54 protein-coding genes and 1 pseudogene (2 of these 55 cut by a window edge) are annotated in these 55322 nt (G+C 68.9%); 25 read left to right on the forward strand and 30 right to left on the reverse strand.

All coding sequences use genetic code 11. The features are described 5' to 3' along the window. From L2C96_RS17755 to L2C96_RS17800, 10 genes are all read right to left on the reverse strand, one after another. Positions 1–204, reverse strand: partial view of a sulfatase family protein gene (locus tag L2C96_RS17755; protein WP_237337011.1) — the 5' portion only. Its footprint begins 1122 nt before the window's first position; the window shows 204 of its 1326 coding nt (coding positions 1–204); the start codon lies at positions 202–204; the stop codon falls past the left edge of the window. Next, on the reverse strand, positions 204–2576 hold the full coding sequence (locus tag L2C96_RS17760; protein ID WP_237337012.1) for a beta-glucosidase: 2373 nt from the start codon (positions 2574–2576) through the stop codon (positions 204–206). Before L2C96_RS17760 ends, L2C96_RS17755 begins: the two co-directional genes overlap by 1 nt. Before the next feature lie 14 nt (positions 2577–2590). Next, the gene (locus tag L2C96_RS17765; RefSeq protein ID WP_020418669.1) at positions 2591–4153 is read right to left on the reverse strand and encodes a sulfatase family protein; all 1563 of its coding nucleotides are present in this window, start codon (positions 4151–4153) and stop codon (positions 2591–2593) included. A gap of 23 nt (positions 4154–4176) precedes the next feature. Beyond that, positions 4177–5103, reverse strand: coding sequence for a formylglycine-generating enzyme family protein (locus L2C96_RS17770; RefSeq protein WP_020418668.1), 927 nt, complete (start codon positions 5101–5103; stop codon positions 4177–4179). After that, positions 5100–7142 carry an ABC transporter ATP-binding protein gene (locus L2C96_RS17775; RefSeq protein WP_237337013.1) on the reverse strand — a complete coding sequence of 681 codons (2043 nt, stop codon included), beginning with the start codon at positions 7140–7142 and terminating at the stop codon, positions 5100–5102. The genes L2C96_RS17770 and L2C96_RS17775 overlap by 4 nt, the downstream gene beginning before the upstream one ends. Next, the gene (locus tag L2C96_RS17780) at positions 7139–8044 is read right to left on the reverse strand and encodes an ABC transporter permease (RefSeq protein ID WP_237337014.1); all 906 of its coding nucleotides are present in this window, start codon (positions 8042–8044) and stop codon (positions 7139–7141) included. The genes L2C96_RS17775 and L2C96_RS17780 overlap by 4 nt, the downstream gene beginning before the upstream one ends. Positions 8045–8046: 2 nt before the next feature. After that, positions 8047–8994 carry an ABC transporter permease gene (locus L2C96_RS17785; RefSeq protein WP_020418665.1) on the reverse strand — a complete coding sequence of 316 codons (948 nt, stop codon included), beginning with the start codon at positions 8992–8994 and terminating at the stop codon, positions 8047–8049. Beyond that, positions 8991–10544: an ABC transporter substrate-binding protein gene (locus L2C96_RS17790; protein ID WP_237337015.1), complete on the reverse strand. Its 1554-nt coding sequence runs from the start codon at positions 10542–10544 to the stop codon at positions 8991–8993. The genes L2C96_RS17785 and L2C96_RS17790 overlap by 4 nt, the downstream gene beginning before the upstream one ends. 130 nt (positions 10545–10674) lie before the next feature. Then, positions 10675–11271 carry a TetR/AcrR family transcriptional regulator gene (locus L2C96_RS17795; RefSeq protein ID WP_237337016.1) on the reverse strand — a complete coding sequence of 199 codons (597 nt, stop codon included), beginning with the start codon at positions 11269–11271 and terminating at the stop codon, positions 10675–10677. 46 nt (positions 11272–11317) lie between these two features. Further along, on the reverse strand, positions 11318–13114 hold the full coding sequence (locus tag L2C96_RS17800) for a sulfatase (protein ID WP_237337017.1): 1797 nt from the start codon (positions 13112–13114) through the stop codon (positions 11318–11320). Positions 13115–13202: 88 nt separating this feature from the next. On the opposite strand from L2C96_RS17800, the gene L2C96_RS17805 reads away from it, so the two are divergent. Then, positions 13203–14654, forward strand: a complete 1452-nt coding sequence (locus L2C96_RS17805) for a sulfatase family protein (RefSeq protein WP_237337018.1) — start codon at positions 13203–13205, stop codon at positions 14652–14654. Here the strand turns inward: L2C96_RS17805 and L2C96_RS17810 are convergent. The 7 genes and pseudogenes from L2C96_RS17810 to L2C96_RS17840 all read right to left on the reverse strand — a co-directional run bounded on the left by L2C96_RS17810 (position 14651) and on the right by L2C96_RS17840 (position 21706). Further along, entirely contained in the window at positions 14651–16012 is a 1362-nt protein-coding gene (locus tag L2C96_RS17810; RefSeq protein ID WP_237337019.1) for a sulfatase family protein, read from the reverse strand. The two genes, L2C96_RS17805 and L2C96_RS17810, sit on opposite strands and share 4 nt — an antisense overlap. A 96-nt stretch (positions 16013–16108) precedes the next feature. Then, a pseudogene (locus L2C96_RS17815) lies at positions 16109–16555 on the reverse strand (formylglycine-generating enzyme family protein); the annotation flags it as partial. Between the two features lie 535 nt (positions 16556–17090). After that, positions 17091–18074: an acrylyl-CoA reductase (NADPH) gene (gene acuI, locus L2C96_RS17820; RefSeq protein ID WP_237337020.1), complete on the reverse strand. Its 984-nt coding sequence runs from the start codon at positions 18072–18074 to the stop codon at positions 17091–17093. Between the two features lie 34 nt (positions 18075–18108). Then, positions 18109–18942 carry a mycofactocin-coupled SDR family oxidoreductase gene (locus L2C96_RS17825; RefSeq protein ID WP_237337021.1) on the reverse strand — a complete coding sequence of 278 codons (834 nt, stop codon included), beginning with the start codon at positions 18940–18942 and terminating at the stop codon, positions 18109–18111. 57 nt (positions 18943–18999) lie between these two features. Beyond that, a complete protein-coding gene (locus L2C96_RS17830; protein ID WP_237337022.1) occupies positions 19000–19527 on the reverse strand; it encodes a flavin reductase family protein in 528 nt (175 codons plus the stop codon). After that, the gene (locus L2C96_RS17835) at positions 19524–20432 is read right to left on the reverse strand and encodes an alpha/beta hydrolase (protein WP_237337023.1); all 909 of its coding nucleotides are present in this window, start codon (positions 20430–20432) and stop codon (positions 19524–19526) included. The genes L2C96_RS17830 and L2C96_RS17835 overlap by 4 nt, the downstream gene beginning before the upstream one ends. Positions 20433–20563: 131 nt before the next feature. Further along, positions 20564–21706, reverse strand: a complete 1143-nt coding sequence (locus tag L2C96_RS17840; protein WP_237337024.1) for an LLM class flavin-dependent oxidoreductase — start codon at positions 21704–21706, stop codon at positions 20564–20566. A gap of 334 nt (positions 21707–22040) precedes the next feature. Between L2C96_RS17840 and L2C96_RS17845 the strand changes: the two genes are divergently transcribed. From L2C96_RS17845 to ribB, 3 genes are all read left to right on the forward strand, one after another. Beyond that, complete coding sequence (locus L2C96_RS17845) at positions 22041–23825, forward strand: sigma-54-dependent Fis family transcriptional regulator (RefSeq protein WP_237337025.1); 1785 nt, start codon at positions 22041–22043, stop codon at positions 23823–23825. 539 nt (positions 23826–24364) lie between these two features. Further along, entirely contained in the window at positions 24365–25252 is an 888-nt protein-coding gene (locus tag L2C96_RS17850) for an SMP-30/gluconolactonase/LRE family protein (RefSeq protein ID WP_237337026.1), read from the forward strand. Between the two features lie 36 nt (positions 25253–25288). Further along, complete coding sequence (gene ribB, locus L2C96_RS17855) at positions 25289–26335, forward strand: 3,4-dihydroxy-2-butanone-4-phosphate synthase (RefSeq protein ID WP_237337027.1); 1047 nt, start codon at positions 25289–25291, stop codon at positions 26333–26335. Positions 26336–26384: 49 nt separating this feature from the next. On the opposite strand, the gene L2C96_RS17860 is transcribed toward ribB, so the two are convergent. Beyond that, positions 26385–27614 (reverse strand): cytochrome P450, encoded by a 1230-nt coding sequence (locus tag L2C96_RS17860; protein ID WP_237337028.1) that lies wholly within the window; start codon positions 27612–27614, stop codon positions 26385–26387. A gap of 198 nt (positions 27615–27812) precedes the next feature. Between L2C96_RS17860 and L2C96_RS17865 the strand changes: the two genes are divergently transcribed. Both L2C96_RS17865 and L2C96_RS17870 read left to right on the forward strand, forming a co-directional pair. Further along, complete coding sequence (locus tag L2C96_RS17865; RefSeq protein WP_237337029.1) at positions 27813–28733, forward strand: PDR/VanB family oxidoreductase; 921 nt, start codon at positions 27813–27815, stop codon at positions 28731–28733. Between the two features lie 27 nt (positions 28734–28760). Beyond that, positions 28761–29993: a cytochrome P450 gene (locus L2C96_RS17870; protein ID WP_237337030.1), complete on the forward strand. Its 1233-nt coding sequence runs from the start codon at positions 28761–28763 to the stop codon at positions 29991–29993. A 3-nt stretch (positions 29994–29996) separates the two neighbouring features. Here the strand turns inward: L2C96_RS17870 and L2C96_RS17875 are convergent, their stop codons facing one another. The 6 genes from L2C96_RS17875 to L2C96_RS17900 form a co-directional block, all read right to left on the reverse strand. Continuing rightward, positions 29997–30770, reverse strand: a complete 774-nt coding sequence (locus tag L2C96_RS17875) for an IclR family transcriptional regulator (RefSeq protein WP_237337031.1) — start codon at positions 30768–30770, stop codon at positions 29997–29999. A 104-nt stretch (positions 30771–30874) separates the two neighbouring features. Further along, the gene (locus tag L2C96_RS17880) at positions 30875–31852 is read right to left on the reverse strand and encodes an AraC family transcriptional regulator (protein ID WP_237337032.1); all 978 of its coding nucleotides are present in this window, start codon (positions 31850–31852) and stop codon (positions 30875–30877) included. Between the two features lie 161 nt (positions 31853–32013). Then, complete coding sequence (locus tag L2C96_RS17885; protein ID WP_237337033.1) at positions 32014–32943, reverse strand: DODA-type extradiol aromatic ring-opening family dioxygenase; 930 nt, start codon at positions 32941–32943, stop codon at positions 32014–32016. Beyond that, the gene (locus L2C96_RS17890; RefSeq protein ID WP_237337034.1) at positions 32943–33833 is read right to left on the reverse strand and encodes an alpha/beta fold hydrolase; all 891 of its coding nucleotides are present in this window, start codon (positions 33831–33833) and stop codon (positions 32943–32945) included. Before L2C96_RS17890 ends, L2C96_RS17885 begins: the two co-directional genes overlap by 1 nt. Further along, on the reverse strand, positions 33830–34345 hold the full coding sequence (locus tag L2C96_RS17895) for a cupin domain-containing protein (RefSeq protein WP_237337035.1): 516 nt from the start codon (positions 34343–34345) through the stop codon (positions 33830–33832). Before L2C96_RS17895 ends, L2C96_RS17890 begins: the two co-directional genes overlap by 4 nt. Before the next feature lie 19 nt (positions 34346–34364). Continuing rightward, entirely contained in the window at positions 34365–35240 is an 876-nt protein-coding gene (locus tag L2C96_RS17900) for an SDR family oxidoreductase (RefSeq protein WP_237337036.1), read from the reverse strand. Positions 35241–35286: 46 nt separating this feature from the next. On the opposite strand from L2C96_RS17900, the gene L2C96_RS17905 reads away from it, so the two are divergent. From L2C96_RS17905 to L2C96_RS17945, 9 genes are all read left to right on the forward strand, one after another. Beyond that, positions 35287–35730: an FAD-dependent oxidoreductase gene (locus L2C96_RS17905; protein ID WP_237337037.1), complete on the forward strand. Its 444-nt coding sequence runs from the start codon at positions 35287–35289 to the stop codon at positions 35728–35730. Between the two features lie 24 nt (positions 35731–35754). Further along, on the forward strand, positions 35755–36819 hold the full coding sequence (locus tag L2C96_RS17910; protein ID WP_237337038.1) for an NAD(P)/FAD-dependent oxidoreductase: 1065 nt from the start codon (positions 35755–35757) through the stop codon (positions 36817–36819). A 25-nt stretch (positions 36820–36844) separates the two neighbouring features. Then, positions 36845–37297: a cupin domain-containing protein gene (locus tag L2C96_RS17915; protein WP_051362681.1), complete on the forward strand. Its 453-nt coding sequence runs from the start codon at positions 36845–36847 to the stop codon at positions 37295–37297. Continuing rightward, entirely contained in the window at positions 37294–37677 is a 384-nt protein-coding gene (locus L2C96_RS17920) for a nuclear transport factor 2 family protein (protein ID WP_237337039.1), read from the forward strand. The genes L2C96_RS17915 and L2C96_RS17920 overlap by 4 nt, the downstream gene beginning before the upstream one ends. Before the next feature lie 429 nt (positions 37678–38106). Continuing rightward, positions 38107–38850 carry an SDR family NAD(P)-dependent oxidoreductase gene (locus L2C96_RS17925; protein WP_237337040.1) on the forward strand — a complete coding sequence of 248 codons (744 nt, stop codon included), beginning with the start codon at positions 38107–38109 and terminating at the stop codon, positions 38848–38850. Between the two features lie 31 nt (positions 38851–38881). Next, positions 38882–40087, forward strand: coding sequence for a cytochrome P450 (locus L2C96_RS17930; protein WP_237337041.1), 1206 nt, complete (start codon positions 38882–38884; stop codon positions 40085–40087). A gap of 21 nt (positions 40088–40108) precedes the next feature. Next, positions 40109–40432: a 2Fe-2S iron-sulfur cluster-binding protein gene (locus L2C96_RS17935; protein WP_237337042.1), complete on the forward strand. Its 324-nt coding sequence runs from the start codon at positions 40109–40111 to the stop codon at positions 40430–40432. Further along, positions 40432–41625, forward strand: coding sequence for an NAD(P)/FAD-dependent oxidoreductase (locus L2C96_RS17940; protein WP_237337043.1), 1194 nt, complete (start codon positions 40432–40434; stop codon positions 41623–41625). Before L2C96_RS17935 ends, L2C96_RS17940 begins: the two co-directional genes overlap by 1 nt. 3 nt (positions 41626–41628) lie before the next feature. Beyond that, entirely contained in the window at positions 41629–42678 is a 1050-nt protein-coding gene (locus L2C96_RS17945; protein ID WP_272882796.1) for an LLM class flavin-dependent oxidoreductase, read from the forward strand. Here L2C96_RS17945 and L2C96_RS17950 read toward each other — a convergent pair. The 4 genes from L2C96_RS17950 to L2C96_RS17965 all read right to left on the reverse strand — a co-directional run bounded on the left by L2C96_RS17950 (position 42627) and on the right by L2C96_RS17965 (position 46118). Further along, positions 42627–42920 carry a helix-turn-helix transcriptional regulator gene (locus L2C96_RS17950; protein ID WP_308191163.1) on the reverse strand — a complete coding sequence of 98 codons (294 nt, stop codon included), beginning with the start codon at positions 42918–42920 and terminating at the stop codon, positions 42627–42629. The two genes, L2C96_RS17945 and L2C96_RS17950, sit on opposite strands and share 52 nt — an antisense overlap. Positions 42921–43548: 628 nt before the next feature. Continuing rightward, the gene (locus tag L2C96_RS17955) at positions 43549–44292 is read right to left on the reverse strand and encodes an SDR family oxidoreductase (RefSeq protein ID WP_237337045.1); all 744 of its coding nucleotides are present in this window, start codon (positions 44290–44292) and stop codon (positions 43549–43551) included. Between the two features lie 8 nt (positions 44293–44300). Then, on the reverse strand, positions 44301–45182 hold the full coding sequence (locus tag L2C96_RS17960; protein ID WP_237337046.1) for an SDR family oxidoreductase: 882 nt from the start codon (positions 45180–45182) through the stop codon (positions 44301–44303). 24 nt (positions 45183–45206) lie between these two features. Further along, a complete protein-coding gene (locus tag L2C96_RS17965) occupies positions 45207–46118 on the reverse strand; it encodes an SDR family oxidoreductase (RefSeq protein WP_237337047.1) in 912 nt (303 codons plus the stop codon). Positions 46119–46224: 106 nt separating this feature from the next. Between L2C96_RS17965 and L2C96_RS17970 the strand changes: the two genes are divergently transcribed. The 4 genes from L2C96_RS17970 to L2C96_RS17985 all read left to right on the forward strand — a co-directional run bounded on the left by L2C96_RS17970 (position 46225) and on the right by L2C96_RS17985 (position 50008). Continuing rightward, positions 46225–46803: a TetR/AcrR family transcriptional regulator gene (locus L2C96_RS17970; protein WP_237337048.1), complete on the forward strand. Its 579-nt coding sequence runs from the start codon at positions 46225–46227 to the stop codon at positions 46801–46803. A 129-nt stretch (positions 46804–46932) separates the two neighbouring features. Then, entirely contained in the window at positions 46933–47151 is a 219-nt protein-coding gene (locus tag L2C96_RS17975) for a hypothetical protein (RefSeq protein ID WP_237337049.1), read from the forward strand. Positions 47152–48365: 1214 nt separating this feature from the next. Further along, on the forward strand, positions 48366–48785 hold the full coding sequence (locus L2C96_RS17980; RefSeq protein ID WP_237337050.1) for a MarR family winged helix-turn-helix transcriptional regulator: 420 nt from the start codon (positions 48366–48368) through the stop codon (positions 48783–48785). An 89-nt stretch (positions 48786–48874) separates the two neighbouring features. Further along, complete coding sequence (locus L2C96_RS17985) at positions 48875–50008, forward strand: SDR family NAD(P)-dependent oxidoreductase (RefSeq protein ID WP_237337051.1); 1134 nt, start codon at positions 48875–48877, stop codon at positions 50006–50008. Positions 50009–50174: 166 nt separating this feature from the next. On the opposite strand, the gene L2C96_RS17990 is transcribed toward L2C96_RS17985, so the two are convergent. Continuing rightward, the gene (locus tag L2C96_RS17990; protein ID WP_237337052.1) at positions 50175–50966 is read right to left on the reverse strand and encodes an IclR family transcriptional regulator; all 792 of its coding nucleotides are present in this window, start codon (positions 50964–50966) and stop codon (positions 50175–50177) included. 112 nt (positions 50967–51078) lie between these two features. On the opposite strand from L2C96_RS17990, the gene L2C96_RS17995 reads away from it, so the two are divergent. Genes L2C96_RS17995 through L2C96_RS18015 form a run of 5 tightly spaced genes read left to right on the forward strand, consistent with a single transcriptional unit; the run spans position 51079 to position 54828 of the window. Further along, complete coding sequence (locus tag L2C96_RS17995; RefSeq protein ID WP_237337097.1) at positions 51079–51828, forward strand: 2-keto-4-pentenoate hydratase; 750 nt, start codon at positions 51079–51081, stop codon at positions 51826–51828. Beyond that, positions 51828–52733 carry an acetaldehyde dehydrogenase (acetylating) gene (locus tag L2C96_RS18000; RefSeq protein WP_237337053.1) on the forward strand — a complete coding sequence of 302 codons (906 nt, stop codon included), beginning with the start codon at positions 51828–51830 and terminating at the stop codon, positions 52731–52733. Before L2C96_RS17995 ends, L2C96_RS18000 begins: the two co-directional genes overlap by 1 nt. Then, positions 52730–53746 carry a 4-hydroxy-2-oxovalerate aldolase gene (gene dmpG / locus L2C96_RS18005; protein WP_237337054.1) on the forward strand — a complete coding sequence of 339 codons (1017 nt, stop codon included), beginning with the start codon at positions 52730–52732 and terminating at the stop codon, positions 53744–53746. The genes L2C96_RS18000 and dmpG overlap by 4 nt, the downstream gene beginning before the upstream one ends. Further along, positions 53743–54525: a 2-keto-4-pentenoate hydratase gene (locus tag L2C96_RS18010; protein ID WP_237337055.1), complete on the forward strand. Its 783-nt coding sequence runs from the start codon at positions 53743–53745 to the stop codon at positions 54523–54525. The genes dmpG and L2C96_RS18010 overlap by 4 nt, the downstream gene beginning before the upstream one ends. A 60-nt stretch (positions 54526–54585) precedes the next feature. Next, a complete protein-coding gene (locus L2C96_RS18015) occupies positions 54586–54828 on the forward strand; it encodes a hypothetical protein (protein WP_237337056.1) in 243 nt (80 codons plus the stop codon). Positions 54829–54837: 9 nt separating this feature from the next. Here L2C96_RS18015 and L2C96_RS18020 read toward each other — a convergent pair whose 3' ends face one another. Next, complete coding sequence (locus L2C96_RS18020) at positions 54838–55044, reverse strand: hypothetical protein (protein ID WP_237337057.1); 207 nt, start codon at positions 55042–55044, stop codon at positions 54838–54840. Between the two features lie 23 nt (positions 55045–55067). On the opposite strand from L2C96_RS18020, the gene L2C96_RS45335 reads away from it, so the two are divergent. After that, positions 55068–55322, forward strand: the 5' portion of a protein-coding gene (locus L2C96_RS45335) for a TetR family transcriptional regulator C-terminal domain-containing protein (RefSeq protein WP_372491233.1). It continues 93 nt past the right edge of the window; the window shows 255 of its 348 coding nt (coding positions 1–255); it begins with the start codon at positions 55068–55070; its stop codon lies beyond the right edge, outside the window.

Consider the following 55322-nt stretch of genomic DNA (forward strand, 5'->3'; position numbering starts at 1 on the left):
GCCGTTGCGGTGCGGCCAGCGGCCGGTCATGATCGCCGACCGGCTGGGCTGGCACACCGCGACAGCGACGTGCGCCCGCCCGAACGTCATGCCTTCGGAGGCGAGCCGATCGAGGGTGGGGGTGACGCCCGCCGGGCCGCCGAAACAGCCCGGCGTGTCGCCGCCCATGTCGTCGGCGGTGATCAGCAGGATGTTCGGCGGCATCACGCACTCCCGATCCGCAGGGTGGCGCGGACGTCCCCGAGGCCGCGGGCGAGCAGCAGCTCCCCGTCCGGTGGCAGCTCCACCCAGTTCCCGCTCTCCCAGCGGCGCCGCAGCCGCGGATCCCCGGTCACTTCGACCCGCGCGCTCTGCCCGGGTTCGAGGGTCGCGGCGCCCCACCCGACGAGCCGCACGGGTTGCCGTTCGTCCGCCGGGCGGAAGTACACCTGGACGACCTCGCGGCTGGTGCGGCCGCCCGTGTTGGTGACGGTGACCGCGACCTGGTGGCCGTTGTCGTCCAGCACGGCGGCGTCCGAGTAGTCCCAGGTCGAGTAGCCGAGGCCGTGGCCGAACCAGAACGCCGGCGCAGGCGCTCGGCCTGCCTCGTGGCCGCGGTAGCCGATGAACGGGCCTTCGGCGTACTCGAGCCGGCCGTCCACCGGCGTCACCGACCACGCGGGAGACGCGCCGTCCGCCGCGGGGAAGGTCGTCACCAGGCGCCCGGCGGGTTCGAGGTCGCCGAGCAACGCGGCCGCGACGGCGTGGCCACCCTCCTGTCCCGGCAGACCGGCCCAGAGCACGGCGTCCACCTGCTCCAGCCACGGCATCAGCACCGGGGTGCCGGCGTTCACGACGACCACGGTCCGGCGGGCGGCGGCCGCGACCGCACGCACGAGGTCGTCCTGCGCGCCGGGCAGCCGCAACGTCGTCTTGTCCACCGCCTCGGTTTCCTGCTCCTCGGTCAGCCCGACGACGACCACGGCCACGTCGGCGGCGCGCGCGGCGGCCACCGCCCGGCCGACCGCCTCGGTCACGTCCTCCGGGGCCGGGCGCGCGACCAGCCCGTACCGGCCCCGGCCGCCGGGCTCGAGGGTGACCTCGGCTTCGAGCAGCGCGCCCGGCTCGACATCGACGAGCAGGGTGTCACCCGGTGGCCGCAAGACCGCTTCGCCGACGTCGCCACTGGTGAGCCCCAGCTCGAACCGGCCGGTCCGGCCGCCGGCGCGCACTTCCCACCTACCGACGCCGATACCGCCGACCAGCATTCGCCCGCCTCGCGGCAGTCGCGCGGACAACCGGACGGCTCGCGGCGCCTCGGGCAGGTCGTCGTCGATCCCGATCATCGTGCTCGTCGCCGCGAGATCGCGTTCGCCGAGCAGCGAGCCGTCGGCCGCGTGCAGCGTCACGCGCATGCCGGGCTCGCCGGTCGACGGGTGGACGGCGAACTCCGGCCCGGCCGGGACCGGACGCTCCCGGACCTCCACGCCGTCGACGACGGTGACCGCGTCGCCGAGCAGCTCGGTCAGCCCCTCGGCGACGCTCACCTGGTACGGCGGGTTCACCTGCGCCGAGCCGCCGCCCATGTCGACGGTGTCGACGGCGTGCCGGCCGACCAGCGCGACCGTCGTTTCGCGTCGCAGCGGCAGGACGCCGTCGTTCGTCAGCACCGTCATGCCTTCGGCCGCCAGCCGGGTCAGCTGCGCCCGCCGGGCCGGGCTGTCCGGCGCGGGAACTTCGCGGGCAGGCCGCGGGGTGCTGACGCGTTCGGCGAGCAGCAGCAGGCGGCCGAGGTGGTCGTCGATCACGGCCTCGTCGACTTCACCGGCCTTCACGGCGTCGACGAGCCGGTCTCCCCACGGCCCGACCGGACCGGGCATCACCAGGTCCAGTCCGGCGTTGGCCGACGGGGCCGTGCTCGTGGTGGCCCACCAGTCGGACACGACCAGCCCGCGGTAGCCCCACTCCCCCTTCACGATCTCGGTGAGCACGTGCCGCTGCTCCGTGGCGGGGGTGCCGTTGACCCGGTTGTAGGCCGCCATGATCGACCACGCGTCCGCGTCGGCGACCGCGATCTCGAACGGCAGCAGGTACACCTCGCGCAAGGTCGCTTCGTCGACGACGCTGTCGACGGTGTGCCGCTCGGTCTCGGACTCGTTGGCCACCAGGTGCTTCAGGCACGCACCGACCCCGTGGTCCTGCAGGCCCCGGACGTACGCGGCGGCGAGCGCCCCGGACAGCAGCGGGTCCTCGGAGTACGCCTCGAACAGGCGGCCGCCGAGCGGGCTGCGGTGCAGGTTGATCGTCGGCCCGAGCACGACGTGGATGCCCTGCGCCGAGGCCTCTTCGGCCAGCATACGCCCGACTTCGTAAGCAGTGCCGGTGTTCCACGCCGACGCCAGGAGCGTCGCGTTGGGGAACAACGTGACCGCCGGGCCGCCGGAGAACGTCAGGCCGCGGACCCCGGTGGGCCCGTCCGACAGGCGCAGCTCGGGCAGCCCGATCGCGGGCTCCGGGCGCAGGGTGAACATGCTCGCGCCGGTCAGGAGCGCGACCTTGGCCGGCAGGTCCAGCGCACTGTCCACAGTGGAAGTCATCGGAAACCTCTCGGTCAGGCGGGGTCGGCGGCCGCGATCATCTTGTCCCAGGCCGCGTGCCGCTCGGGCGTCCACGCGACGTCCGAAGCGTGCCAGGACACCGGAGTCGCTCCGGTCGCGGTCGAGAGCCGTTCGGCGAGGTCGTCGGCAAGGTGGCCACGCCCGGTTGCGCGCAGATGTTCCTGGTACCGCACAGGGTCGTTGTAGTAGACCGGCCCGACCTGCAGCGTCGTCTGCATCGGATCGGGCAGCGCGCCTGGACGCCCCGCGTAGGTGTGCAGCCACTCCGCCAGGTACGTCCGCATCCGCGCGGCCAGCTCCGGCTCCTTGTCGAGCAGGTCGGTGGTGAGGTGCGGATCGGCGGTGACGTCGAACAGCTGCTCCCACTCCGCGCGGAACGCCCCGGGGTGGTAGGTGCGGATGTAGAGGTGGTCGCGGGTGCGGACCGACCGCTGGTAGGTGTGGGCGCCGTGGCCCAGCACGAGATACGGCCGCGACGGGATCTCGGCGCCGCGGACGGCGTCGGCGAACGAGGTTCCCTGCCAGCCACGGGGAATCGGAACGCCGAGCAGGTCACAGATCGTGGGTGCGAAGTCGATGTTGTAGAGCAACGCGTCGCAGTGGCGCGCGTCGTCGGGCAGCTGATCGGTGACGCCGGGCCAGTAGACGACCAGGGGCAACCGGTGGACCGGCTCGTTGGCCAGCCCGTGCTCGGCGTAGGAACCGTTCTCACCGAAGGATTCGCCGTGGTCGGCGCTGACGATGATCGCCGTCTCCCCGGCGATGCCGAGTTCGTCCAAGGTGGCCAGAAGCTCGCCGAAGAGGCTGTCCCAGTACATGATCGTGCCGTCGAATCCGTTGATCAGGTGCTCGAAGTCGGCGCGGGTGCGGATCGCCTCGGGCATGGTGTCCGGGTACGGCGACTTGCGCGGGCCCACCGAATAGTGCAGGTCCAGCGCGCTGCGGGGCCCATAGACCTCGGCGTGCCCGTCGATCGCCTCCTGATCCGGCCAGGCCGGCGCCGGACCGGACGCGGCGGCCCGCTCGGTCCACTCCTTTCCGGTGAGGTACGGGGTGTGCGGCTCCCAGTAGGTCAGGTGCAGGTACCAGTCGTCCTCGTGCGCGTGCCGGCGGATCCAGTCCAGCCCCACGCGGTTGATCTCCCGGCCGTCCTCGTCGTTGATCTCGTCGGTGGCCCGGATCGACTCGCGGAAGTTGCCCAGGAAGTGGTAGGCGCGGTGCCGTTCGGCGAACATCGAGACGGCGGCGGTGTAGTGGCCGTGCTGCCCGAGGCGCTGGCCGAGCAGCGGCCGGTCCGGGTGCGGGGCGTGGCCGGAGTCGAGCCGGAACCGGGCGGCTTCGCCGAAGTGGCCGATGACGCCGTTCGTGATGCCGAACTGCCCGCTGGTCATGGCGGTGCGGGAGGGCAGGCATGGCGAGTCGGAGCAGTAGTAGCGGTCGAACACCACTCCCTTGTCGGCCAGTGCCTGCAGGTTCGGCGTGGTGGGCCGGTGGTAGCCGTACGGCTGCGTGTGGTCGGCGCGGAGCGTGTCGACGTCGACGTAGATGACGCGCATGGGAACCCTTCTCGTGGCGGCGGTCAGCCGGGATCGCGGGCGCAGCGGAACCCGGTGTTGCCACCGGAGCTGTCGGGGGTGTTGTGCGAGCGGGCGGCGACGCGGTAGCGGTTGCAGTAGGAGACGTGGCAGAGGTAGGAACCACCGCGCGTCACGCGGTCGGTCCCCGTCGACGGCCCGATCGGGTCTCGCGCCCGGGGCGGGTGGTCGGTGCCCCAGCGGTCGGCGCACCACTCCCAGACGTTGCCGGCCATGTTGTGCAGGCCGAAGTCGTTGGGCGGGAACGCGTCCACCGGCGCGGTGCCGGCGTAGCCGTCTTCGGCCGTGTCGGTGATCGGGAAGCGGCCCTGCCAGATGTTGGCCAGGTGGCGGCCGCCCGGGTTCAGTTCGTCGCCCCAGGGGTAGCGGCGCTGGTCGTGCCCGCCGCGGGCGGCGTACTCCCACTCCGCCTCGGTCGGCAGCCGCTTGCCGGCCCACGCGGCGTACGCGCCGGCGTCGTGCCACGACACGTGGACCACCGGGTGGTCGCCGCGACCGCTCAGGTCGCTGCCGGGGCCTTCGGGCCGCCGCCAGTCGGCGCCGGTCACCGCGGCCCACCACGGCGTGACATCCGGGCGGGGTGAGATCCGGCGCAGCTCCCGGTCCAGGAACCGGACGAACACGTAGGACCAGCCGATGCGCTCGGCCTCCGTGACGTATCCCGTGTCCGCGACGAAGGCGGCGAAGTCGTCGTTCGACACCGCGTACCGGTCGATCAGGAACGGGGACAGCTCGACGGTCCGGACCGGGCCCTCGCCGTCGGCTGGGAAGCCTTCGGCGTCGTCGGTGCCCATGCGGAACTCCCCGCCCGGCAAGGCCACCATCCCGTCGGTGGACCCCGGCCGAGTCGGCAGCGGCGCCACCGGGGTCTCGTGCGAGCCGGGCGACCGGCCCGGGGTGCAGCAGCTCATGCGACCGCTCCGGTGCGGGCGAGTTCCCCGGCGAAGTGGCAGGCGGCCAGCTGCCCGCCTTCGGTCGGGGTGAGTTCGGGGTCCTTCTCGGCGCAGACCGTCCGGTCCGGACGGTGCAGCGGGCCGATCGGGCAGCGGGTGCGGAACCGGCACCCGCTCGGCGGGTCCTTGGGGCTGGGCAGGTCACCGCCGAGGACGATCCGCTCGCGGGTCCGCCCGCCCGTGTCCGGCACGGGCGATGACGCCAGCAATGCGGCGGTGTACGGGTGCTGCGGCGACGAGTAGACGGCTTCGGCGTCTCCGATTTCGACGAACCGGCCGAGGTACATGACCGCGACCCGGTCCGACAGGTGCCGCACCACCGACAGGTCGTGGGCGATGAACAGGTAGCCGAGGTCGAACTCGTCGCGCAGCGATTCCAGCAGGTTGATGATCTGGGCCTGGATCGAGACGTCCAACGCGGACACCGGTTCGTCGAGGACCAGCAGCTTCGGCCGGGCCGCCAGGGCCCGGGCGATCCCGACGCGCTGGCGCTGCCCGCCGGAGAACGCGTGCGGGTACCGGTCGAGGTGCCGTTCGTCGAGCCCGACCCGCTCGACCAGCCGCACCACTTCCGCCGCCCGCTCCGCCGCCGGCATGCCGCGGACGGCGAGGGCCTCGTCGAGCGACTGGCGGATCGTGCGACGGGGGTTCAGCGACGCGTAGGGGTCCTGGAACACGTACTGGACGGTGTCGCGCAGGTGCGGCGAACCCGCGGGTTCCTTGGGGCCGAGGGTGTGTTCTCCGACCCGGATGGTGCCGGCCGCGGCGGTGTTGATGCCGACGATCGTCCGCGCCAGCGTCGACTTCCCGCACCCGGACTCGCCGACCAGTCCGACCGTCTCGCCGCTGGACACGGTCAGCCCGACACCGTCGACCGCGTACACCGGGCGGTGCCGGCGGAACAGGCCGGTGCGCTCGGCGTTGACGTCCACCTTCAGGTCGGTGATGTCCAGCAGTGGCACCGGAATCCGCTCGCGGCGGACGGCGGCCGCGGCGGGCGGGCGCATCGGCGGGATCGCCGAACCTGCCTGCGTGACGTGGCAGGCGGCCAGGTGCCCGTCGCCCCGCGACACGAGCGCGGGCACCTCGCGGGTGCAGACGTCTTCCTTCAGGCGGCAGCGCGGGTGGAAGGCGCAGCCGCTCGGCAGGCGCGCGGGGTCGGGCGGGGCGCCCGGGATCGACGGCAGCCGGCGGCCGGTGGACACCTCGTCGACCCGGGGCATCGCCGCGAGCAGGTCCGCGGTGTAGGGCAGTTCGGGCCGCTCGAAGATCGCCGCGACCGGGCCGCGTTCCATCACCCGGCCGCCGTACATGACGACGACCTCGTCACACATCTCGGCGACCACACCCATGTCGTGGGTGATCATCAGGACGGCGATGCCCAGTTCGTCGCGCAGCTTGCCCAGCAGCCGCAGGATCTGCGCCTGGACGGTGACGTCGAGCGCCGTGGTCGGCTCGTCCGCGATCAGCAGCGACGGCGAGCTCGCCAGTGCCACCGCGATCACGACGCGCTGGCGCATGCCGCCGGAGAACTGGTGCGGGTAGTCGTCGATCCGCCGGTCGGAGTCCGGGATGCCGACCTGGTGCAGCAGCTCGCGGGCACGTTCCCGCGCGGGCCGCTTGGCGGTGCCGTGCACGATCAGCGCTTCGGCGATCTGGTCGCCGACGGTCATCGCCGGGTTCAGCGCCGACTGCGGGTCCTGGAACACCATCGCGATCTCGCGGCCGCGCAGCTCGCGCATCCGCTTCTCCGGCAGGGCGAGCAGATCCGCGCCCCGGTACCGGACTTCGCCGCCGGCGATCCGCCCGGGCGGGCGGACCATCCGCAGGATCGAGCGAGCCGTGACGGACTTGCCGGACCCGGATTCGCCGACGATGCCGACGACCTGGCCGGGCCGGACCGAGAACGTCACGTCGTTGACGGCGTGCACGACCCCGGCCGGGGTGTCGAAGTGGGTGCGCAGGCCGCGCACGTCCAGCAGGGTCTCAGTGGTCATCGCCGGGTCGCCGCCTCGTTGAGCGCGTCGGACAGGAGGGTGAAGGCGAGCGCGAGCAGCAGGAGCACGAGCCCCGGCCCGAGCACGTAGGTCGGCAGCGTGCTGACGTACCGCGCGCCGACGTTGAGCATCGCGCCGAGCGACGGGTTCGGCGGGTTGATCCCGAGCCCGACGATGCTCAGCCCGGCCTCGATGAAGATGGCCACCACCATGAACACCGTGGCCTGCACGAGGATCGGGTCGGTCACGTTCGGCAGGATGTGGCGCACCAGCACCTTCGGCCGGGACACGCCGAGCACCCGGGCCGCGAGCACGTATTCCCGCTGCTGCTGGGCGAGCAGGCCCGCCCGGGCGAGCCTGCCGAAGCCGGGCAGCCCGGCGATCACGATGGCGACGAACAGCGACGTCCAGCCTGCCCCGATCATCAGCACGATCATGATGCCGAGGATCAGACCGGGGAAACCGAGGATGATGTCGAGCAGCCGCTGTGTCGCCGAGCCGAGCAGTTTCGACAGGTAGCCGGAGAGGCCGAGCAGCGTGCCGAGCACCATGCTCACCGGCACCGCGGTGAGGATCAGGCTCAGGTCCGTGCGCAGCCCGTAGATCGTCCGGACCAGGATGTCCCGGCCGAACTCGTCGGTGCCCAGCAGGTGGGCCGCGGACGGGCCGGTGAGGGCGTCGCGGGCCTGCTGGTCGTAGCCGCCGGGCGCGAGGACCGGGGCGAGCACGGCGACGGCGACGAGCAGCGCGAGCAGCACCGCGGCCGCGATCCCCTTCGGAGTGCGGAACGCCTTCGCGTACCGGACGAACGTACCGCCCCGCTCGGGTTTGCGCGCGGTCTTCGGCGCGGCGACGGCGGCCGCCGCGACGGGCCCGGTGAGTGTCCTTTTCGGAATGTCCATGGTCACTGCCCCAATCGGATGCGGGGGTCGAGCGCCGCGAGGGCGATTTCGGTGAGCAGCTGGGCCAGGACCGCGATGAACACCGTGCCGACGATGAGCACCTGGACGACCGCGTAGTCGGCGTTCTGCGCGCCGGACACGGCCAGCTGGCCCAGCCCGTTGCGGGCGAAGATCGCCTCGATGACGACGGCGCCGGCGAGCAGGTCGCCGAACCGGATGCCGATCGCCACCACGGCCGGGCCGAGGCTGTTGCGCAGGACGTGCCGGACGCTGATCCGCCGCGACGGCACGCCCTTCGCGACCGCCAGGTCGACGAAGTCCTCCTGGCGCACGCCGACCATCGACGTCTGGACCAGCCGCGCCACGCCGGCCGACATGGGCAGCGCGAGCGCCAGCGCGGGCAGCAGCAGGTACTGCAACCCGATGGAGGGATTGTCCAGCACCGGCGTCTCGCCGCTGATCGGCAGCAGCCGCACGGCCACCCCGAAGACGAGGATCAGCAGCAGGCCGACCAGGAACGGCGGGGCGGCCAGCAGACCGGTGTTCGCGCCGCCGATGAGGGTGCGCGCCCAGCGGCTGCGGGCCGAACCGGCGAGGACGCCGAGGCCGATGCCGAACACGACGAGGAACACCCCGGCCAGCACGGCCAGCTCGACCGTGCTTTCGAGCCGGTCGCCGATCAGCTCGGCGACCGGCCTGCCGTACTGGAAGGACTGCCCGAGGTCGCCGGTGAACAGGCCGCCGAGCCAGTGCAGGTACTGCGTCACCCACGGCTGGTCGAGGCCGAGCTGGGCGCGGATCGCGGCGATCGTCTGCGCGGACGCGTCCGGGCCTGCGATCACCGCGGCGGGGTCGCCCGGTGCCAGGCGCGGCAGCAGGAAGGCGATCACGCTCGTGGCCAGCAGCACCAGCACGATCGACGGGAGGCGGCGGAGGAGGAACCGGCTCATCGGACCAGGCACGTTTCCCGGGACAGCAGCCCGCCGGAGGTGAAGGTGGTACCGCCGACCGCCGTGGAGCGGACCATGATGCCCGGCGTCGTGACGACCACGTGCTGGACGGCCTGGTCGAGCATGTAGGCGGTCAGGTCGTGCACGGCCTTGGCCGCGTCCGGGCCGCTTCCGGCCTCGACGAGACCCTGCACCAGTGCGGTGTACTCGGGGCTGCCGAACTGCCGGTGGGCGCCCTGCAGCCGCACGTCCGGGTTGGTCTGCGCGATCAGCGACGGGGTGTCGGCGACGCCGCGGAAGGACAGGTAGTTCCCGCCCTTCTGCGCCGCCAGCCGCGCCTGGTAGTCCGGCGCCGCCAGCGCGACGAGGTTCGGTTTGAGGCCGACATCGGTCAGGTTGTTCGCGATGATCTGGTATTCGGCCTGCAGCTGCGGGTTGTTGATGATGGTGATCGGCACCGCGGCGCCGGTCGCCCCGGCCTGCTGGATCAGCTGACGGGCCTTGGCCGGGTCGTACCGGTAGGTGTTCTCGAGGTCCTTCGGGTAGGTGTCGCCCGGCGGCCAGATGAGGCCCGCGGTGGTGCCCAGCCCGCCGAAGACCTGCTGCTTGATCCGGTCCCGGTCGATCGCGTAGCCCACGGCCTGCCGGACGGTCTTGTCCGCGAAGACGCCGCTGGTCGTGTCGAGGACGAGCGAGTACGCCGCCTGCAGGGTGTTCTGAAGCTGGAACTGGTCGCCTTGGCGGGTCACGGTCTGCGCGTCCTGCGTGGTGAGGCCCCCGGCGAGCTGGGCCCGCGAGGAGCGCAGTGCGGCCAGCTGCGCGGTCGAGTCCGGGATGACGACGTTCTCGATCCGGTCCAGGTGCGGCAGGCCCTGCTGCCAGTACTTGTCGTTGCGCACCAGCACGATCTGGGAGCCCGGCTGGTACTCCTCGACCTTGAACGGGCCGGTCCCGATGATCTTGCTGCCGTCGGCGAGGCCCGCGTAGGTCTCCGAATCGACGATCGGGGTGTCATCGAGGACGCTCGCGAGCACCGGCGACAAGGCCGTCTTCGAGCGGATCGTCACCTCGTGGTCACCGGTAGCCTCGATCTGCCAGCCACCGATGATCTGCTTGTCGATCGAGGGGCTGGCCGGGGTGAGGGCCTGCTCGAACGTGTACAGCACGTCCGCCGCGGTGAAGGGACGTCCACTGTGGAAGGTGACGCCCTGGCGCAGCGTCAGCACGGCGCTGCGGTCGTCGGCTCCCAGCTTCCACGCGGAGGCCAGCAGTGGTTCCGGGTTCTTGACGTCGCCGTTCTTCACCGCGAGCAGCGTTTCGAAGACACCACGGACCCAGAACAGGTTCGCCGCGCCCTGGGCGAGGATGCGGCCGGGGATCGGGGGTTGGGCGTTCGCCACGACGAGGGTGCCGCCGGGGCGGCAGGCGGCCGTCGACGAACCGGACGCCGCCTGCTGCTGCAGGTCCACAGCGGACTGGCAGCCGGCCACCAGGACGGCCGACAAGGTCAGCAGGAGGGCACCGCGGATTCTGGATACGCCTGAGCGCATGGAAGGACTCCTCGTTGAGTCAGGATTCGCCGGCGCGTTTCGCACACGCGGCGACCGGACCGTCAGCGGCCGGTGCGGGGTCGGGAAAGCCGGGCTGCCGCCGGGGCGGCAGCGCTTCGCGAGAGCGTGGTCAGCGCTTTTCGAGGCGGCGCATGCTCGTCTCGAAGATGCCACACATGTCGACCGACGGGTCGCGAAGCCATTGCAACTGCAGGCCGTTCATCAGCGAGACCAGTTCGGCGGCGGTGTCCGCCGGGTCGAGCGAGGCGGGCAGCCTGCCCGTCTCCTGGTCGCGTTCGATCAGCCGGACGATGTGGCCGCGGACGCGGCGGTTGCGTTCGCGGAAGAACTCGTGGGCCGGGTGTGCAGGGTCGAGGCTTTCGGCCGATTGAACGGTGAACAGCCGCACGAGACCGGGTTGCGTCTCGTTGCGGCGGCAGTGCGCCACCAGCCACTCGCGCGTGGAGGCGTCGACACCGGCGAACTCGGCCGCCAGGGCCTGCTCGTCCTGGAGGTCACGCTGCTGCAGCAAGGCGAGGATGAGCGCGTCCTTGCTCGGGAAGTGGTGCAGCAGCCCGGGTTGCGAAACCCCGACCTTCGCCGCCACCTCGGCGATGCTGGTGCCGTGGAAGCCGGCGACGGCGAACGCGTCCGCGGCGACGGCGAGGATCTGCTCCCGCCGCTCGGCGGCCGGGAAGCGGACCCGGCCGGACTCTGCTCGTGTCATGCGGCTCCTTCCATCGATACGGCTAACTTACCGAGTACTCGGTAAGTTAGGAAGATGTACTGCCGAGTAACTTCTGGTCGTCGCTGATCAGGGCGTCGCTGATGGCCTGGAGCTTCGCCCGGGGCAGCAGACCGACGGCCATCGCGGCGATTTCGACCAGGCTCAATCCCCCGGCCACGGCGGCGAGTGGACCGGTGAGCAGTCCCGGCACCCGCTCCTGGAGCACCGCACGGGCGCCGGGATCGGCGAGCAGCTCGCGCAGCGGGGTGTGCGCGCTCAGCGGACCCCGCGGGTAGTCCTCGCGGCGGATCGGTTCCCGGGCCGCTTCGACCTGAGCCCAGTGGCGCCGCACCTGCAGGTGCTCGCGGCCGGGATCGCCGTGCTCCGGCAGGCCGAGCCGCGCGTACTGTTCGGGTGGCGCGTCGGTGTCGCGCATGAGCCGGGTCAGCAGCCCGATCATCCGCAGCTCCAGCTCGTCGTCGACCAGCGGCCGTTCCTGGCCCGGATCCTCGTGGAGGTCGTACAGGAGCGTGCCGAACGCGTACGGGTTGGACATCGCCTGGCCCCGCGTCCGCAGGACCGGGACGCCCTTGGTGAACGCGAACGGGGGCACGAGTTCGGCGTCGCGCAGCTCCTCGGGCGCGAAGCGGGCCATCATGTGCGTCGGCATGAGCGTGTACTCCGCCAGTGGCGCGTTCGCTTCGGTCGCGGGGGCTCGCATGTAGACGTACCGGCCGTCGGTCACGCTGACGTGCCCGCCGAACCCGCCGAACAACGCCGCTTCCCGGACCGGTTCGTCGGCGGCGACGACGTCCCGCAGCGGCCGCCCCTGCATGTCCGGCGGCCGGGGCACGCCGAACCACTCGAGCAGTGTCGGCCCGAAGTCGATTGTCTGCACCAGAGCCGATCTCCGCTCGCCGGCGGCGCCCGCCCGAGGGTCCCAGACGAACAGGGGCGTGTGGATCGTTTCGTCGTACCACGGCGGCACGTTCTTGCCCCACCAGCCGTGCTCCCCCAGCAGGTACCCGTGGTCGGTCACGACCATCAGCAGAGTGTCCCGCCAGAGGTCGAACTCGTCCATGCGGTCGAGCACCCGGCCCAGCGAGTGGTCGCACATCGACAGCAGCGCGGCGTACCGGTTGCGTACGTGGGCGACCTGCTCCGGGGTTTCGAGCACCTGGGCGTAGTCGGGCCAGTCGAGTTCCGGGCCGTCGTAGTCCTCGGGGTAGAGGTCGTGGTAGCGCGGGTAGCTGAAGAACGGCTCGTGCGGGTCGAACGTCTCGATCTGCAGGAACCAGCCGTCCTCGGCGTGGTTGACGTCCAGGAAGCGCAAGCCCGCGTCGAAGGTCCGCGTCTGCGGGTGGTCGGCCTCGTCGGCGAGGTGCTGCCGGTTCACCCGGTCCTGGCGGTAGGCGGGGCGCCGGAGCCGTTTGAGGTCCGGGGCCGGCTCTGGATCGGCGACCTGCCCGTGCCAGAAGTCGCCTTCCTGGCCGCGGAAGAACTCGTAGGTGCGGAACCGGTTGTGGTAGGTGGCGCCGCCGTCTTCCCAGTAGTGCGCGTGGTCGGTGGCCAGATGGGTGTGCACGCCGGCGTCGGTGAGCAGTTGCGGGGCCGAGTCGTCGAACGGCTCCAGTGGACCCCAGCCGCGGTGGAGGAAGTTGTAGCGGCCGGTGTGCATCTCCCGGCGGGCCGGCATGCACGGCATGCTGCCCGCGTAGCAGTTGTCGAACACGGTGGTCCGCCTGGCGAGCCGCGCGAAGTTGGGCGCGTGCACGTCCTGGCCGCCGTAGGCGGGCAGGTGGCGGCGGTTGAGGCTGTCGAACATCACGACGATCGCCTTCACGGGACCTCCTTTACTTACCGAGTACTCGGTAGGTAGCGTGACCACATCCAACCCCGGACCCCGGCACCCAGGCAACCCCGGAGGCATCGTGGCCCCACCCGACTTCGTCGTGATCGTCGCCGACCAGCTGCGCGCCGACGCGCTCGGCGCATTCGGCGCCGAGCACGCCCGCACCCCGAACCTGGACGCGCTCGCCGCCGCGGGGATGACGTTTACCAATGCCTTCGTTCAGCACCCGGTGTGTTCGCCGAGCCGGGCGTCGTTCCTCACCGGCTGGTACCCGCACACCGCGGGGCACCGCACCCTGGACGGACTGCTGCGGCCGGACGAGCCGAACTTCTTGCGGACCTTCCGCGACCACGGCTACCACGTCGTGTGGGCGGGCGACCGCGGCGACACGTTCGCCCCCGGAGCGACCGAGCTCAGCGTGCACGAGCACGGATTCACCGAGGTCCCGGCCGGGGCGCGCTGGGGCGGTGCGCCCGCCGAGCGGCGGCGCCGCCGTCCCGCTCTTTCCGGCATTGAAGACTCCTTGTGGGACCGGCTTTTCTACGGCGGCGAAGTCTTGGACGACGCCCTCGACTTCGACGAGGCCGCGGTCCGCACCGCTGAATCGTGGCTCGCCGATCCGCCGGACCGGCCTTGGGTGCTCTTCGTGCCCTTGATCGCACCGCACTGCCCGTTCGAGGCCGCCGAGCCGTGGTTTTCCCTGCACGACCGCAACGCCCAGCCCGCGCCCGTTCCCCCGGGGACCGGTCCCGCCTACCTCGCCGCCATCCGCGAGAAGTATGGCCTCGACCGCGCGACACTGCCGGTGTGGCAAGAAGTCGCCGCCGTCTACCACGGCATGGTGTCCCGGTTGGACGCCCACGTCGGCCGGATCGTCGCCGCGCTCGGCCCGGACACCGTCGTCGCCTTCTTCGCCGACCATGGCGAATACCTCGGCGACTTCGGCGTTATCGAGAAGTGGCCGTCGGCGATGCACGCGTGCGTCACCCGCGACCCGCTCATCCTCAGCGGCGGCCCGGTGCCGGCCGGGACGACCGACGCGCTCGTCGAACTCGTCGACGTCTTCCCCACGTTGCTCGACCTCGCGGGCATCGAGTCCGGCCACGTCCACTATGGACGAAGTCTGCGGCACCTGTTCGACGACCCGGACGGCGAGCACCGGACGTACGCGTTCAGCGAGGGCGGCTTCCTGGCCGAAGAGGAGCCCCGGCTCGAGCGCGGCGCGTTCCCCTACGACCTCAAGGGCGAACTCCAGCACGAAGACCCCCGGCTCGTCGGCAAGGCGTTCGCGGCCCGCGATCGCGACTGGACCTACGTCTGGCGGCTCTACGAACCACCCGAGCTGTACGACCGCCGGACCGACCCGGCCGAGACGCGCAACCTCGCCGGACGAGCGGAATTCGCGGCCGTCGAGGAGCGGATGCGCCAGGCCGTCCTCACGTGGCTGGCCACCACGGCCGACGTCCTCCCCGCCGGCCGCGACCCCCGGCGACCCGCGGTCGACCTGCCCGCACCGAGGTGCACTCCCTAGGTGCGGGCGCGCAGTTCGCGCAGCAGGGCGTCCCGGATTTCCTCGTGCGCCGCGCTTTCCGCGAGGTTCCGGAGCTCGCGGGGATCGGCGAGCGAGTCCGCCAGGAACACGTCTTCCTCGCCGGTTGCGGCGGGGCGTCCGTCGATGCGGACGGTGGCGTCCAGCCGGTGGCGCCGGGTCCGGATGCAGCTGCGCCGCGGCCAGCCCCTCCCGTCGTCCCAGGTGCCCTCGTCGCGGTTGGGGAACGCGCGGCTCGCCGGGTCACCGTAGCCGATGGTCGCCAGGACGTGGTCCGGCTCCGGCTCGCCGAACAGATCACGCCCCGCCATCGGCGCGGCAGCCGGGATGCCCGCCGCCCCGAGGAGCGTCCGGGCGAGGTCGAGCGACTGGACCAGATCGTCGCGGCGCTCCCCACCTGACCGGCCCGGCCGCCGGACGATCAGCGGAACCCGGTGACTCTGCGGGGCGAAGGTGTGCTTGCCGAAGGCGCCCCCTTCGCCGAGGTGCACGCCGTGGTCGGAGGTGAGCACGACGATCGTGTTCCCAGCCAGGCCGAGGTTCTCCAGTTCCCGGAGGATGAGCCCGATCTGCTCGTCCACCCAGGCGACCAGCGCCAGGTAGTCGGCCTGGGCTTGCCGCAGCTCGGCTTCGGGCATCTCGCGCCCGCCGTTGAGCTCGGCGAAGCGGCGGTCGAAGCGGCTGCCGTCCGGATCGCCGTCGAGGGCGTGTCCGGGCTGGGCGTCCGGCGGGAACAGCCGGGCCCAGCGTTCGGGCGCCACGACCGGCGTGTGCGGCTGCAGGAACGACGCGCGCAGCAGGAACGGGCCGTCCACCGCGCGCAGCCAGGCGATCGCCCGCCGCGCCACCTCCTCGGGGACGAACTCCTCCCCGGAATGCCGTCCGCCGACGACGAACCGCATGCCCGGCGTCCGCACCAGTGAGCCTTCGTCGGCCCCGGAGAGCGGATCGCGCATCCCGGCCCCGGTGTGGTCGTCCACCTGCCACGGCTTGAGTTCGGGCGGGAGGTGCTCCTTGCCGAAGCTGGCGGTCGCGTACCCGGCGCCGGCGAACAACTCGGGGAAGGTCACCAGCCCGGCGGGCAGCGGCCAGCCACCGGCGGCGGCCTCGTTGTGGAAGACACCGGTCCGCTCCGGCGGCAGCCCGGTCAGCGTCGAGGTGCGGCTCGGCACGCACACCGGTGAGTTGGTGTAGCAGCGGTCGAACACCACGGCGTCCGCGGCCAGCGCGTCGATGTGGGGGGTGCGTGGCGCGAGTCCCCCGGCTTCGGCGTAGCAGCCGAGCGCGTCCGCACGCAGCTCGTCGCAGTACAGCCACAGGATGTTGGGACGATCGTGCACGCGGACACCTCCGGACTCTTACCTACCGAGTACTCGGTAGGTAACGTGGCACACGGTAACCCTGGCGGACCCGCGAAGGCAACCACGGCCGGGTGCTCAGATGTCGGCGACGGTCCGGAAGCCCAGGTTCCCGCTCGAGCTGTCCGGCATGTTCGCGGTGCGGGCGGCGACGCGGTAGCGGTTGCAGTAGGAGTCGTGGCACAGGTACGACCCGCCGCGCATCGCCCGGTTCGCGTGGGCGTCGTCGAACCAGTCGGCGCACCACTCCCACACGTTGCCCGACACGTTGTACAGCCCGAAACCGTTGGGCGGGAACGCGTCCACCGGCGCTGTTCCGACCTGACCGTCCTCTTCGGTGTTGTGCACCGGGAAGCGGCCCTGTCAGATGTTGCAGCGGTGTTCCCCACCCGGCGTCAGCTCGTCACCCCACGGGTAGCGGGCCTGGTCGAGACCGCGCCGCGCCGCGTACTCCCATTCCGCTTCGGCCGGCAGGCGCCGGCCCTCCCAGTCGCAGTAGGCCACCGCGTCGTGCCAGGACACGTGCCCCCCAGTGCGGCGGACACAAGACACTGACCTGCGGAAACCGAGAATCACCTGGCCAGGATCGGGAAGTTGGAGCGCGTTGAGGGCCGTTCAAGGCAACAGTGGAATGCACCCCGCTCCAGATTCGCTCCTGCTTCGCCTGTACCTCCGCTTGCCCTCGAGCGGGGCCGCGACCACGACAGTCCGGTTCTCCGCGGCGACGTCCCCCAACTCGAGACGCTGCTGTTCGAAATGAACGTCGGTCAGGTCGGGATGACTCTTCCGGCCTCGCCGCGTGCCATCCATCGGTGGAACGTTCGTCGCGCTGCCGGTGGCCACGTGGTGTGCGAGGTCCGCCCGCACTGAACGGAGTGCTTCGGACAGCCGGACCCGTTCCTCGCGGGGTGCGTGGACGCGGCGGCGCCGGATGGACGTACGGGAATTCCTGCGTTCAGCGAGCTTTGACGGCAGGTCTCCAAGTGTGCCAGTGCACGACCATCCTGGCGCGTACCGCCTGCGCAATCTCCAGAGAACAGGCGCCCTCCCAAACCCCTGCTCAGCTGTTCACGTCGACGACGATCCGGCCTCTGATCCGGCCGTCGAGCAGTTTCGATGCTGTCGGGATCGCCTCGCTCAACCCGATCTCCTGGCTGATGTCCTCCAAGTGCGCCAGGTGAAGCTCGCGGCTCAGCCGCTCCCACGCGGTCTTGCGGCGGGTGTAGGGCTGAGTGACGCTGTTGACGCCCAGCAGGCGCACTCCCCGCAGGATGAAGGGCGCGACCGACGCGGGGAAATCCAAACCCTGCGCCATTCCGCAAGCCGCAACGAGGCCCTCCGAGCGGGTCGCGGCACAGACGTTGGCGAGGGTGTGGCTGCCTACCGAATCGATCGCCGCGGCCCATCGCTCCTTGGCGAGCGGGCGTCCGGGCTCGGACAGCTCGGCCCGGTCGATGATCGTGCCGGCTCCCAACCGCTGCAGGTAACCCGCCTCGGATGGCCGTCCGGTCGCGGCGACCACCGAATAGCCGCGTCGAGCCAGCAATGAGACCGCGAAGCTACCGACTCCACCGCTGGCGCCGGTGACGAGAACCTCCCCATCTTCCGGCGTCAGGCCATTGCTCTCCAGCACCATGAGGCACAGCATCGCCGTGTATCCCGCGGTCCCGACGGCCATGGCTTGCCGTTCGTCGAGTCCAGCAGGCAGCGGGATAAGCCACTCTCCTCGCACCCGGGCGCGCTGAGCGAGCCCACCCCAGTGGGTCTCTCCGATGCCCCAGCCGTTGAGCAGGACGTGGTCGCCTGGCGCATAGGCCGGGTCGCCGCTGGACTCGACGACGCCGGCCAGATCGATGCCAGGCACCATCGGAAAGCTGCGAACGACGGGCCCCTTACCGGTGATGGCGAGTGCGTCCTTGTAGTTGAGGCTGCTGTGGACGATCCGCACGGTCACATCGCCGTCGGGCAACTCCTCTTCCTCGAGGTTCCGCACCTCGGCCTGGTAGTCGGTGTTGCTTCGGTCGATGAGGATCGCTTTGAACATGATTCTCCTCCGGTGACGATCGCTTCCAGATCGATCAGAGCAGGCTGCTCCCCGCGTCGATGGCGAGCGCCGCACCAGTGATGTACCGGGCCTCGTCACTTGCCAGGAAGAGAAGTGCGTTGGAAATGTCGACCGGCTCCACCCACGGGACAGGCAACATCTGCAGCCGGCTCGACGCCGCCGCGAACTCCTCCTTCGTGGCGCCCTGCTTACCCGCGAACAGGTCGTAGATGGGCTGGTTGTGGATCATGTCGGTGTTGACTTGCGTGGGATGCAGGCTGTTGACCCGGATACTGTCGGGTGCCAATTCCATCGCGAGTGTGCGGGTCAATCCGACAACCCCGTGTTTGGCCGACACGTAGTGCGCCATGTTGGCGTATCCACGGAGACCTGCGACCGAACTGGTAAGGATGATCGAGCCCCCACGACCGGCGTTCTTGAGGCTGGGGATCGCTGCCTTGACGGTGTGCCACACGCCGGTCAGGTTGATGTCGATCATCGTGCGCCACTCGTCTTCGGGGAGCGACTCCGTGGTGGTCGGGGTGCCGACGACCCCAGCGTTCGCGCTGACGATGTCCAACCGCCCGAGGATACTGACGCCTTCCTCCACCGCGGCCTTCACGGCGTCGAAGTCCCGCACATCCGCCTGCTTCGCGACGATGCGCCGGCCCAGACCTTTCACCTGCCGCTCCGTCTCGGCAAGGTCCTCTTCGGTCGCCGCGGCGCTCACCTCGTACGGCACTTGCCGGCAGACGTCGATCGCAATGATGTCGGCGCCCTCCTGCGCCAATCGCAGTGCGTGTGACCGGCCCTGTCCGCGCGCGGCGCCGGTGATGAAGGCGACTTTGCCTTCAACCCTTCCAGCCATGATGTCCTCCTACAGTTACTTCGCTATTGGTGAACTCGACTTCGATTGCGGCAGCAGTCACCCTCTGCCGGAGCCGGCCAGCGGGTCCAGCCGGTGGAAGGAAGAGGCGTGGAACACCAGGGGGTCAGCGTCGCTCGGAATCGCCATCCGCTGTACACGGAGCAGCACGACATCGTGGTCTCCGCCCCGCAGCTCGGCCTCCACGGTGCAGTCGATCCAGGCGGCCGCGTCCGGCAGGAACAGTGCTCCGTCCTCGCTGCTCGCGACCTCCAGATCCGCGAAGCGGTCTCCATTCCGCGACGAGAGCCTGCGCGCCGTCTCCGCCTGCGAAACCCCGAGCACGCTCACCCCGAGCCGGGGAGCTCTGCGCAGCGATGGCCACGTGCGAGAGCTGTGGGCAGGGCAGATCGAAACCAGCGGCGGGTCGAGGGAGACCGAGGTGAAGGAGCTGAACGCCATCCCGACGGCGTTCCCGTCCACCAGCGCGCACACCGAGACGACGCCACTGGGAAAGGCTCCGAAGACACGCCGGAGGTCGTCTGTGTCGGCGGGCGGGGTCAGCTTCGTCTGCACTGGAGTGCTCACTGCTTCCCCCACCTGGTGGCAAGCCAAGCGGCGGCATTCGCGACCGTGGCGTCCGCCTCAGGCGCACGTCCGGCCATGAGTACGTACACGTGCTGCATGCCGGGCGAGAGCTCGGCCGTGACGTCGACGCCGGCTGCCCGGGCGCGTTCTATGAATCGCTCGCTGTCGCTCTGCAACGTTTCCTGGTCGGCGTAGGCCACGTAGATCGGCGGCAGTCCCCGGAGGTCGGCATGAAGCGGGCTCGCCAAGGGGTCCGTCGGTGAGGTCCCGTTCAGGTACATGGCGGCCATGTTCTCCGCGACCGGCCGCTGCACGAACGCGTCGCTCGCCGCATTGGTCTCGAAGGTCGGGCCCGTGCACGTGAGGTCGAGCCACGGTGAGAAGGCCACGATGGCGGCCGGAAGCGGCAGGCCCTGGTCACGCAGCCGGACCGCGAGGGCTGTGACCAGGTTGCCGCCTGCCGAGTCGCCGGCGAACGCGATGTCCTCCGGAGCGAATCCCTGGCCGAGGAGCCACTCCACGGCAGCGGCCGCGTCGTCGAGCGCCGCCGGGAAGGGAGCCTCGGGCGCCAGCCGGTAGTCAAGGACAACAACCGGCGCACCGAGGAGACGGGCCAGGTGTCCGCCCAGCTTCCGGTGCGTGTGCATCGAGCTGCCGACGAACCCACCACCATGCAGGTAGAGCACGGCACCCCTGGCCGTGTGTTTCGTGGGTGTGCACACGATGCCGGCACACTTGCCGACGTTCACCTCCGCGTAGGTGACATCCGTCGGCTCGGCGCTGCGGGCGTGCAGTTCCTCGAGCATTGCCCGGATGGTCGCGAGATCCGCGTCAGGGTTGGCGGCGAGACGCTCGGTGAAGGAATTGAAGTGGACGCGCAACGCGTCGGACTCGACACTGGGCATGATTGTCCTCAAGAGTTGATCGGTGGTCGCTGCGGCCTCGCCGGCGTTGTGGGTGGCAGCGGCTTCGCCCGGCGCTGGGGCCGGTCGTCGAGGACTGAGTCCGCGCGACCGGCCACGAGCCGCAGAACTGGTCAGAGATCCTTCAACACCGGGATGACCTTCTCGGCGAACAACCGCATGCTCGCCTCGGCCTTGTCGTGCGGCAGACCGGCGTAGGTGAACGCGCAGTTCAGGTGGTAGTCGCCGATCACGGCACGTCGCGCCCTCACCTTCTCGATGATCTGCTCGGGCGTACCCCACGTCTGCGCGTCGACATAGGCGGCGGCGGAGGCTTCCTGGCCGGCCTCGCGGATCACCTCGGCCACCGCGTTGTAGGACTCGTAGCCCGACGTGCCGGCGAAGTGCGTCCCGCCGAACTCGTAGTGGCGCATGACCTGGATGAAGTAGCGCGAGATGTACTCCGTCGCGGTCTGCTTGGCCTCCTCGGGGTCCTCCGCGCAGTAGACGAACTCGGTCAGCGTCGGAGCAGGCGCCTCGCGGCCCTGCTTCTTACGGAAGGATTCCCGGTAGGACTCGATCAGAGGGGCGTGCTTCTCGATCGGGAACTGGACGAAGGTCGCCATGGCGGCACCGAGATTCGCCGCGACATCCAAGGAGTCGGGCGACATGGCGATGCACACGGTCCGGTCGCGGAACCCCCGCGGCGGGGCGGGCGCGATCGGGGCTGACGGCTGTGGGAACAGCGGCCCGTCGCCCGAGATCACACCTGTCTCGAGGGCGCGGAGGACCATCTCGGCGGACTCGTCGAACCGCTCGCGCGCCTCGTTCATGTCCATGCCGAGCGACGCGTACTCCATCCGCGAGAGGCCCCGACCGAGACCGAGTCGCACGCGTCCCTCGGCGAGGATGTCAAGCATCGCGATCTTCTCCGCGACCCGGAGGGGCTGGGTCCACCATGGCAGGATCACCGCGGCCGGGACGAGCTCGATCGAGTTCGTCTTCGCAGCCAAATAGGACAGCAGCTGCATGTTGTCGGGACACATCGAGTACTGCGCATCGAAGTGGTGCTCGACGCACCAGATGGCTGAGAAGCCGAGCGGCTCAGCCAGCTCAGCCAGGTAGAGGTCTTTGCGGTAGAGCTCCGCATCGGACTGGTTCGGGTCCGAATTCTGGAAAAGAAGCTGGAAACTGGGGATCATAATTCGGCGTCCTCCTGGTGCGACGGGGAAATTTCCTTCCACGTTCTTGCCGCTGAGATGGATCGACGTGTCCATCGGGTGTCGCGCTACTTTCGACGCCGTTAACTCTGTCACCGAAGGCGCGGTTCGATGTGTCGCATTCTGCGACGATGTGACGTCCGGACCGCACCTGTGTCGAATTGCGACAACCAGGAGGCCGCCTCTGACTGTCTCGTTATGGGACACTGCGCGAGGCGTGACTGAGGTAACATCGACGACAAGGTGGGCGCCGGGCCGCAGCGTGACGGCCCCAAGCTCCTCGCAGCGCACGGGAGGAGGCCAGACGAGATGACAGCCTCGGATGGCCCTCGGCGGCCGGATGCGCTGGTAGCACCACCGGGCAACGATGCTCGAGTCAAGGAACCAAGAGATGAACGACTGGCTTCGAACAGCCGCCAAGGCACGGGACGACATCTTTTCGAGCTCGCTTGACGTATCGACCCATTCATCCTCGGTCGTTCGTCCCACCGTCTACGAGTCGTGGCGACGCTCCCGCTTGCAAGGCCTGGCCCCCGAGGCCGTCTCGCCCGTGGAGTTTGCCGAGATCGAGCTCGACAACTACCTGTCCCGGACGGTGACCTCAATTGTCGAGAAGCGAGCGGCAGCACTCGACCAGAGCGCGTGCGCACTGGTACTGACTGACCGTGACGGGAACCTGCTGCGCCGATGGGTGCGCGACCACGAAATGGCCGCGGACCTTGACGCCAAGGGCGTCGCCGCCGGTTTCACGATGGATGAGTCAACGGTCGGCACGACAGGGCTCGTCACGTTGCTGACCGGAAGGCCCGAGCTGATCCGTGGTCCCGAGCACTTCTCCGAGGAGTTCAAGCAGTACAGCTGCGCGAGCGCGCCGGTCGTCCACCCGGTCAGGCGAACGCTGCTCGGAAGCGTCTCGTTGATCTGCCGGGTGGCGGACACGACTCCATTGATGCTGTCCTGGGTGACCGACCTGATCACGGCGGTCGAGGAGGCGCTGCGCGCCCGCGCCTGCCAGCGCGAACAACGCCTGTTCGAGGCCTACACGACCTACAATCGGGACGTACGTCACCCCATCGTGGCGCTCGACATGACGACCGTCATCACCAACGCGGCCGCTGCTCGCCTGCTGGGCGGCGTGGATCAAACGCTGCTGTGGGAACACGCGCGGCGCAGCCTCCGTGAGCGCAGGAGCGGGCCGACCAGCCTGACACTGCCGAACGGCGAGGTGCTCAGCGTCGACTGCTGTCCCCTGTCCGGGCAGGACACGGACGCCGGCGCGATCCTGTTCCTTCGAAAAGCATCCGCCACTCGGCGCAAGACCGAAGCCCGCGCCCTTCCCCAGCCTTCGGTGTTGCTGCCTGGCCTCGTCGGCAGATCCGAGAAGTGGCGCGCACTGTGCCGCCAGGCGCACCGCCTACGGAACGGAACCAGCCCGGTGCTGGTCGTGGGCGAGCCAGGCTCGGGCCGGCTCGCGGTGGCGGAGGCGCTGCAGGACGCACAGACTGTCCGTGTCGTGGATGCGGTCGACGCGGCGGCACTGGGGGACGGCCGCTGGGTCCAGCACCTCCACGTGCAACTCGAGGACCCCACTGGTGTCCTGGTCATACGGCACGTTGACTCGTTGGAGCCGTCAACCGCTGTCGCCACACTGGCCGCGCTGCGCCGCACGCCGCCCGGACGGCTACTGGCCACCGCACAGCGCAGGTCCGGCGAGCCCGCCGTGCACAACGCCCTGCTCGACCACTTCGAGTCCGTCCTCGAGGTTCCCCCGCTGCGCGAGCGCCTCGACGACTTCCCCGGCCTGCTCGCGCGGTTCTCCGAACAGGTGGCGGGAGCGAAGAACTCAGTCGAGTGGACCCCGGAGGTCGTCCAGGCCCTGACTCGACTCGAGTGGCCGGGCAACCTCAACTCGCTCAAGACCTTGGTGCGCCGCACCGTCACTGGCAGCGGCGCTACGAAGATAGGTACCGACGACCTTCCGCCTGAGTACGTAGCCCGCGCCGCGCGACGCCAGCTCGCCACCTTGGAGCAGATCGAAGCGCAGACGATTCTCCAGGCCTTGCGCGAGGCAGGAGGCAACAAGCACCAAGCAGCGCTTGCCCTGGGCATCGCGCGATCGACCCTGTATCGGAAAATCAGAGCACTCGGCCTCGATCTCTCCGCCAGCATTTACTGACCGGAAGGAGGCCGGGCGCCGCAACGCCCGCACTCTCCGGCCACCACTTGGTCAACTTGCCATCAAGAAGACTTTTCTGGCATTACGGATGATGCGGCGAGGAAGAACCCGGGGTTGAGCTTGCGGTTGCCGGTCCGGGCTGGATGCTCGCTTTCGATGCTGGTGCCGGAGGTGCGGGTCACGGGGCGATGCCGGCGTCGGCGAGCAGGTGGGTCGCCGAGCAGGTCGAGGAGATACTCGACGCGCACCCTCTTCCCCCGGGCCTGACCTCGATGCCGAAATCGGCACCAGGAGCGCAGCCCGCATCTGCGTGCATTTGAGCAGACGCCAACCGGCCGCAGTGTGCGCGGCAGCGAGCGGGCGGCGTCGGCGATGATCGAACTGTCGCAAGTTGCGACAACTCACTTCAGCCCAATCCTGCGACAATCGGCCTGGGTCCGGCATCACCGTGCACCGTCGGTGGCCCCAGACGCAGCCGGTCCACAATCGCACCGGCTCACACAGCCGGACAATTCAGCGCAATGAGAGGCACGTAAACGATGAGCACGCTGACCAACATTTTATCTGGAATGTCGTTTCTGGAATGCCCTCGCTGGCACGAAGGTCGCATTTGGGTCTCCGACTTCTACACCAATCGCGTTTTTTCCGCGGCTGCGGACGGTACCGGCCTCCGGACCGAACTCGAGGTCCCGAACCAACCAGGTGGCCTCGGCTGGCTTCCCGACGGCCGGTTGCTCGTGGTCTCCGCACGGGACTTCACGTTGCTGCGTCGAGAGCATGATGGCCGGGTCGTCGTCCACGCGGACCTGAGCGGCCATGTCAGCGGAAATCTCAACGACATGGTCGTCGATCGCCTCGGACGCGCCTATGTGGGGAACTTCGGCTTCGACATCGGCGCTGGAGCTGATCCCGTCCCGACGAACTTGGTCAGGGTGGACCCCGACGGAACTGTCGCCGAAGCCGCGGCTGGCCTCCATTTTCCGAACGGGAGCGTCATCACCGACGACAACGTGCTGGTGGTCGGTGAGACCTTCGCGAACCGGATCACCGCATTCGACATCGAAGACAGCGGACAGCTCACGAATCAGCGGATCTGGGCGAAGTTCGGGGAGGTGCCGACCGGGGATTTCGCCACGGTCCTGAGTCAGGTGAAGGTCGCACCCGACGGTTGCTGCCTCGACGCCGAGGGGGCGGTGTGGGTAGCGGACGCCTTGAACGGCAGGGTGATCCGCGTGCAGGAGGGCGGGGACATCGTCGAGGAAATACAGGTCGGCAGCGGTGTCTACGCATGCATGCTGGGCGGGGACGACGGTCGGACGCTGTTCCTGTGCACAGCTCCGGACTTCGACCCAGCTGCGCGGGCCAGTGCACGTGAGTCCCATCTGCTGACCGTCCGGGTTTCCGTACCGCATGGCGGACACCCGTAGCCCGGCATTCGTGATCGTCGCGAGGAGACACAGCAGATGTCCAGAAGTTCACAGAACGCGATCGACAAGCGCGTTCGCTCCGCCCTGAGCGCGATTGCCGCCGGGCGACCGGTGGTGGTCGTCGACGATCAGAACCGTGAGAATGAGGGAGATCTCATCTTCGCGGCAGAACTCGCGACCCCGAAACTGGTCGCCTTCACCGTCAGGCACACTTCCGGTTTCCTCTGTGTCGCCCTTGCCGGCGAGGCGTGCGACCGGCTCAACCTGGCCCCCATGACCCACGCCAACCAAGATCGATACCAAACCGCCTACCAGGTGACCGTCGACTTGGTCGGCACCGGTACGGGAATCTCCGCGAAGTCCCGTGCGGCCACGATCGCCGCCTTGGGATCCGACGACGCGAACCCGGAAGATTTTTCACGTCCGGGCCACGTCGTACCGTTGCGTGCACGCGCGGGCGGAGTTCTCGAACGGCCCGGTCACACCGAAGCGGCAGTCGATCTGGCCCGGCTTGCGGGCCGCACGCCCGCCGGAGCGCTCTGCGAGATCGTGTCCGTGGACCGGCCCACCGAAATGGCCAAAGGTGAAGAACTGGCGCGTTTCGCTCTCCAGCACGGACTCGTGCACTTGTCTGTCGCTGACATCATCGATTACAGGCTCCGCCACGAAACCCGGTTCACGCGCGTCACCGAGGCGACGCTGCCCACGTCGTTCGGACGGTTCCGCGCTCTGGGCTACAGCGAGTACCTGTCCGGCAACGAGTACCTGGCCTTGGTCGCGGGAACGGGCGATGGCCGTGTTCCTGTCTACGTTCACACCGAATGTCTTTGCGGCGACGTCTTCGGTGCCGTTTCGTGCACGTGCCGAGGAAATCTTGATCGCGCACTCACGGAGTTCGGCAGAACAGGTCGCGGGGTGGTGATCTACCTACGTCCGGACGGCAGAGCGAGCGCCTGCGGACTGCTGCAGGCGGACACGCCTCCTCAACCTGGCCCAGAGATCGTCGTACCCAACATTCTCGCCGATCTCGGTCTCGACGCCGTGTACGAGTTCGAGCAGCAACCCAGACCCGCGGCGGGGTGACTACGGCCACACAGCCCTGGGCGCGAACCGAGCCTGAGCTGTGTCACCGTCACCAGGTGACCTCGAGCCGTTCCAGGCCGCGGAAGAAGAAGCTCGCGACGTAGGACGGCTCGTAACCGGGTGCCAGGCGAAGGTCCGGTAGCCGGTCGAGCAGGGTTTCGATGGCCGTGCGCACTTCGGTGCGCGCCAGCTGCGCACCCGGGCACTGGTGAATGCCACTGCCGAACGCCAGGTGCTCGTGGATGTTCGCCCGCGAGAGCCGGACTTCGTCCGGCGCGGCGAAACGGCTCTCGTCCCGGTTCGCCGAACCGAAGAGCAGCAGCAGCGACGTCCCCGCCGGCAGCGGCGTCCCACCGATCTCCACGTCCCGGGTGGTCACGCGCATGAGCCCGCGGTGCGGCGCGTCCCGCCGTAGCGTCTCCTCGATGACCTGCTGCAACACCGGGCGGTCGGCGCGGACCATCTCCCACAACCGGCGGTCGTTGTCGAGCAGCAGCAGGAGCGTGCTGGTCATGAGATCGCGTGTGGTGTCGTGCCCGGCGAAGCGCAGGCCGCGGAACATGTAGTGCAGGTCGTCCCTGCTCACCGCGGGAACCATGTCGGTGCCGTGCACGAGGTCGGTCATGAAGTCGTCTCGCGGCGAGGTCCGGCGCTGCTCCGCCAGCGCGTCGATGTAACGCTCGTAATCGTGCATCCGCCGTGCCGCGGCGACCTTTTCCTCGACGCCGACCATCGGGTTCAGCAGAGTGACGTAGTCGTTCGTCCAGCCCTGCACCCGGTCGTTGTCCTCGGCGGGGATTCCGAAGACGTCGCTGACGATCGACTGCACGTAGGGGTCGGCATAGGCGCTGACGAGGTCCGCCCGGTGTGCCCCCGCGAACTGGTCGACGAGTTCGGCCGAACGTGTCCTCATGAGCGGAAGCCGCTGCCGGATGCGGCGGCCGGAGAACGCGTGATCGAGCACCTTGCGCAAGGGTGCGTGCTGCGGTTCGTCGGTGTTCACGACGGTGGCCGCCTCCGGGATGATCCCGTGGAGTGCTTCGACGACGGGTTCCGGATTCTGCCACAGGACCGGAATGGCGTTGCTGGACGAATAGGTGTCCGGGTCGTCGACGATCGACTTGATGTCGTCGTAGCGCGTCACGACGTACGCGTTGAGCGTCGGCGAAAAGCAAATCGGCTGTTCCGTGCGCGACCACTTGTAGAACAGGTGCGGATTCTCCCGATGCGGCGATTCCATCGGGTTGAAGTCCGTGAACGCGGCCTGCTGCGTCATCATTGACCTCCAGTCACCGTTGGCGCGATGAGGCGATTTTGTGCGGTTGGCCAATCGGCCGACAACCGCGAGTCCCACCGGTCGGGATCGGCCTTTCCCGCGCAGTGGGACTCCTGATGGCGGCTCTTCCGGCGTCGCCCGAGGCTCTTGCACGGGTTCGCAGTCGTGCATCACCCAGCACCGGAGCCGGGAGGAGGCGTCATGACACGTGAGCTGGTCGTGACCTCGAAAGAAGAGGCCGCCGAGGACGTGATGGTCATTCACCTGACCGACCCCGGCGGGGACCCGCTGCCGGAATGGACACCGGGGGCGCACGTGGGAGTCGACGTCGACGGCGACGTCCGTCAGTATTCGCTCTGCGGGCCGATGTCCGAGCGGTTCACGTGGCGGATCGGGGTCCGGCGGGAATGGAACGGAGTCGTCTCGAACAAGCTGCACGATTCCGTTTCCGTCGGCCGGCGGCTGCGCGTTTCGGATCCCGAGAATCTGTTCCCGCTGGTTCCCGCGGAACGGTATGTCTTCATCGCGGGCGGTATCGGCATCACGCCTTTGCTTCCAATGCTGGAAGAGGTCAAGCGCGCGGGCCGGGAATGGAGCCTCTACTACGGCGGCCGGTCACGCCGCCACATGGCGTTCTGCTCTGAAGTGGACGGTCCGGGCGTGACGCTGTGGCCGGAGGACGAGCACGGGTTGCTTCCGGTGGATTCGCTCCTCGGCGAGCCGCGGCCAGGCACAGCCGTGTACTGCTGCGGTCCGGCCCCGCTGATAGACGCCGTCACGGAGGCCTGCGCGGCCTGGCCGGCGGGCACGCTGCATGTCGAACGGTTCACCCCCGTCCGGCCGGGCGACTCCGCCCGCCCGTTCGTCGCCGAACTGCGGCGGTCCAAACGCACGATCGAGGTGCCCGCCGACAAAAGCCTGCTCGAAGCCATCGAGGCCGCCGGCATCTCGGTGCTCTCGTCGTGCCGGACCGGGACGTGCGGCACGTGCGAGGCGACCGTGCTCGACGGCGAGCCGGAGCACCACGACGAAGTACTGACCGACGAGGAACGGCAGGACGGAAAGCTGATCATGCTGTGTGTGTCGCGCTCCCGGTCCGCGGTCCTCGGACTCGATCTTTGACACCCGGAACACAACGAAGGAGACGCCATGACGACGAACCACACAACGGCCGGTGACACCCAGGAATGGCTGGCAACCGTCACGGTCGAGCAGTTGGAGAACGACCCGTACCCGATCTTCGAGAGGCTTCGCCGCGAGGCGCCGGTGGCGTGGATTCCGGCCGCGCACGCCTGGGTCGCCTCGACCTGGGAAGCGTGCCGCACGATCGCCGACGACGCGACGAACTTTCGTGGCGGCACCAGCCCGATGCACGAGCGAGTCCTCGGCGCCGACCACATCCTCGGCGCCGAAGGCGAGACCCACCAGGACCTGCGGGCGGCCGTCGACCCGCCGCTCAAACCGCGAGCGTTCCGCCCCCTGCTCGAAGACCAGGTTCGGCCGACCGTGCGCCGGTACCTCGAAGCGATCCGCGGCCAAGGCAAGGCCGAGTTGATGGCCGACTACTTCGAGCCGATCAGCGTCCGGTGCGTCGGCGACGTCATCGGGCTGACCGATGTCGACTCCGACACGCTTCGCCGCTGGTTCCACGCGCTCGCGCGGGGAATCGCGAACACGGCGATGGACGCCGAAGGCCGCTTCACCAACCCCGGAGGTTTCGCCCCGGCGGACGAGGCCGGTGCGGAGATCCGCGAGGTGCTCGAGCCGCTCGTGGCGAAGCTGTCGGCCGAACCCGACGGCTCGGCGCTGTCGCACTACCTGCATCACGGCCGTCCGCACGGCGACCCGCGGACGCTGGAGCAACTGCTCCCCTCGCTCAAGGTGATCATCCTGGGCGGCTTGCAGGAGCCCGGGCACCAGTGCGCGGCGACGTTCCTCGGCCTCACCACCAGGCCCGAGCAGTTGAAGCGGGTAACCGAGGACACCACTCTGCTCCCGCGCGCGCTGACCGAGGGACTCCGGTGGATGTCCCCGGTCTTCAGCGCCTCCAGCAGGCTGCCGCTGCGCGAGATCACGATGGGCGAGGCGACGATGCGGCCGGGACAGACGGTGTGGCTTTCCTACGGCTCGGCGAACCGCGACGAGACCGTGTTCGATCGTCCCGACGTCTTCGATCTCGACCGCGCGACGCACCCGCACCTGGCGTTCGGAACGGGGCGCCACATCTGTTCGGGCAGCGCCTACGCGCCTCAGGTCGCTCGGATCGCGCTCGAGGAACTGTTCGCCGCCTTCCCTTCCATCCGCCTCGACCCCGCCCACGAAGTCCCGGTGTGGGGATGGCTGTTCCGCGGGCCGCAGCGGCTCGACGTGCTCTGGGACTGATCGTCACCCGGCACGCTGCGGTAACCGGGCGAGCTTGCGGGACGCGGCGGCCGCGGTGGCCCGCACGACCGGTCCGAACCGGTCCGTGCGCACCACCGCGGCCGGCCCCGTGACCGACAGCGCGCCGACGACGTGCCCGAGCGGGGTGCGTAGCGCGGCGCCGACACAGCTGACGCCCACGTTGCCTTCCTCGTCGTCGACGCTCCACCCCCGCCGGGCCGACACCTCGAGTTCGTGCCGGAGCGCGGACGGCACGGTGATCGTGCGCTTTGTACGCTGTTCGAGGCCATGACTGATGACCTGGTCGACGACGGCGCGCGGGCCGGCCGCGAGTATCGCCCGGCCGAGGCTGGAACAGTGCGCGGGGATCGAACCACCGGCTTTCGACAGCATCGGCAGCTCCAGGTGCCCGGTCACCGTGTCGACCACCAGCACGTTCGGCAGGTCGAGCACGCCAAGCTGCACGGTCAGGTGGCTGCTCTCGTAGAGATCCTGCATGAACGGCTGGACGGTCTCGCGCAGTTCCCGCCTGAGCTGGGTCAGGCCGGACAGCCGCACGAAGTCGTTGCCCAGGTGGTACCGGCCGTCGTCCCGGCTGAGCCAGCCCAGCGCCACCATGCGTCCCGCCACCCGGTGTGTCGTAGAGCGGGGTAGCCCGCTGCGGCTCGCCAGGGACATCAACGTCAACCGCCGGTGCTCGTCGTCGAATGCCTGGAGAATCGCGGCAGCCCGCTCGAGAATCCCGTCGGAGCCGTCGCCGACGATCTGGCTTGTCATTGTGTGCCGCTCCGTATCTGTTCGCGCCATTGCGACGTGGGCACGATAAGCCAGCCGGAGGAACCGGGCGATCCATCTCGCGCAGCCGATCCGATCCGCGAAGCTCAACGCCTCCGCAGCGTCTGCGACGGCAACTCACCGAACCTGTCCCGGTACAGCGCGGCGAACCGGGGCACGTGCGTGAACCCCCAGCGAAGCGCGACGTCGGTGACGGTGGTCGGCGCGTCGCCGGCACGCTGCAGATCGGCCCTGGCCCGGTCGAGCCGGACGAACCGGAGGTACTGGCTCGGGCTCGTCCCGAGGTGACGCCGGAAGCCCGCCTGCAGGGACCGGACGCTGACCCCGGCCACCGCCGCCAGCTGCGACAGCGTCAACGGCTGCCCGGGATCGGCGTGCACGAGATCGACGACGCGGGCGATGCGCGCCGGGAGCTTGCGATCGGTTCGCTCCTCGCCCTCGGCCTTGACCCGCTGCGCGTCGAGCAAGCCCAGGATGACGAGATCCTCGACGTGGGCCGCGGCGAGCCGGTTGTCCAGCAGTCCCCCGCTCTCGGCGGACCGCACGGTCCAGCTGACGAGATCCACCCAGCTCTGCGTCTTCGGTGAGCGCAGATCCAGCGGCATCGCCAGGCAGACGCCGTCGTCCAGGGTGCCGGCGGCCTCGCGGCGGGATTCCAGCGCTTGCCTGCTCACGAGCACGGACAGATGCGCGCACCCGTCGTCGACGAACATCTCGGTGGGTGACCCCGGGTTGAGCACCGCGCCGACACACCGCCCGCCTGTGCTGACGGCGCCGGCCGCCTGGCGGTACTCGCCGTACCCGGCGAGCACGATGTTCGCGGCGTAGTAACCCAGCGGGTCCGGCCGGATCGTCGTCGCCGTCCCCAGTGACATGTAGACGAGGCGGATGCCGCCGAGCGAGACCGAGTTGGCGGTAGCGCAGAACCTGCGCGGGGCTCGGTCGGGCCGCAGTGTGTGCGGGCTGAACAGGCGAGCCAGACGCGACTCCGCCTCGAGCACGTCGCGGGTGCGCACGGAGCGGTACGGCGCGAGGCGTTCGCGGGGCGCGCGCGCTGCATCCACCAATGCGGTCTCCGATCATCCGTACGGAGGGCGTCGACCGGGACGGCGCAGGGTCGGAGGTGGTCGTCGGGAGCCTCCCGGCCGGTGCGCGTGACCGTAGTCACGCGCACCAGACACAGGTTAACCGCGCGGATGGTCCGGGGCCACCGGCCGGTCCCGGCCTAATCCACTGCGAAGGTGGTCCCGATGCCCATGCCCGTGATCCACTCGGGAACCGGCTCGTAGCTGGTCCACTGCAGCGGCAGGCCGGCCGCGGCGTGGCCGATCAGCCAGCACCGCACCTCATGCCCGCCCGTCCCGGCGTTCTCTTCGAGGCCCCGGTGACCCAGCGTCGCCACGGCAGCCGGGTCGTCCGCGACGAGCCGGTCGAGGAACCACTGGTCCCATTCCTGGTTCACCCGCGCGTCCGGGTCACCGCCCATCGCCCGCACCCTTGGCTCCCGGGCCGCGGCGAAGGCCGCCACATCGGCCCGGCCGTGGATGAGGGCCTCCCGGCGCTCGCCCGCCACCGACGGATCCCGCGGATCGTTGGACGGCAGCCAATGCGACAACCCGCCGCTCGCCACCAGCAGGACCCGGGCGGGCTCGGCGGACGAGCGAACGGCCGCGCCGAGCGCGCGGCCCAGCGCCAGGCACCGGTCGAGCGACGGCAACGGCGGCGCCGCGGTGTTCACGACCAGCGGGACGAGCGGGCAGCGGGCGGTCACCATGTCGTAGGTCTGCACCAGACCGTGGTCGACCGTCAGCGAGTACGACAGCGAGAGATCGAAACCCGCTTCCGCCAGGCTGTCGCGCACCGACCACGCCAGCGCGCCCGCGACCGGGAGCGGGCCGGACCGGCTGTCGAAGTCGCCGAACGCCTCGACGTCTTCGACGCCGAGCACGAACGGGGGCATGACGTCGTAGAAGTTGCCGTGGAAGTGGTCCGGGCCGATGACGACGACCGCGTCCGGCGCCAGCCGGTCCACCGCGCGCCTGACCCGGTCCGCGTCCGCGAGGAAGCGCCCCCCGGGTTCGCCGGTGCTCTTCGGCGGCAACATCGTGGCGAACGGGCTGTGCGACATGCCGACGAACCCGATGATCTCGGCCATCAGGACGGTTCCTTCCCGTTCAGCAACCACGAGCGATGGGTGTCGAGGTACTCGTCGACCTTCTCCCACTGCGGCCAGTGGCCAGCGTCGGCGATGACGTGCAACCGCGCGTCCGGCAACCACCCGAGCAGCAGATCGGCCTCGTCCAGCCCGCCCGTGGGATCGTGTTCCGTCCACAGCAGCAGGGTCGGCGCCACGACCTTGCCGACCCACTCGGGCGACCACGCGAAGTCCTTGCGGATCTCGGGGTCCTGCAACACGAGCGTGTTGGAGATGGCTCGCACGAACCCGGGCCTGGAGTAGACCCGCCGCCGAAGGTTGACCAGCTCGTCGGTGACGAGTTCCTTGTGGTGGAAGAGGAACTCGACCCGGCGCCGGACGGTTTCGTCGCTCGGGTCGAGCACCGCGGCCATGGTGCTGTCCCGCATCCGGACCATCACCTCGGGCTTGTTCGCGATGTTCCCCGGCGTGTTGAGCACCAGCCGGTCGACCCGCCCCGGATGGTGCGCCGCGGTCCAGGCCACGACCCAGCCGCCGAGTGACTCACCGGACAGGTGCGCGGTCTCGATGCCGAGCACGTCCAGCAGCCCGATCAGGTGGTCGGACAGGACGTCGATGGTGTACGGCCGGTCGGGCAGATCCGACCAGCCGTGCCCGACCATGTCGTACGCCGTGACATGGAAGTCCCGCGCCAGCCCGGCGATGTCGCGCGCATAAGCTTCGAGGTGCCCGCCGGTGCCGTGAAGCAGCACCAGTTCCGGTCCGGAACCCGCCTGGAGCACGCGGGTGCGGACGGTCTCGTCGCCCAGCGGCACGTCCAGGTGCAGGAGGCGATGGTCCACGTCGCCCAGTTCGCCCCAGATGCTGATGTGCTCGGGAATCGGAGTCATGCGTCCTCCAGAAACTTTTCGCGGGCTTCGGTCATGTTCACCAGGCCGGCGCTCTGCCTGCGGATCAGACCGAACTGGCCGAGCAGACGTGAGTTCTCGATGGTGAGAAATTCGACGGGGTGTGCGCCGGAGTCGTTGTAATGGCGGTGCCAGGCCCAGGGCGGCGTGTAGATGAACGACCCGGCGGTCCAGAAGACGACCTCCTCGGGCCCGGCGGGGACCTCGATCTCGCTGTGACCGTCGCCGGCGAGCACGAAGTGGACGGTCTCGTGATAGTGCCGTTGCATGTCGGAGCTTCCGTCGGCGGGAATCACCTGGCGGAAGAGTTCGAACGTCGTGGTGGGCAGCGTGCCGGCCACCCGGAGCGTCGTCGGGTTCGGCACGGAACCCGCGGGCAGCTCGACGAGGTCTTCGTCGTGCACGACGAACGGCCGGCGCGCGGCCGGTCGTATCGCGGAGCCGAAGCTCGCGAAGAAATCTGTCAGGGTGAAGCCGGGTCCGGATGTGGCCATCGCCTTCTGCGCTCCTCGTCTAGACCGTCTCGGTGCGTCCGCCGTCGACGGTGAGCACGGTTCCGTTGACATAAGCGGCTTCCTCGGACGCGAGAAACGCCACGGCCGCGGCGATTTCCGATGGTTCCGCGGCGCGCGCGGCGGGAATCTCGGCCTGGTCCTCGGCCACGGCCTGGGTGACGTCGACGCCCCGCGCCGCCGCCCGGCTGCTCAGGATCTCCATCCGCCGAGGTGTGAGTGTCGCACCGGGGGCGACACAGTTCACCGTCACCCCGCGGTCAGCGTATTCACGGGACGCCAGTTTCACCGCGGACGTGACTGCCGCGCGCAGCACGGTCGAGGTCGCCAGCTGGGGCTGCGGTTGCCGCACCGCGGTCGAGGTGATCACCACGACACGACCGAAACCGTTGGCCGCCATGCCTGGTAACGCCGTACGCAGCAGCGCCAGCGGTCCCAGGAGCAGGAGGTCGAACGCCGCGCGCCAGGTTTCGTCCTCGACTGCGAGGACCCGGCCGGGAGGCGGGCCGCCCGCGTTGACGACGAGCACGTCGAGGCTGCCGTGCCGCTCGCCGATGTCGGTCACGGCGGCGGCGCACGCCAGCGGGTCGGCGAGATCGACGACGACCCGGTCGACGAGATCGCCGCCATCCAGCTCCTTCGCTGTCGCATCGAGAGACGACGCCGTCCGCCCGGCGAGAACGACGCGGTGGCCACGCTCGAGCAGGGTGCGCGCCACCGCGGCGCCGATACCGCCCGATCCGCCACCGATGAATGCGGTTCTTGGCTGTTCAGAAGAGTTCATGATGGTTCCAGTTTCGTCAGCCGCTCGGGCGTCACCAACCGCCAGTCCCGGTCGATGGGACACCGCGTTGGCTTCCCCGGCCGCGCGGCTCACGATGGGCGCTCGGCACACCGACCGTGCCGAGTCAGGAGGACCGAAGATGCGTGTGGCGATCGTCGGAGCCGGGATTTCCGGATTGACGACGGCTAAAGTGCTGACGCAGGCCGGACACGATGTCGTGGTCTTCGACAGGTGTCCCGACGTGGGCGGCGTGTGGAGTCGTACCCGCCGTTACCCCGGAGTGACGACGCAGAGTCCGGCGGCCCAGTACGCGTTCTCCGATTTCCCGATGCCGAAGGATTTCCCGGAATGGCCGACGGGACGCCAAGTGCAGGAATACCTCGCGTCCTATGCGCGCAATTTCGGCATCGATTCCCTGCTGCGGCTGGAGACCCAAGTCGAGTCCGTTGTCCCGGACGCCGGGGGTTGGCTCGTGACCACCAAGGGCGACGGCGTTCCCGAAACCGAGCGGTTCGACCGTGTCGTCGTGGCAAATGGGGTGTTCTGCGAGCCAGCGGTGCCGAAGTTTCCTGGTGTCGACTAGTTCCGCGCCGCCGGCGGTGTGCTGATGGCTGGGACCGAGTTCCTGGACCTCGATGACGCGCGGGACCGGCACGCCGTGGTGGTCGGCTACGGGAAGTCGGCGTGTGATGTCACCGTGGCGATCGCGTCGGTCGCCGCGAGCACCGACATCGTGGCGCGCCAGCTGCTGTGGAAGATCCCGCGGAAAGTCGCCGGGGTTCTGAATTTCAAGGTGCTGCTGATGACCCGCCTCGGCGAGGCGCTGTTCCGCTACCGCACGCTGCGCGGGTTCGAGAAGTTCCTGCACGGTCCCGGCGACAAGATCCGGCGCTCGCTGATCAACTCGATCGGCTCCGTCTCGGTCAAGCAGTTCGGTCTGGACAAGCTCGGCCTGGTCCCGCGGGGAACGATGGAAGGCATCGTCCGGGGCGCGATCGGCCTGGCCACCGAAGGATTCTTCGAAGGCGTCGAGGCCGGGACGATCCGGGTGCGACGCGACCGGACGATCGCCAGGCTGTATGCCGACGGGGAACAGCGGTACGCCGAACTCGACGATGGAACCGTGATCCCGGCGGACATCATCGTCTGTGCGACGGGTTTCCAGCAGTCCGTTCCGTTCCTCGACGCGAACGTGCAGGCCAAACTGCACGACGACCGCGGAAACTTCGCGCTTTACCGGCAGATCCAGCCGCTGGACGTCCCCGGCCTCTATTTCAACGGCTACAACTCGTCGTTCTTCAGCCCGCTCAACGCGGAACTCGCGGCGTTGTGGATCGCCGCGGACATCGAGGGAATACTCGAGCTGCCCAGCCTCGACGCCCGGCGCGAGCAGGTCACCGGGCAGCTTGAATTCATGGACGACGCGCTCGGTTCGCACCACTGCCGAGGCACGAAGATCATCCCGTTCTCGCTGCACCACGCCGACGAGGTGCTCACCGACCTCGATCTTCAGATCGGCGTTCTGACCAGGGCGTTCCAGTGGCTCGCCCCCGTTGACCCGGCGACCTATCGCAAGGTGACACCGGCACTGCTCGACCGGATCGTCGCTGCCCGGGCGGCCCAGCCGAAGGCCGAACCCGTCTTGCCGGAGACGTCCGCGAACAAGTCCTAGATCACGTTGACGGAAAGGATTGGAAATGACCACCGAATCCACGGCCCCGAGCCGGGTGTTCCGGACCGAGGACGGAACGAATCTCGGCGCGATCGGGCTGGGCATCTACACAAGGCTGACCGGCGCGGAAACAAAAGGCGCCTATTCGCTCTTCGAATACGTCGTCCCGCCCGGCCTCGGCGGCCCGCCCACCCACATCCACTCGCGGGAGGACGAACTCTTCACCTGTGTCGAGGGGCGGGTCACCGTCGAGCTCGACGGTGTGGAGCACGTGCTCGCGCCGGGCGACTCCCTGCTCATGCCACGCGGCGTCCCACACGTCTTCTACAACTCGTTCGACGTCCAAACGCGGGTGATCGCCGTCGTTTCCCCGCCCGGCCTGGAAAACTACTACCGGGAACTGAGCGAACTGCCACCGGGACGCGACATGAAACTCGTCGCCGAGGTCATGACCCGCTACGGGCTGGCACTCCAGTGAGCGGCGACGTGACCGGCCGCGCGCAGATGGTGCGCTCGATGTGCGCGACCGTCGATCGCGGCGACGCCGAGGACTTCGCCAAGTGGTTCCACGACGATGCCACCTACACGTTCGGCAACGGCGAGACGATCACGGGCCGGACGGCCATCGCCGCGGCCACGGCCGGCGCCGTGGCCGCGCTCCCCTGGGTACGGCACACGATCCGGGAGATAACCGACACCGGCGACCGCCTCTTCTGCCACTTCACCATCGAAACGGCCGCGCCCGACGGGAAACACCTGGCGTTGCCGTGCATGACGGTCATCAGCCTGGCCGGGACGCAGGTCGCCGACTACACCGTCTACATGGACTTCTCCCCGGCGATGGCCGGAGACGGGTGAGCCTTCCTTCCTGACATCAACTGCCGGGCTCTGGCGGTCCTCCGCGCGACGTACACCAGGCGGGTGCAGCTTTGCCGAGCTGCACCCGCCTTTGCTCGTCAACGGCCTCGCGGTCAGCGACCCACTGCGCGCGCCCGCGTCCACGCCGGACTGGTGCGTGCCGCACCGCACGGCGCGGATGATGACCCGGGACGTGAAACTCGGATCTGCGGGCAGCGCAAGTCGTTTCGCGGACGATGCGGTGCGGAAAATGGCTCAGGTGGATCGATCGTCTCGGCTAGCGTGCTTCCTGGACACGGGCTCTTGCCACCCATGGCGACATTCTCCGGGAGGTCCCCGAATGCCCACTTTGCAGCAGCCATCGGGTCGAGGGCGGAGTGACGGCATGGTGGAACGCCCCCCCAGCTCAGACAAAGGGAGCCGAATCCGATGACCGAGTCCCAGCACCGTGTCGCTGTCGTCACCGGGGCCGCCCGTGGCATCGGCCGGGCCGTGGCCCAGGGGCTCGCCGAGCGTGGTGCTCACGTCATAGCGGTCGACCTCGACCACCCCAGCGAGACGGTCGGGCAACTCGAGGCGTCGGGCCACAAGGTGACCGGACTGCGGGCAGACGTCTCCGACCCCGATCGCACCGCCGAGATCGGCGAGGAGGTCCGCAGCCGGCACGGCCGCTGCGACATCCTGGTCAACAACGCCGGGATCTTCCCGTTCGTCGACATTTCAGAGCTCACGTACGACACCTGGCGCAAGGTGCTGTCGGTGAACCTCGACTCACAGTTCCTCATGACGCAAGCAGTACTGCCTTTGATGAAGGAAGCCGGCTGGGGACGGATCGTCAACATCACGTCGAATTCCATTGGTCTCGCGGTGCCGCAGATGAGTCACTACATGGCCAGCAAGATGGGGATCATCGGGTTCACCCGGGGCTTGGCGAACGACGTCGCGGATCACGGGATCACCGTCAACGCGGTCGGCCCGACCCTGTCCCGGACTCCCGGCGTCACCTCGGCGGTTCCGGCGGAACTGATGGCACAGGTTTCCCGGAGCCAGGCGATCAAGAAGATCGGCGAAGCCGACGACGTCGTCGGCACCGTCCTCTTTCTGACCAGTGAGGACTCGTACTTCGTCACCGGACAGACCATCATGGCCGACGGCGGCCTGGTCCGCTTGTGAAGCCCAGTCAATACACAACGGAGTGTGTCGAATGGACAGCACGACGGGCGCGCGCAGCGCCCCCGAAACCGACTTCGATCACCACGACACAAGCTTGAGCCGCGACGAGGTGCTCGACGTGTACACCTCGCTGCGAGAGCAGTGCCCGGTCACGCATAGTTCCGCGCACGGTGGTTACTTCAATGTCACGCGCTACGAGGGAGTGCGCGCGGTGACCACAAGTCCCGACCGGTTCAGCTCCGCGGACGGAGTCCTGATTCCCTCGACCCCGTTGCCGCCGATCCCGCCGCTGGAGTTCGAGGGTGCCGAGCATGAGGCATGGCAGAAGATCATGCAGGCTCCCCTTGTCCCGGCTGAGGTCCGCAAGCATCAACCACTGCTCGACGATGTGGTCAGGACCGAGATCGACGGTTTCGCGCGGGAAGGCAAGGCCGACCTCTGGTCGGACTTCGCTGATGCCATTCCGGCGCTGGTCATCGGGCGTTTGATCGGTCTGTCGCCGAGTTCCGCTCCGCGAATGCGCGCGTTGGCGATGGGCGTGCTCAACTCACTGGGATCCGGGAATGAAGAACAAGCCAGTGAGGAGTTCTTCGATTTCACGTCCGCCGAACTGGCGTCGCGGCGGGAGGATCCGCGAGACGACTACCTGACGCAGCTGGCGACCGGTTCTTTTGGCGGACGAACGCTGAGCGACGCTGAAGTCGGCGGCATCCTCGTCGCGTTCTTCATTGGTGGCCACCACTCGACCGCGGCGTCGATCGTCGGGCTGTTGCACCACATCCTCACCGTCGAAGGGCTTCGCGAGGCGGTCACAACCGATCCCAGCACGCTCCCGAAGGCGATCGAGGAGAGTCTGCGCTTGACGACGCCGCTTCCGCATTTTGCCCGGAAGGTCCTGCAGGACACCGAAATAGAAGGTGTGCCGATCCCCGCGGGCGGCAAAGTGCTGCTGAACTACCTCGCCGCCAACCGGGACCCGCGGAGGTTCGAGGACCCCGAGAAGTTCGACCTGGATCGGCGCCGAAATCAACATCTCGCATTCGGATACGGGACGCACATGTGTATCGGACGCCACCTGGCCCGCGCAGAACTGGCCACGGCGGCAACCCAGCTTCTCCACCGCCTTCCGGATATCGAAATCGACGGCGACGTACGGTTCACCGGCCTCATCGGCGGCAACATCATGCAGATCGCCTCACTGCCCGTGCGCTTCACACCCGAGCATTCCGACAGTTGACGCGGAAACGGAGTCGATCGCATGGCGAAGATCACCTTTGTCCGGCGCACAGGTCAGCAGGAAACCGTCGATGCCGAAATGGGCACCAGCGTGATGGAAGCGGCGCTCGACAACGACATCGACGAGATCGTCGCCGAATGCGGCGGCTCGATGTCGTGCGCGACCTGCCACGTGTACGTCGACGACAAGGACCTGGGCCGGCTCGCACCACCGAGCGACACCGAGACAGCCATGCTCGAGGGCGCCGCGGCACCGGTCAAGCCGTCGAGCAGACTCTCCTGTCAGCTGACGATGACCGCCGGTCTCGACGGCATCACCGTGTTCCTCCCCGAGGAGCAGTACTGATGACTCAAGGGCAGGTGGTCATTGTCGGCGCCGGGCACGCGGGTTTCACCGCGGCCGCGTCACTACGCCGGAACGGCTATGCGGGCGCAATCGCCTTGATCACGGCAGAGAGCTGCCTCCCGTATCAGCGGCCTCCTTTGTCGAAGGGCTATCTCGACGGCCTCCGCGAGGATCGCCTCTCATTCCGTCCGGAGCATTTCTACGAGCGCAAGGGAATAGAACTGCTTCGCGCGTACCGGGTCGAGGAGATCGATCGCACCGCGAAGGCGGTCGTGCCCGCGTCCGGGGAATCTCTGCGGTACGACCACTTGATCCTGGCCACCGGATCAACACCCCAGGCGGCACGGCTTCCCGGTAACGATCTGGACGGCGTTTTCCGGCTCCATCGCCGCGCGGACGCCGACGCGCTCCGAGAACGGCTCGTCACGGTGAGTGAGGTGGTCATCGTCGGTGGCGGGTTCATCGGCCTCGAGTTCGCCGCCCACGCGCGAGGCCGGGGAAAGAACGTCACGATCGTCGAAGCGGCTGACCGGCTCATGGCCAGGGCGGTCACACCGGTGATGTCGGAGTTCTTCCTTCGTGAGCACGTGTCGGCAGGCTCCCAGGTCTTGCTGGACACGCCTGTCGCACGGCTGGTCGGCGGCGACGGTTCGCGCGTTCAGGGCGTCGAGCTGCACGATGGTTCCCTCGTGAAGGCCGACCTCGTCGTAGTAGGCGTCGGTGTCCGGGCGAACACCGGGCTGGCCGAGCGGGCGGGGCTCGCGGTGAACGACGGCGTCCTCGTCGATCGCTGCCTGCGCACGTCCGATCCGGACATCTTCGCGATCGGTGACTGTGCGTCCTACCCGTACCGGAACCGGCGAACCCGGCACGAATGCGTCGAAAACGCCGTCGGCCAGGCGCACGCCGTGGCCAGCACGCTGACCTCCGGCGAATCGCAACCTTACCGGCGGACACCGGTCTTCTGGAGCGACCAAGCTGATCTCAAGCTCCAGATCGTGGGCGACTTCAGCGGTAGCGACCGCACCGAAGTGATCGGTGACCCCGCGGGACGGTCGTTCTCGGTCAACTGCTATCGAGACGGTGCCTTGATCGCTGTCGAATCGGTGAACCGTCCGTCCGACCACGTGGCTGCGAGGAAGCTCGTCGACCGGTCCGGCTGTAGTTCTCCAGCTCAAGTGGAAGGAAGCTAAGGCATGCGATTTGGGGTACTCTATGATCTTCGCAATCCGGCTAGGCCTGACTGGCACCGCCCATGGTCCCAGTTCTACAGTGGCGCGTTCGAACACATGCAAGAGATGGAGAACGTCGGATTCGACGCGGTCAGCCTGAGTGAGCATCACGGCGACCCGGACGGATACAATCCGGGACTTCCGGTGACGCTGACCGCGGCCGCGCACCACACCAGCAGGATACGCATCGGTACCAACATCATCCAGGTGCCGTTTTACCACCCGGTCCTCCTCGCCGAGCAACTCGCCGTGATCGACATCTTGTCCGGCGGCCGCCTCGATGTCGGCCTGGGCCAGGTCGGGCCGACCTTCAACATGGAATTCCCCATGCTGGGGGTGAACCCGAAGTTCCGGCCGAGTCTGCTTGACGAGGGCATTGACATCATGCGGAGGTGCTGGAGCTCTGACGAGCCCTTCAGTTATCACGGCAAGCGCTGGCATCTCGACGAAGTGTGGATCAACCCGAAACCGATGCAAAAGCCGTTGCCGGTGTGGGTTGTCGCGGCGTTCTCCGCGGCGGCGATGGACCGGGTTGCGAAGCGCGGGCTGAATGTCGGTGGGCTCGGCGGGTTTTTCCAGGGACTCACCGGTGGGCAGACGTGGCAGAAGTGGTTGGCCGGCTGGCGGGAGGCGTGTGTCCGCAACGGAAGGCAGCCCAACTACGCGAAGATCCACACGTTCGGGACCTGTTACATCACCGATGACCCGGAGCGGGCCTGGGCGAAGCACCGTGAAGGAATATTCGAGCATTTCCACTACCGCCGGGGAGATGTGCACCCGTACAGCTCGTTACTGATGGACGTACCGCCGGCCAAACCCGAGGACATCCCGAACTGGGAGCGGATATTCCAGACACCGGACCAGGCCATCACGGAGCTCCGCACCACATACGAAGAGGGCGGGCCTGACGAACTTCATCTGATGGCCACCCGGCACGGCATGACCTGGGAGGAATCTGCCGGTTACCTGCGCAACTTCGCCGAGAAGGTCATTCCCGCCGTACGGGACTTGTGAGGCGGCTCGCGGATCGCTCCGGGCTGCGTACCCTTCCAGCGCCGCAATGTGTGCGACGGTGGCTCCCCGTACCACTCCTGACACGCGGCGCCGAACCGGCCGAGGTGGCCGAAACCCCAGCGGAGCGCCACCGCGGACACGGTGAGGACATCGGGGTCCCCGTTGATCAAATCATTCCGTGCCCGGGCAAGCCTGACCTGCCGAAGGTACGCCATCGGCGGGATGCCGGACTCTCCGTCCACTCTGACATTCGGCCGGTGTCCGCGTCACGGTTCACGACCGGATCCGGTGCCGATCGCGTTGAGGCGGAGTGCCACGGTCCGACGAGCCGTTCTTCGCTCGAGTCTGTCCACTTTTCGCACCGGTCGCGGGCAGAATCGAAGACGTGCGGATGAGCTGGAAGAACCTTGGTCACGGCTGACTCGGCCGGCGCTGCCGCGCTGTCCGTGGCCGGTTGCGGCGGTGGCGACGTCGAATCAGCGGCGCCAGCACCCCAGCCCGTACCGTCGTCGAGTTACCGTCCGCACGAAGACAACGGCCCCGGCGCCCACCTCGAAGCGGCTCCTGCGCGAGTGCTTGTTCGAGACGGCGTCGTCGGCCGCTGGGTCGAAACCCGCCTCACTGACAGCGCGGACCGCCGTCACCCGGCCAGGCGGGGTGACGGTGATCAGGTCGACCTGGCAGTCACATCCTCCGGGACCCCCGCCAACCCGGCGAGCCGCGAGGAGTCGACGTAGTCGCTCGCGAGGGTATCCTTCGCGGCGCGGAACCGGTGCACGAGCCGCTCATGCACCGTCTCAAGTTCACCCGCCCACAACCTGACCTCAGAGGTCGCCCTCGTTGTCCGCGGGGCCGCCCGGCGCCGGAGCGTCACTGCTGCCCGTTGATGAGCGCGAAGACCTTTTCGTAGTCCCCGCGCCGCTCGGCATAACGCTGGAGCTTGACCTGGTCGACAAGGATCTCGTGGGCCTCGGGCTGGCTCTCCAGTAGAGCGATGACGTTGTCCGCGAAGTCATCGAGCGGGATCGCGCGTGGGTTGCGGGCGGTATCCGCGAGGCCGGTGCGGACCACTGGCGGAACCAGCTCGATGACCTGGACGGACGTGTCAGCGTACTGGACGCGGATTGCCTCGGAGAGGGCGTGGATCGCGGCCTTGGTCGCAGAGTATGTGGCTGTGCGTGCCAGCGGGACGGAAGCGAGTCCAGAGGAGACGTTGACGATGGTTGCGGCGGGGCGGCTTTGAAGCTGTTCGGTGAAGGCGGCGATCAGCCGGATGGGGCCGAGAAGATTGACGTTGACCGTGTCCTCGGCAACCGAGAGGAAGCCCTCGGCTGTGTGCCAGTCCTCGGCGACCATGATCCCGGCCATGTTGACGAGGGTGTCAAGGTCTGGATATTCGGCGATCACCTGAGTGGCGGCCCGGGTGATGCTGGTCGGGTCCGCGGTGTCGATGTGGGCGACGCCGAATCCCTCTTCCCGTAGCTCCTCCAGGAGTTCGGTCCGCCGTCCACCGACGACGACCCTGTTCCCGCGGTCTTTGAAGCGCCGGGCCAAGGCGAGCCCGATGCCGCTGGTGGCGCCGGGAATGAAGAGGGTGTTTCCGGTGATGTGCATGGTGTCCTTCAGTTGTGTGCGACGGTGAGAAGCTGCTCGTAGCCCATGTGGTGCATGGCCCGGCGGATGTGGGATGTACTCAGTTCGTTGATGTCGTCCACGCTGAAGCGGGTGAAGTCCACCACGGTGCGGAACGGTCGTGTCCCGTAGGGCAGGGCGAGGACGCGAGCGATCTCGTCGGCGACCGCTACCGGGTCGGGGTCGACCCCCTCGGGGAAGAGGCTGTTGGTGGCCTGCAGGTTCCGTGCGACGAATGGTTCCAGTTCGGCGTATCCCTGGGTCACCGCGGAGTCGCTGGCGCGGCTGGCGTTCGGGAAGTGGTTGGTGCCCCGGGTGAACGGGCCGGGCATCACGATGACGGACTCGATGCCGAGCGGGGCGACTTCATAGCGGGTGGCCTGGGCCATCACGTCGAAGGCGGCCTTGGAGGCGACATAGGGGCCGAGGAAGGGCGGCACGTCGAGTACTGAGGTGCTGCCGACGTAGAGAAGGGTCCCTGACCGTCGCGCGCGGAAGTGCGGAAGGACCGCCCGGTTGACGCGTTGCGCGCCGAGTACGTTGATGTCGAACAGGCGGGCGATGTCCTCGGCGGTGAACGCCTCGACGTATCCGGTGGCGAGGTGACCGGCGTTCTGCACGACGACGTCCAGAACGCCGGATTCCCCGAGGATGGCGTCGATCGCCTGCTGAATGGACTCCTCGGACTGGACGTCGAGGACGATCGGGCGCAGGTCGATGCGTTCGTCTGTGGCGAGCTTGCGCAGTTCTTCGGCGTGATCGGTGGTTGTGTCCCTCATGCTCGCGTAGACACGGTGCCCGGCGCGGGCCAGTGCCCGGGCGGTGAGGTTTCCGATGCCTGTTCCCGCACCGGTGATCAGGACGGTGGACATGTCTGCCTGCTTTCTCTCTGCTGTTCAACGGGGTGACGGCGTGAGGACGGGGTCGCTTTCCAAGGCGGCTATCAATCCCGGGCGGCTGGGAGCCCAGCCGAGCGTCTCGCGCGTGCTGCGGCTGGAGACCGGGTTGTCCATGCTCACGAAGGGGGCGAGGAAGCCGAAACGTGTTGCAGCCTCTTCGGCAGTGACCGCTGCGGTGGGCACACCGAGTCGATGACCGATGGCTTCGGCGATGTCGCGCATTGCGATGCCTGCCTCCGCGACGGCGTGGATGCGTGATCCGGCCTTGGCTGACTCAAGGGCAAGGCGGTAAGCGCGGCCGGCATCTTCCAGTGCGGTGGCGCCCCATCGGTCGCCCCCGTCGCCCACGTATCCCGCGCTGCCGGCAGCCCGCGCGATTTCGATGAGCCCGGAAACGAAGCCGTACCGGCCGTTGCCGTGTACGGCCGGAGGCAGTCGCACCACGGATGCGCGCACGTCCTGCCCAGCCAGGGCGAGGACGGCGTTCTCCGCGTCGATGCGGGGCCCACCGGGCAGTGAGACGTCCTCCGTGAGGACGCCCTGGAAGCCCGCCAAGGCAATGCCGCCGGTCGCGTTCGTCCCCACGAAGGGTTTGCCCGAGCCGGCGAGGGCCGAGCCGATCGCCCGCACGGCGGCGAGGTCAGCCTCGACAGCTCCTTCCAGGTCGCCACCGCTCTGACGCTGGTGGTCGAACGCGAGGTGGACGACCCCGTCGGCCTTCGCCGCAGCGGCGGCAAGGCCGTCAAGGTCCGACAGGTCGCCCAGGTGCACTTCGGCACCCAGACTCTCGACCTGCACAGCAGCCTCATCGGAACGGACGAGACCGACGACGGCGTGTCCCGCGCCGATCAACTCCGGGATGAGGGCGGACGCGATGTGCCCGGACGCGCCGGTGACGAAAACGCGCATGGTCAAGCTCCTCCCCCAGGCCTCGCTTGCTGCGAGGCCCGCTATTTCAGTGCCTGCAATCAGCATAGGGTATGACTACAGTGACTGCAATCGCTATCTTTGGGCCATGCCGCGATGGGAGCCGAACGCCGTAGGACGCCTGCACGACGCAGCCCTCGCCCTCTTCACCGAACAGGGCTACGACCAGACGACGGTCGCGCAGATCGCCGCACGCGCCGGCCTGACCGAGCGCACCTTCTTCAACCACTTCTCCAGCAAGCGCGAAGTCCTCTTCGGCCGCACCTCGGAAATCCAGAAGCAGGTCCTGGCCCGTGAGATCCACGCCAGCCCGGCCGACCTGCGACCGATCGACGTGGTGGTACGGGCGCTGCGTGCTGCCGCCGACGAGGTGCTGGAGGAATTCCGTGAGCCGGCCGCGCCCCGGCGGACGATCATCGAGGCCACGCCCGAGCTCCAGGAGCGGGAGGAAGCCAAACGCGCGGCACTTACCGCCACGATGGCCGGCGCCCTCCGTGAACGCGGTGTCGACGCGCAAACCGCGCTCCTGGCGGCAGGGGCCGGCATACTCATCCAGCAGGCGGCTGAACAGCGATGGATTCAGCCAGCGGAACGGCGGCCGCTGCGCGACCTGATCAGCGAAGCGCTCTCGTCGCTCCGGTCGGTCACGGGGACGGATGCGGTGTGACGGTGCAGACCGTTACCTGCGGCACCGTCGCGGAGAGCCTTGTTCCGAGTGCCGTCCCGCCAGCAGGACGTTCTTGAGCCGAACAGGTCGGGCAACTGATCGCCGCCTCCCGGTCCGCCGCGACGGTGTGTGAGCTCGCCGAGCGATTCGGCATCGAACGCGGACAGCCAGCTACATCCTGGCGGAACCGAACATCTGTGGGCGACACCGCAGCAGGTCGTCGCGATCGCCGCGCAGGCCGGCGCGCTGGTCGGGCTGTGGGCCGGGGTGCCCATCATCACCGAGGCCTGGACGGGCGCCCGCTGGGGTGAGCTGACCGGCCTGCAACGCCCACCTCGACGACGGTGAGATCGTCATCGCCCCGCAGATCGGCGCCCTGCACGAAGTCAACGGACAACTGGAACTCGAACCGCCCAAGACGGCGTGTTCCGCGCACACCATCTCCCTGCCACCGTTCCTCATCCCGCCGCTGCAGGCGTGTCTCGACAGTCATGACCATCCGCACGTGTTCGTCAGCGCCGAGCACCAGCTGCAGCGGCGGTCGAACTTCGCGCGCCGGGCGATGCGGCCCGCCGCGGACGGGAACTCCCACGGCCCGCTGACCTGGGCTTCCCTCCAGAGCCAGCGGACCCAAACAGACCGTCGGGCTGACAGGATTTGAACCTGCCATTGGCCCAAGTGCGACATCTGCAAGCCGCTGACCTGCTTTTGCTCCTGCTCGTCCCAGCGAAGTGGCCGGCATCGACATGCCGGCCGAGGACGCTGGTTAGCCTGGTCTGAGATCCGTCGGTACGCCACCTGCGGCACATAAGCCTTCCCGGTGTGCCAGCGGGACGCGTCCCTGGCGGACGAAGGCGTGCCAGACGGCTAACCTCGACGTAGCAGGCTTGGCCGCGAGGGCCGCCCCTGGCGCTCCTCTCAATCTGAGCTACACGGCACCACCGCCGACATCAGGAGGGGCCCGGTCGGGACATCGGTCCAGCCGGGCAGGCAAATCCGCTCGACACCGGCTCGCCGATCAGGGGGTGGTTAGGGCACCAGTCGAGTCCACTCGCCGAGCGCGCGGGCGAATCCGTCGTCATCGTGCGGGTCGAGTTCGGCGCGGATCTCTGATTGGCGGTCGCGGCTCCCTGGGCACGACGAGGTGCGCGAGCATGGGGTCGCCCTCGGCGGCGACCCGGCCACCGTGCCCCTCGCAGACGGCAACGAGTTGTTCGATGCGGGCCAGCCGGTCGCGGATGGCTCACCGCTCGGACGGCGACTGATCCGGTTCCCAGCCTCGCACCAGCCAGGCAGCGGCACCTTCCGGGAGCGGCCCGGTTTGGCCGTTGCGCAGCGACCGGGTGATCTCGCAGGTCGGCCGGGCGCGGGACGTCGCTGCTGGTTCCTGGCCCGCCGAGAGGGACCGCAGCGCCTCCGCTCACCCCGGCAGGGATCCAGATCACTTTCGATATAGCTTTACGAAAAGCTATATCGAAAGCTAAAGTTGTGTCGTGACCAAGCGCGGAGAACCCAGCTCTGCACGAAGCCGACCGAGCGTGTACGTAGGTTTCGCTCGCCACGTGGGCAGGTTCCACGCACTCCTCGACCGCGAAGTTGTGACAGCAGTGGGGAAACTGGGGCTGTCCCGGTCCGAATTCGACGTGCTCACCGCTCTGCTGGCGACGGCGGACGGAGAAGCACGCCCGGGAGACCTGTCCGCGGGGCTTCTTCTCACCACAGGAGGCACGAGCAACATCCTGCGCCGCCTGGAACGTGAACGGCTCGTCGAACGAGCGGGCGGCAGCTCGGACCGGCGAAGCTATCGCATTCGCCTCACCCCCGCTGGTGCTGCCCGCGCACGGGAGGCACTGTCACTGGTCGACGCGCGGCTCACCCAGTTGCTCGCATCGATGGAAATCGATGCCATCCGGTCAGGTACCGAGATCCTGCACGAGCTGCTGACACAGCTGGGCGAGGACGGTCCCGTCCACCAGCTCTGATTCCGTGAACAGGTCCTGCCGCGCGATCGTGCCGTCCCTCGTTGTCGGTACGGGTCGCGCGTTCGTCAACCGTCCAAAAAGGATGAATAATGCCCAAAATTCAGCTGCGCACTTACCACCTGTCGTCGCCTGAGGCGGCCAGCGACTACCTGCCTCGGTGGGAGGCACACGTCACGAGCCTTCGGGAGTTCGGCGTCGAAACTCTCGGATTCGCCAAACTTCCCGGAGACCCCTCCGTCGTTGTCGCCGTTGTCAGTTACCCGGACGGGGCCGATCCGGAGGCGGTCATCCGGGAGTACATGGGCAGTGAAGGGTTCGCCGGAGATATGGCCGGGTTCGACATGCGCCAGATCGAACAGGTGGAGACGGTGCTGCTGGGAACTAACGAGCCGAGTGACGCGCCGGTGCAGAGGGCGGCCCGGCCGAACGCCGCGCCGCGTGGCGCTGGAAGGCTGCAGGGCAAGGTGGCCGTCGTCACCGGTGGGGCGCGGGGCCAAGGAGAGGCAGAGGCCCGGCTCTTCGCACGAGAGGGTGCACGCGTCTACCTGTGTGACATCCTCGACGAGCGAGGTGAAGCGATCGCCGCGGAGATCCGGGAAGCAGGTGGGTGGGCCCGGTTCGTGCACCTGAACATCACCCGGGCCGAGGAGTGGCGGCGCCTCGTCGGTCAGCTCGAAGAGGAGGCCGGACGCCTCGACATCCTGATCAACAACGCCGGCGTCAATGTCCGTCATGACCTGACCGGCACGTCGGAAGACGACTGGGACAGGATCCTGAATGTCAACCTCACCGGGCAGTACCTCGGCATGAAGGAGTGCGCCGCGCTGATGAAGCGCAGCGGCGCAGGCAGCATCGTCAACCTCGGCTCCACCGCGGGGATCATGGGGCATCCGGTCGCCGCGTACTCGTCGTCCAAATGGGGTGTCCGCGGACTCACGAAGGCGGCGGCAACCGAGTTCGCACCGGCCGGTATCCGAGTGAATGCCCTGCACCCCGGGGTCGTCGCGACGCCGATGATGGACGCAGGCAGCGCTCTCTTCGCGGAGCTGGTGCGGCTCACTCCTCTGGGACGTGCCGCCGATCCGGACGAACTGGCGGCTGCGGCATTGTTCCTCGCCAGCGACGATGCCGCCTTCGTGACAGGAATCGACCTTCCCGTCGATGGCGGTTTCAGTGATCTCGCCGCTTACAACCACGTGTGGCACACCATCAACCCGAAGTAGGAATCCGGCTAGCGAGCGGCATCCCAGTCCCGCAGCCGTCGCCGGAAGGCCATTCCCGACCCGGACTCATGGCGCGGCTGCGGGACACCGTCGGGGAGACCATCGTGCTCCCCCAGCTCACGCCGAGACCGACCTCTCCGGGAACCCCGCTACCAGCGAGGCTGGGTCAGCCCAGTTCCGTCCAGACCGCGCCGGACAACGCGGGCATGCGGGCCGCCTGCCTGCCGAGCGCGAGGGCGGCGGTCCGGATCGCGGGTCCGAGCGTCGCGGTGTCGACCTCGCCCCGCCGTGTGCTGATCGACAGGCCCGCGATCGGCCTGCCCTCGCGGGGCGTGACGGGTGCCGCCACGCACACCACGTCGGGGCCGGATTCCTCGGTCTCATAGGCGATCCCGGCCTCCCGGATCGCCGCCAGCTCGTCCCGCAGCCGTTTGCCGTCGGTGATCGTGCCCGGCCCCAAGCGCGGCAGCCCCGCCTCGATCACGCGGTCCACGACCCCTGGGTCGGCGAAGGCGAGCAGCGCTTTGCCGACGCCGGTGGCGTGCGCCGGCATCCGGCCGCCGACGCGCGAACCGAGTGGTGGCGCGGTCCGGCTGCGCAGCTTGATCACGTAGACGACCTCGGTGCCGTCGAGCACGGCCAGGTGCACGGTCTGGCGAGTGGCGCTGCGCAGGTCGGACATGTTCGCCATCGCCATCTGCCGCAGCTGGTGCGGGCGCGCGGCCTGCTCACCCAGTTCGAAGAACCGCAGCCCGATCCGGAACCCGCGCCCGGCCGGCTCCAGGAACCGGTGCTCGACCAGCTCGCGAACGATCCTGGACACGGTCGAGGACGCCAGCCCCGTCCGGCGCGCGATCTCGCGCACCCCGAGCGCATCGTCGGGGGGCCGGAAGGCCTCGAACACCCGCGACACCCGGGCGATCATCGACGCCGGAGTGTCCCGCTCACTGGGGCACATGCTAGGAGCGTGCAGGTCAGCGGCGCACGATGTCAACCAACCGCGTTTCCTCTCACAGGGAGTGTTTTTCGTGAGCCCACAGCCCCGCGTCGCAGAGGCGGCCCGCCTGCTGATGCAGGCCTACGACAGCGGTGTCCCGATCCCGCCGTTCACTGGCCTGACCGTCGAGGACGCCTACGAGGTCCAGCTGCGCCAGGTCGCGGAGTGGAAGGCGGCGGGCCGCATCGTCAAGGGGCACAAGGTCGGCCTGACCTCGGCCGCGATCCAGCGGCAGCTCGGCGTGGACTCCCCGGACTACGGTCACCTCTTCGCCGACATGTTCTTCGTGGACGGTCAGCCCATCCCGGCGGACGCCTACCTCAGCCCGCGCGTCGAACCGGAGATCGGATTCGTGTTGCGCAAGCCGCTGGCCGGGCCCGGCGTCACCGTCGCCGACGCGCTCGACGCGATCGCCCACGCCGTGGCCGCGCTGGAGATCATCGACTCGCGCATCGAGGACTGGAAGATCGACCTGCCCAACACGATCGCCGACAACGCCTCCTCCGGCGGCCTGGTCCTCGGCTCGACGCCGCTGCCGCTCGACGCCTTCGACCCGCGCACCACCGGAGTCGTGCTGCGCCGCAACGGGCGGATCGTGCAGACCGGCGCCGGCGCGGCCGTGCTCGGCTCCCCGGTCAACGCGCTGGCCTGGCTGGCCAACACGGTCGGCCCGCTCGGAATCACGCTCGGCCCCGGCGCGGTCGTCCTGCCAGGTGCGCTCACCGCGGCAGTCGGCGCCGCGGCCGGAGACACCGTCACCGCCACCTTCGCCCACCTCGGCAGCGTCACCGCGACGTTCGCCGGCACCCCCGAGGAGAAGTGATGCCCCGCCCCACCGCCGCCATCGTCGGTCCCGGCAACATCGGCACCGACCTGCTGGTCAAACTGCAGTGCCGGGATGTCTTCGACGTGCGCTACATGATCGGGGTCGACCCGTCCTCCGACGGCCTGGCCCGCGCCCGCGAGCTCGGCGTCGAGGCCAGCGCGGAAGGCGTGGACTGGCTGCTGGCCCAGCCGGAGCTGCCCGACTTCGTCTTCGAGGCCACCGCCGCGAAACCGCACTTGGCCAATGCCCCTCGCTACGCCGAAGCCGGGATCCGCGCGATCGACCTGACGCCGGCCGCCGTCGGCCCGTTCGTGTGCCCCGCGGTCAACCTGGGCGCGCACGCGGAGGCGCCGAACATCAACATGATCACCTGCGGCGGACAGGCGACGATCCCGATCGTGCACGCCGTCTCGCGCGTCACCGAGGTGCCCTACGCCGAGATCGTCGCGTCGATCTCCTCGCGCTCGGCCGGCCCGGGCACGCGGGCGAACATCGACGAGTTCACCGAGACCACCTCGCACGCGATCGAATCCGTGGGCGGCGCCGCGCGGGGCAAGGCCATCATCATCCTGAACCCGGTCGAGCCACCACTGATCATGCGGGACACGGTGTTCTGCGCGATCCCGAGCGACGCCGACACCGGTGCGATCGCCGAGTCGATCCACCGTGCCGTGGCCGAGGTGCAGACCTACGTGCCCGGCTACCGCCTCAAGTCCGACCCCCAGTTCGACCGCCCGAGCGAGCTGTGGGACGGGCACGCGCGGGTCGCGGTTTTCCTCGAGGTCGAGGGCAACGGCGACTACCTGCCACCGTGGGCCGGGAACCTGGACATCATGACCGCCGCCGCGGTGCGCGCCGGAGAGCTGCTCGCCGCCGGATCGAAGGAGACGACCGCGCGATGACGAACCGCGTGCGCATCACCGACACCACGCTGCGGGACGGCAGCCACGCCGTGCGCCACCAGTTCACCACGGACCAGGTTCGCGCGGTGGCCGGGGCACTGGACCGGGCCGGGGTCGAGGTCATCGAGGTCACCCACGGCGACGGGCTGGCCGGCTCGTCGTTCAACTACGGCTTCTCCAAGGTCCGGGACATGGAACTCGTCGCCGCCGCGGTCGACGAGGTGCGCCGGGCAAAGATCGCCGTGCTGCTGCTGCCTGGTCTGGGCACGGTCGCGGATCTTCGCGAGGCCGCGGACGCCGGTGCCCGCGTCGCCAGAGTCGCGACGCACTGCACCGAAGCGGACGTGAGCGTCCAGCACTTCGGCGCGGCCCGCGATCTGGGCCTGGAAACCGTCGGGTTCCTGATGCTCTCGCACATGAACTCGCCGGAGGGCCTGGCGAAACAGGCCCGGATCATGACCGACGCGGGATGCGAGTGCGTCTACGTCGTCGACTCCGCGGGCGCGTTGCTGCCCAGCGGCGTGACCGACCGCGTCACCGCGCTGGTCCAGGAGCTGGGCGAGGACGCCCAGGTCGGGTTCCACGGCCACCAGAACCTGTCCCTCGGGGTCGCGAACTCGCTCGCCGCGCAGCAAGCGGGCGCCCGCCAGATCGATGGCACGTTGCGCGCTCTCGGTGCGGGCGCGGGCAACTCCCCCACCGAAATCCTCGTCCCGGCGTTCGACGCACTCGGCGTGGAGACCGGAGTGGACAGTGAACTGATCCTCGCCGCGGCCGAGGAGGTCCTGGCCCCGATGGTGCCCCGGATGCCGGTCGCCGACCGGGCCGCGATCGTGCAGGGCCGTTACGGTGTCTACAACTCGTTCCTGCTGCACGCCGAAACCGCCGCCCAGAGGTACGGCGTGCCCGCCTACCAGATCCTGAAGCAAGTCGGCGAACTGCGGTACGTCGGCGGCCAGGAAGACATGATCATCGATGTGGCGATCGGCTTGGCCGAGAAGGAGAACGCATGACGACGTGGAGCATCGACACCGCGGCGGACGTGCTGCTGGCCGCCGAGGCGAAGCGGCGGGACCGCGGGCCGATCACCGAGGAGTGGCCGGAGCTCGACCTGCCGACCGCCTACCGGGTGCAGAAGCGGCTGATCGAGAGAAAGGTCGAGGCGGGCGAGACGGTCGTCGGCGTCAAGCTGGGACTGACCTCGCGGGCCAAGCAGGAGCGGATGGGCATCGACTCGCCACTGACCGCGGTGCTGACCGACGGCTACGTGCTGGCGGCCGACGAGCCCATTCCGCTGGACCAGCTGATCCACCCGCGAGTCGAGCCGGAGATCGTGTTCGTCATGGGCAAACGCCTGGCGGGCCCGGGCATCACGGCGGCGACCGCGCTGGACGCGGTGGAGAGTGTCCACGCCGGACTCGAGATCATCGACTCGCGCTACACCGACTTCAAGTTCACGCTGCCCGACGTGGTGGCCGACAACGCCTCCTCGGCGCGGTTCGTGGTGGGCGGCAAGCCGGTATCGCCGAAGAACCTGGACCTGGCGCTGGAAGCGTGTGTGCTCACAGTCAACGGCACGGTGACCGACACCGCGACCGGTGCCGCGGTGCAGGGCCATCCGGCGGAGGCGCTGGCGCTGGCCGCCAACGCACTCGCCGCGAGGGGCGAGGCGATCGAGGCCGGGCAGATCGTACTGACCGGGGGCCTGACCGACGCGGTGTTCGCGCACGCCGGCGACCAGATCGGTGCCGAGTTCACCTCCCTCGGCTCGGTATTCGTCACCGCGGCCTGACCGTGACAAGGAAGTTCCGATGCCCCGCTGAGTCGGCCGAGGCCCGCGAAGGGCTGCCTGGTGGCGGAGAGCGAGACCGCCGCCACGACCGGGATGGCCGCCCTGGAGGACCGTCGCCCGACCACGGTGATCGTCACCCTGCTCTTAATCGGCACCTGGAGGAAGATCGGCCTGAAGACGCTTCCCCGTGAGTCGCGCCTGCCACTGCGGCGCACCTTCGAACGCATCACGGATCCGGGCTACTGGTTCGAGGTCGCCCTCACCACGGCTCATCCCGACCCAGCAGGCGCGGCGATGCGGTGACGCCTCGCATCACGCGCACGACCGATTTGCCAACTTGGCTCCGCGGAGAAGCGACATCAGCGCGGCCGGTGCCTGCTCGATTCCGTCGGACGCGGTGACCGGGACCTGGAGACGGCCGCTGGTCATGAGTTCGCGTAACTCGGTCTCGACTGCCGGCGCGCGTTCGAGCTGGTCGGTGACGAGGAAGCCCTCGAGCCGAAGCCGCGGGATGATCACGTGGCGATGTCCGCCGGTCCGGTTTGCGGCCTGCCGGCCCCACCTCCTCGCTCAGGTCGGCCTGGAGGTCCTGCAGCGTACAACTTCGAGCTCGGCTGCCTGGTGGGCAACCTCGGGCAGGAGGTCGTGTCTTTACCCGACCGCTTCCGCGTACGACTCGAGGAGGTCCTGCGTGGGAGCGCCGGCTCGCGGCCTGCCTCCGGCTGGCGGACGAGGCCGGGGAGCTCGCGGCCGGCGCCGATTGCGACCAGCTTTCGGCGTTCTTCTGGATCGGCTGG

Origin of the sequence: Amycolatopsis tucumanensis, from assembly GCF_021654135.1 — a bacterium.
Lineage (GTDB): Bacteria > Actinomycetota > Actinomycetes > Mycobacteriales > Pseudonocardiaceae > Amycolatopsis_E > Amycolatopsis_E tucumanensis.

What these genes read in the sequence shown, in the direction of transcription:
- L2C96_RS17760 (WP_237337012.1), bottom strand. Translation starts at nt 2,576, where the DNA reads ATGACTTCCACTGTGGACAGTGCGCTGGACCTGCCGGCCAAGGTCGCG.
- L2C96_RS17765 (WP_020418669.1), bottom strand. Translation starts at nt 4,153, where the DNA reads ATGCGCGTCATCTACGTCGACGTCGACACGCTCCGCGCCGACCACACG.
- L2C96_RS17770 (WP_020418668.1), bottom strand. Translation starts at nt 5,103, where the DNA reads ATGAGCTGCTGCACCCCGGGCCGGTCGCCCGGCTCGCACGAGACCCCG.
- L2C96_RS17775 (WP_237337013.1), bottom strand. Translation starts at nt 7,142, where the DNA reads ATGACCACTGAGACCCTGCTGGACGTGCGCGGCCTGCGCACCCACTTC.
- L2C96_RS17780 (WP_237337014.1), bottom strand. Translation starts at nt 8,044, where the DNA reads ATGGACATTCCGAAAAGGACACTCACCGGGCCCGTCGCGGCGGCCGCC.
- L2C96_RS17785 (WP_020418665.1), bottom strand. Translation starts at nt 8,994, where the DNA reads ATGAGCCGGTTCCTCCTCCGCCGCCTCCCGTCGATCGTGCTGGTGCTG.
- L2C96_RS17790 (WP_237337015.1), bottom strand. Translation starts at nt 10,544, where the DNA reads ATGCGCTCAGGCGTATCCAGAATCCGCGGTGCCCTCCTGCTGACCTTG.
- L2C96_RS17795 (WP_237337016.1), bottom strand. Translation starts at nt 11,271, where the DNA reads ATGACACGAGCAGAGTCCGGCCGGGTCCGCTTCCCGGCCGCCGAGCGG.
- acuI (WP_237337020.1), bottom strand. Translation starts at nt 18,074, where the DNA reads ATGTTCAAAGCGATCCTCATCGACCGAAGCAACACCGACTACCAGGCC.
- L2C96_RS17825 (WP_237337021.1), bottom strand. Translation starts at nt 18,942, where the DNA reads ATGGCTGGAAGGGTTGAAGGCAAAGTCGCCTTCATCACCGGCGCCGCG.
- L2C96_RS17835 (WP_237337023.1), bottom strand. Translation starts at nt 20,432, where the DNA reads ATGCCCAGTGTCGAGTCCGACGCGTTGCGCGTCCACTTCAATTCCTTC.
- L2C96_RS17840 (WP_237337024.1), bottom strand. Translation starts at nt 21,706, where the DNA reads ATGGACACGTCGATCCATCTCAGCGGCAAGAACGTGGAAGGAAATTTC.
- L2C96_RS17845 (WP_237337025.1), top strand. Translation starts at nt 22,041, where the DNA reads ATGAACGACTGGCTTCGAACAGCCGCCAAGGCACGGGACGACATCTTT.
- L2C96_RS17850 (WP_237337026.1), top strand. Translation starts at nt 24,365, where the DNA reads ATGAGCACGCTGACCAACATTTTATCTGGAATGTCGTTTCTGGAATGC.
- ribB (WP_237337027.1), top strand. Translation starts at nt 25,289, where the DNA reads ATGTCCAGAAGTTCACAGAACGCGATCGACAAGCGCGTTCGCTCCGCC.
- L2C96_RS17860 (WP_237337028.1), bottom strand. Translation starts at nt 27,614, where the DNA reads ATGATGACGCAGCAGGCCGCGTTCACGGACTTCAACCCGATGGAATCG.
- L2C96_RS17865 (WP_237337029.1), top strand. Translation starts at nt 27,813, where the DNA reads ATGACACGTGAGCTGGTCGTGACCTCGAAAGAAGAGGCCGCCGAGGAC.
- L2C96_RS17870 (WP_237337030.1), top strand. Translation starts at nt 28,761, where the DNA reads ATGACGACGAACCACACAACGGCCGGTGACACCCAGGAATGGCTGGCA.
- L2C96_RS17875 (WP_237337031.1), bottom strand. Translation starts at nt 30,770, where the DNA reads ATGACAAGCCAGATCGTCGGCGACGGCTCCGACGGGATTCTCGAGCGG.
- L2C96_RS17885 (WP_237337033.1), bottom strand. Translation starts at nt 32,943, where the DNA reads ATGGCCGAGATCATCGGGTTCGTCGGCATGTCGCACAGCCCGTTCGCC.
- L2C96_RS17890 (WP_237337034.1), bottom strand. Translation starts at nt 33,833, where the DNA reads ATGACTCCGATTCCCGAGCACATCAGCATCTGGGGCGAACTGGGCGAC.
- L2C96_RS17895 (WP_237337035.1), bottom strand. Translation starts at nt 34,345, where the DNA reads ATGGCCACATCCGGACCCGGCTTCACCCTGACAGATTTCTTCGCGAGC.
- L2C96_RS17905 (WP_237337037.1), top strand. Translation starts at nt 35,287, where the DNA reads ATGCGTGTGGCGATCGTCGGAGCCGGGATTTCCGGATTGACGACGGCT.
- L2C96_RS17910 (WP_237337038.1), top strand. Translation starts at nt 35,755, where the DNA reads ATGGCTGGGACCGAGTTCCTGGACCTCGATGACGCGCGGGACCGGCAC.
- L2C96_RS17915 (WP_051362681.1), top strand. Translation starts at nt 36,845, where the DNA reads ATGACCACCGAATCCACGGCCCCGAGCCGGGTGTTCCGGACCGAGGAC.
- L2C96_RS17925 (WP_237337040.1), top strand. Translation starts at nt 38,107, where the DNA reads ATGACCGAGTCCCAGCACCGTGTCGCTGTCGTCACCGGGGCCGCCCGT.
- L2C96_RS17930 (WP_237337041.1), top strand. Translation starts at nt 38,882, where the DNA reads ATGGACAGCACGACGGGCGCGCGCAGCGCCCCCGAAACCGACTTCGAT.
- L2C96_RS17935 (WP_237337042.1), top strand. Translation starts at nt 40,109, where the DNA reads ATGGCGAAGATCACCTTTGTCCGGCGCACAGGTCAGCAGGAAACCGTC.
- L2C96_RS17940 (WP_237337043.1), top strand. Translation starts at nt 40,432, where the DNA reads ATGACTCAAGGGCAGGTGGTCATTGTCGGCGCCGGGCACGCGGGTTTC.
- L2C96_RS17945 (WP_272882796.1), top strand. Translation starts at nt 41,629, where the DNA reads ATGCGATTTGGGGTACTCTATGATCTTCGCAATCCGGCTAGGCCTGAC.
- L2C96_RS17955 (WP_237337045.1), bottom strand. Translation starts at nt 44,292, where the DNA reads ATGCACATCACCGGAAACACCCTCTTCATTCCCGGCGCCACCAGCGGC.
- L2C96_RS17960 (WP_237337046.1), bottom strand. Translation starts at nt 45,182, where the DNA reads ATGTCCACCGTCCTGATCACCGGTGCGGGAACAGGCATCGGAAACCTC.
- L2C96_RS17965 (WP_237337047.1), bottom strand. Translation starts at nt 46,118, where the DNA reads ATGCGCGTTTTCGTCACCGGCGCGTCCGGGCACATCGCGTCCGCCCTC.
- L2C96_RS17970 (WP_237337048.1), top strand. Translation starts at nt 46,225, where the DNA reads ATGCCGCGATGGGAGCCGAACGCCGTAGGACGCCTGCACGACGCAGCC.
- L2C96_RS17985 (WP_237337051.1), top strand. Translation starts at nt 48,875, where the DNA reads ATGCCCAAAATTCAGCTGCGCACTTACCACCTGTCGTCGCCTGAGGCG.
- L2C96_RS17990 (WP_237337052.1), bottom strand. Translation starts at nt 50,966, where the DNA reads ATGTGCCCCAGTGAGCGGGACACTCCGGCGTCGATGATCGCCCGGGTG.
- L2C96_RS17995 (WP_237337097.1), top strand. Translation starts at nt 51,079, where the DNA reads ATGCAGGCCTACGACAGCGGTGTCCCGATCCCGCCGTTCACTGGCCTG.
- L2C96_RS18000 (WP_237337053.1), top strand. Translation starts at nt 51,828, where the DNA reads ATGCCCCGCCCCACCGCCGCCATCGTCGGTCCCGGCAACATCGGCACC.
- dmpG (WP_237337054.1), top strand. Translation starts at nt 52,730, where the DNA reads ATGACGAACCGCGTGCGCATCACCGACACCACGCTGCGGGACGGCAGC.
- L2C96_RS18010 (WP_237337055.1), top strand. Translation starts at nt 53,743, where the DNA reads ATGACGACGTGGAGCATCGACACCGCGGCGGACGTGCTGCTGGCCGCC.